At 45.9% G+C, this 57,671-nt stretch carries 46 protein-coding genes and 8 tRNA genes (2 of these 54 only partly in view); 38 read left to right on the top strand and 16 right to left on the bottom strand.

Annotated features, from left to right (window positions below):
• The 7 genes in view from mreC to tldD are tightly spaced (at most 20 nt apart) and all read left to right on the top strand, a layout consistent with a single transcriptional unit that may run on beyond the window.
• On the top strand, positions 1-544 hold the 3' portion of the coding sequence (gene mreC / locus IX91_RS13115; protein WP_004747220.1) for a rod shape-determining protein MreC. It extends 329 nt beyond the left edge of the window; only the last 544 of its 873 coding nucleotides appear in the window; its start codon lies off the left edge, out of view; it ends in the stop codon at positions 542-544.
• Positions 545-546: 2 nt separating this feature from the next.
• Positions 547-1,035, top strand: coding sequence for a rod shape-determining protein MreD (mreD, locus tag IX91_RS13110; protein WP_004747222.1), 489 nt, complete (start codon positions 547-549; stop codon positions 1,033-1,035).
• 2 nt (positions 1,036-1,037) lie between these two features.
• Positions 1,038-1,598 carry a Maf family protein gene (locus IX91_RS13105; protein ID WP_004747223.1) on the top strand — a complete coding sequence of 187 codons (561 nt, stop codon included), beginning with the start codon at positions 1,038-1,040 and terminating at the stop codon, positions 1,596-1,598.
• Between the two features lie 20 nt (positions 1,599-1,618).
• Entirely contained in the window at positions 1,619-3,088 is a 1,470-nt protein-coding gene (rng, locus tag IX91_RS13100) for a ribonuclease G (RefSeq protein ID WP_004747224.1), read from the top strand.
• A 9-nt stretch (positions 3,089-3,097) separates the two neighbouring features.
• Entirely contained in the window at positions 3,098-6,973 is a 3,876-nt protein-coding gene (locus tag IX91_RS13095) for a YhdP family protein (protein ID WP_004747226.1), read from the top strand.
• 12 nt (positions 6,974-6,985) lie between these two features.
• On the top strand, positions 6,986-7,804 hold the full coding sequence (locus IX91_RS13090; RefSeq protein ID WP_004747227.1) for a carbon-nitrogen hydrolase family protein: 819 nt from the start codon (positions 6,986-6,988) through the stop codon (positions 7,802-7,804).
• 9 nt (positions 7,805-7,813) lie between these two features.
• Positions 7,814-9,259 (top strand): metalloprotease TldD, encoded by a 1,446-nt coding sequence (tldD, locus tag IX91_RS13085; protein WP_004747229.1) that lies wholly within the window; start codon positions 7,814-7,816, stop codon positions 9,257-9,259.
• Positions 9,260-9,685: 426 nt separating this feature from the next.
• On the opposite strand, the gene arcA is transcribed toward tldD, so the two are convergent.
• A complete protein-coding gene (arcA, locus tag IX91_RS13080; RefSeq protein WP_004747231.1) occupies positions 9,686-10,906 on the bottom strand; it encodes an arginine deiminase in 1,221 nt (406 codons plus the stop codon).
• Positions 10,907-11,472: 566 nt separating this feature from the next.
• On the opposite strand from arcA, the gene rraB reads away from it, so the two are divergent.
• Entirely contained in the window at positions 11,473-11,883 is a 411-nt protein-coding gene (gene rraB, locus IX91_RS13075; protein WP_004747235.1) for a ribonuclease E inhibitor RraB, read from the top strand.
• A 134-nt stretch (positions 11,884-12,017) separates the two neighbouring features.
• Complete coding sequence (locus IX91_RS13070) at positions 12,018-12,821, top strand: glycosyl hydrolase 2 galactose-binding domain-containing protein (RefSeq protein WP_004747237.1); 804 nt, start codon at positions 12,018-12,020, stop codon at positions 12,819-12,821.
• Here the strand turns inward: IX91_RS13070 and IX91_RS13065 are convergent.
• The 5 genes from IX91_RS13065 to argR form a co-directional block, all read right to left on the bottom strand.
• Positions 12,818-13,210, bottom strand: a complete 393-nt coding sequence (locus IX91_RS13065) for a DUF2061 domain-containing protein (RefSeq protein ID WP_004747238.1) — start codon at positions 13,208-13,210, stop codon at positions 12,818-12,820. The genes IX91_RS13070 and IX91_RS13065 overlap by 4 nt on opposite strands.
• 143 nt (positions 13,211-13,353) lie before the next feature.
• Positions 13,354-13,794 carry a universal stress protein gene (locus IX91_RS13060; protein ID WP_004747240.1) on the bottom strand — a complete coding sequence of 147 codons (441 nt, stop codon included), beginning with the start codon at positions 13,792-13,794 and terminating at the stop codon, positions 13,354-13,356.
• Between the two features lie 101 nt (positions 13,795-13,895).
• On the bottom strand, positions 13,896-16,475 hold the full coding sequence (locus IX91_RS13055) for a TRAP transporter permease (RefSeq protein ID WP_004747242.1): 2,580 nt from the start codon (positions 16,473-16,475) through the stop codon (positions 13,896-13,898).
• A gap of 237 nt (positions 16,476-16,712) precedes the next feature.
• Positions 16,713-17,681 carry a TAXI family TRAP transporter solute-binding subunit gene (locus tag IX91_RS13050; RefSeq protein ID WP_004747244.1) on the bottom strand — a complete coding sequence of 323 codons (969 nt, stop codon included), beginning with the start codon at positions 17,679-17,681 and terminating at the stop codon, positions 16,713-16,715.
• Between the two features lie 330 nt (positions 17,682-18,011).
• A complete protein-coding gene (gene argR / locus IX91_RS13045) occupies positions 18,012-18,482 on the bottom strand; it encodes a transcriptional regulator ArgR (protein ID WP_004747246.1) in 471 nt (156 codons plus the stop codon).
• Positions 18,483-18,815: 333 nt separating this feature from the next.
• On the opposite strand from argR, the gene mdh reads away from it, so the two are divergent.
• Entirely contained in the window at positions 18,816-19,748 is a 933-nt protein-coding gene (gene mdh, locus IX91_RS13040) for a malate dehydrogenase (protein ID WP_004747247.1), read from the top strand.
• A 114-nt stretch (positions 19,749-19,862) separates the two neighbouring features.
• Entirely contained in the window at positions 19,863-20,054 is a 192-nt protein-coding gene (locus IX91_RS13035; protein ID WP_004747248.1) for a hypothetical protein, read from the top strand.
• A 62-nt stretch (positions 20,055-20,116) separates the two neighbouring features.
• On the opposite strand, the gene IX91_RS13030 is transcribed toward IX91_RS13035, so the two are convergent.
• From IX91_RS13030 to IX91_RS13010, 5 genes are all read right to left on the bottom strand, one after another.
• Positions 20,117-20,506: a RidA family protein gene (locus IX91_RS13030; RefSeq protein WP_004747250.1), complete on the bottom strand. Its 390-nt coding sequence runs from the start codon at positions 20,504-20,506 to the stop codon at positions 20,117-20,119.
• A gap of 140 nt (positions 20,507-20,646) precedes the next feature.
• Positions 20,647-21,108, bottom strand: coding sequence for an aspartate carbamoyltransferase regulatory subunit (pyrI, locus tag IX91_RS13025; RefSeq protein WP_004747251.1), 462 nt, complete (start codon positions 21,106-21,108; stop codon positions 20,647-20,649).
• A 14-nt stretch (positions 21,109-21,122) separates the two neighbouring features.
• Positions 21,123-22,052 (bottom strand): aspartate carbamoyltransferase, encoded by a 930-nt coding sequence (gene pyrB / locus IX91_RS13020; protein WP_004747252.1) that lies wholly within the window; start codon positions 22,050-22,052, stop codon positions 21,123-21,125.
• A gap of 251 nt (positions 22,053-22,303) precedes the next feature.
• Complete coding sequence (gene argF, locus IX91_RS13015; protein ID WP_004747254.1) at positions 22,304-23,308, bottom strand: ornithine carbamoyltransferase; 1,005 nt, start codon at positions 23,306-23,308, stop codon at positions 22,304-22,306.
• 119 nt (positions 23,309-23,427) lie between these two features.
• On the bottom strand, positions 23,428-24,804 hold the full coding sequence (locus IX91_RS13010; protein ID WP_004747256.1) for a PhoH family protein: 1,377 nt from the start codon (positions 24,802-24,804) through the stop codon (positions 23,428-23,430).
• A 475-nt stretch (positions 24,805-25,279) separates the two neighbouring features.
• Between IX91_RS13010 and rapA the strand changes: the two genes are divergently transcribed.
• The 3 genes from rapA to IX91_RS12995 all read left to right on the top strand — a co-directional run bounded on the left by rapA (position 25,280) and on the right by IX91_RS12995 (position 29,989).
• Positions 25,280-28,189: an RNA polymerase-associated protein RapA gene (gene rapA, locus IX91_RS13005; RefSeq protein ID WP_004747257.1), complete on the top strand. Its 2,910-nt coding sequence runs from the start codon at positions 25,280-25,282 to the stop codon at positions 28,187-28,189.
• Between the two features lie 62 nt (positions 28,190-28,251).
• Positions 28,252-28,989, top strand: a complete 738-nt coding sequence (rluA, locus tag IX91_RS13000) for a bifunctional tRNA pseudouridine(32) synthase/23S rRNA pseudouridine(746) synthase RluA (RefSeq protein WP_004747260.1) — start codon at positions 28,252-28,254, stop codon at positions 28,987-28,989.
• Positions 28,990-29,026: 37 nt separating this feature from the next.
• Positions 29,027-29,989, top strand: a complete 963-nt coding sequence (locus tag IX91_RS12995) for a D-2-hydroxyacid dehydrogenase (RefSeq protein ID WP_004747261.1) — start codon at positions 29,027-29,029, stop codon at positions 29,987-29,989.
• 68 nt (positions 29,990-30,057) lie between these two features.
• Here IX91_RS12995 and IX91_RS12990 read toward each other — a convergent pair whose 3' ends face one another.
• Positions 30,058-30,795, bottom strand: coding sequence for a substrate-binding periplasmic protein (locus IX91_RS12990; protein ID WP_004747263.1), 738 nt, complete (start codon positions 30,793-30,795; stop codon positions 30,058-30,060).
• Between the two features lie 291 nt (positions 30,796-31,086).
• On the opposite strand from IX91_RS12990, the gene IX91_RS12985 reads away from it, so the two are divergent.
• Together IX91_RS12985 and IX91_RS12980 are read left to right on the top strand one after the other, a co-directional pair.
• The gene (locus tag IX91_RS12985; RefSeq protein WP_004747264.1) at positions 31,087-32,262 is read left to right on the top strand and encodes a YjgN family protein; all 1,176 of its coding nucleotides are present in this window, start codon (positions 31,087-31,089) and stop codon (positions 32,260-32,262) included.
• Positions 32,262-33,251 carry a M48 family metallopeptidase gene (locus IX91_RS12980; RefSeq protein WP_004747267.1) on the top strand — a complete coding sequence of 330 codons (990 nt, stop codon included), beginning with the start codon at positions 32,262-32,264 and terminating at the stop codon, positions 33,249-33,251. Before IX91_RS12985 ends, IX91_RS12980 begins: the two co-directional genes overlap by 1 nt.
• A gap of 53 nt (positions 33,252-33,304) precedes the next feature.
• Here IX91_RS12980 and IX91_RS12975 read toward each other — a convergent pair whose 3' ends face one another.
• From IX91_RS12975 to pepA, 3 genes are all read right to left on the bottom strand, one after another.
• Positions 33,305-36,178 carry a valine--tRNA ligase gene (locus tag IX91_RS12975; protein WP_004747268.1) on the bottom strand — a complete coding sequence of 958 codons (2,874 nt, stop codon included), beginning with the start codon at positions 36,176-36,178 and terminating at the stop codon, positions 33,305-33,307.
• Between the two features lie 115 nt (positions 36,179-36,293).
• On the bottom strand, positions 36,294-36,743 hold the full coding sequence (locus IX91_RS12970) for a DNA polymerase III subunit chi (protein ID WP_004747270.1): 450 nt from the start codon (positions 36,741-36,743) through the stop codon (positions 36,294-36,296).
• A 61-nt stretch (positions 36,744-36,804) separates the two neighbouring features.
• Entirely contained in the window at positions 36,805-38,313 is a 1,509-nt protein-coding gene (pepA, locus tag IX91_RS12965) for a leucyl aminopeptidase (RefSeq protein ID WP_004747273.1), read from the bottom strand.
• 190 nt (positions 38,314-38,503) lie between these two features.
• Here pepA and lptF point away from each other — a divergent pair, with 190 nt between their 5' ends.
• A complete protein-coding gene (gene lptF / locus IX91_RS12960) occupies positions 38,504-39,607 on the top strand; it encodes an LPS export ABC transporter permease LptF (RefSeq protein WP_004747275.1) in 1,104 nt (367 codons plus the stop codon).
• Between the two features lie 3 nt (positions 39,608-39,610).
• Positions 39,611-40,681 (top strand): LPS export ABC transporter permease LptG, encoded by a 1,071-nt coding sequence (lptG, locus tag IX91_RS12955; RefSeq protein WP_004747276.1) that lies wholly within the window; start codon positions 39,611-39,613, stop codon positions 40,679-40,681.
• A gap of 90 nt (positions 40,682-40,771) precedes the next feature.
• Here the strand turns inward: lptG and mutS are convergent, their stop codons facing one another.
• Positions 40,772-43,309, bottom strand: a complete 2,538-nt coding sequence (gene mutS, locus IX91_RS12950) for a DNA mismatch repair protein MutS (RefSeq protein ID WP_038197656.1) — start codon at positions 43,307-43,309, stop codon at positions 40,772-40,774.
• Between the two features lie 127 nt (positions 43,310-43,436).
• On the opposite strand from mutS, the gene pncC reads away from it, so the two are divergent.
• The 20 genes from pncC to IX91_RS12850 form a co-directional block, all read left to right on the top strand.
• Positions 43,437-43,931, top strand: a complete 495-nt coding sequence (pncC, locus tag IX91_RS12945) for a nicotinamide-nucleotide amidase (RefSeq protein WP_004747281.1) — start codon at positions 43,437-43,439, stop codon at positions 43,929-43,931.
• Positions 43,932-44,122: 191 nt separating this feature from the next.
• Positions 44,123-45,166, top strand: a complete 1,044-nt coding sequence (gene recA / locus IX91_RS12940) for a recombinase RecA (protein ID WP_004747283.1) — start codon at positions 44,123-44,125, stop codon at positions 45,164-45,166.
• Positions 45,167-45,244: 78 nt separating this feature from the next.
• Positions 45,245-45,709 carry a recombination regulator RecX gene (gene recX / locus IX91_RS12935; RefSeq protein ID WP_004747285.1) on the top strand — a complete coding sequence of 155 codons (465 nt, stop codon included), beginning with the start codon at positions 45,245-45,247 and terminating at the stop codon, positions 45,707-45,709.
• 141 nt (positions 45,710-45,850) lie between these two features.
• Positions 45,851-48,433 carry an alanine--tRNA ligase gene (gene alaS, locus IX91_RS12930; RefSeq protein WP_004747287.1) on the top strand — a complete coding sequence of 861 codons (2,583 nt, stop codon included), beginning with the start codon at positions 45,851-45,853 and terminating at the stop codon, positions 48,431-48,433.
• 196 nt (positions 48,434-48,629) lie between these two features.
• On the top strand, positions 48,630-49,817 hold the full coding sequence (locus tag IX91_RS12925; protein WP_004747289.1) for an aspartate kinase: 1,188 nt from the start codon (positions 48,630-48,632) through the stop codon (positions 49,815-49,817).
• 92 nt (positions 49,818-49,909) lie between these two features.
• Positions 49,910-50,107 (top strand): carbon storage regulator CsrA, encoded by a 198-nt coding sequence (gene csrA / locus IX91_RS12920; RefSeq protein ID WP_004415691.1) that lies wholly within the window; start codon positions 49,910-49,912, stop codon positions 50,105-50,107.
• 183 nt (positions 50,108-50,290) lie between these two features.
• Positions 50,291-50,383: transfer RNA gene (locus IX91_RS12915), tRNA-Ser, on the top strand.
• A 74-nt stretch (positions 50,384-50,457) separates the two neighbouring features.
• A tRNA-Arg gene (locus tag IX91_RS12910) sits at positions 50,458-50,534 on the top strand.
• 25 nt (positions 50,535-50,559) lie between these two features.
• A tRNA-Ser gene (locus IX91_RS12905) sits at positions 50,560-50,652 on the top strand.
• Between the two features lie 96 nt (positions 50,653-50,748).
• Positions 50,749-50,825, top strand: a tRNA-Arg gene (locus IX91_RS12900).
• 64 nt (positions 50,826-50,889) lie between these two features.
• Positions 50,890-50,966 (top strand) — tRNA-Arg (locus IX91_RS12895).
• Between the two features lie 64 nt (positions 50,967-51,030).
• Positions 51,031-51,107, top strand: a tRNA-Arg gene (locus IX91_RS12890).
• A gap of 64 nt (positions 51,108-51,171) precedes the next feature.
• Positions 51,172-51,248: transfer RNA gene (locus tag IX91_RS12885), tRNA-Arg, on the top strand.
• A gap of 64 nt (positions 51,249-51,312) precedes the next feature.
• Positions 51,313-51,389: transfer RNA gene (locus tag IX91_RS12880), tRNA-Arg, on the top strand.
• A 449-nt stretch (positions 51,390-51,838) separates the two neighbouring features.
• Positions 51,839-52,096 carry an oxaloacetate decarboxylase subunit gamma gene (locus tag IX91_RS12875; protein WP_004748148.1) on the top strand — a complete coding sequence of 86 codons (258 nt, stop codon included), beginning with the start codon at positions 51,839-51,841 and terminating at the stop codon, positions 52,094-52,096.
• 31 nt (positions 52,097-52,127) lie between these two features.
• Positions 52,128-53,912 (top strand): sodium-extruding oxaloacetate decarboxylase subunit alpha, encoded by a 1,785-nt coding sequence (gene oadA / locus IX91_RS12870; RefSeq protein ID WP_004748149.1) that lies wholly within the window; start codon positions 52,128-52,130, stop codon positions 53,910-53,912.
• 9 nt (positions 53,913-53,921) lie between these two features.
• On the top strand, positions 53,922-55,052 hold the full coding sequence (locus IX91_RS12865; RefSeq protein ID WP_004748150.1) for a sodium ion-translocating decarboxylase subunit beta: 1,131 nt from the start codon (positions 53,922-53,924) through the stop codon (positions 55,050-55,052).
• Positions 55,053-55,174: 122 nt separating this feature from the next.
• Positions 55,175-56,125: an NADP-dependent oxidoreductase gene (locus IX91_RS12860; protein ID WP_004748152.1), complete on the top strand. Its 951-nt coding sequence runs from the start codon at positions 55,175-55,177 to the stop codon at positions 56,123-56,125.
• Positions 56,119-56,580 (top strand): YqaA family protein, encoded by a 462-nt coding sequence (locus IX91_RS12855; protein WP_004748154.1) that lies wholly within the window; start codon positions 56,119-56,121, stop codon positions 56,578-56,580. Before IX91_RS12860 ends, IX91_RS12855 begins: the two co-directional genes overlap by 7 nt.
• 9 nt (positions 56,581-56,589) lie before the next feature.
• Positions 56,590-57,671 carry the beginning of a M16 family metallopeptidase gene (locus IX91_RS12850; protein WP_004748155.1) on the top strand. It continues 1,777 nt past the right edge of the window, so the window shows 1,082 of its 2,859 coding nt (coding positions 1-1,082); it begins with the start codon at positions 56,590-56,592; its stop codon lies off the right edge, out of view.

Here is a 57,671-nt window from a genome sequence, read left to right as displayed (position 1 = left end):
TTCATTTATTCGCGATGAGCGCAAAGTCGTGACCGAAGTGATGGCGGTAGATACATCACCTTATCGACATCAAGTGGTGATCGATAAAGGTCAGATTGATGGTGTCTATGTTGGTCAACCTGTTGCAAACGAGAAGGGTATTGTTGGGCAAGTGACCTTTGTTTCGGCGCACAACAGCCGAGTGTTGCTGCTTACCGACAGCTTAAGTGCTATCCCGGTACAAGTGATCCGCAATGACATTCGAATCATCGCCTCTGGTACGAGTAAATCAGATCGTATAAACCTTGATCATATCCCAATCAGCTTAGATATCGAGGAAGGTGATCTACTGGTGACTTCCGGTCTCGGTGGTATTTATCCTGAAGGCTTTCCAGTTGCACACGTTTCAGAAGTAGAGCGTGATACCGCACGAGAATTTGCCGTTATTGAGGCAGAACCTGTGGTCGACTTTGAGCGCTTACGTTATCTACTACTTATCTGGCCGAATGATTCTCGTCAGGAGAAAATCCAGCAAGTGATACCAGAGAATCTAGAGGAACAATAGAAATGGCAAATAGCGTACTAAAAGGAAAGTTTGTCATAGCTTGTTCGTTCTTAATCGCTTTGACTTTACAGACAATCCCTTGGCCGGGAATGCTCGATCTGCTCCGCCCGTCATGGCTGCTGTTAGTGACCTGTTACTGGGTGCTTGCACTGCCACACCGAGTGAACGTAGGTTCGGCATTGATCTTGGGCTTGCTATGGGATCTACTGCTTGGCTCGACACTGGGTATCCGCGGCATGATGATGTCGATAGTGATTTACCTCGTTGCGCTCAACTTCCTCGTGATTCGAAACATGGCATTGTGGCAACAAGCCATTTTGATTGGTGTGATGTCGATGTTACTCGACGTATTGATCTTCTGTGGTGAGTACTTAATCCAAGATGTGACCTTTAATCCGGTCTCGCTGTGGAGTGGTTTGATTAACTGCATTCTATGGCCTTGGATGTTCCTATTAATGCGTCGTGTAAGACGTCACTGGCATATACGATAAAAATGACTAAACCATTGATTTTGGCTTCAGGCTCGCCAAGACGTAAAGAGCTGCTTTCTCAACTGGGTTATACCTTTTCGGTGGTGAAAACCGATGTTGAAGAGTGTCGCCAATCTGGTGAGAACGCCTTTGACTATGTTTCTCGCCTAGCTAAAGACAAAGCGATGGCAGCAGTAGAGCTTGAGCCAAATTCAGTGGTAATCGGTTCTGATACGATTGTGGTTTGCGATCAACAGGTATTGGAAAAGCCAGATGATTTAGCGCATGCTAAACAAATGCTAATGGCGCTCTCGGGCAGAGCGCATCAAGTGATGACAGCAGTGACTGTCGCCACAAAAGAAATTCAAGAAACTGTAGTGGTATCTACAGACGTATGGTTCAAGACCCTGTCAGAGCAAGAAATAGAACAATACTGGTACACGGGCGAACCTTGCGATAAGGCTGGTAGTTATGGAATTCAAGGATTGGGCGGACGATTTGTAACTCGCATTGAAGGCAGTTACTACGCAGTCGTTGGCTTACCTCTGTATGAAACTGACCAGCTCTTGCACAAATTCTTATAATTAAAATTTGAGGTACTCTTATGAGTGCAGAGTTGATTATCAACGTGACCCCGAGTGAAACTCGCGTGGCCATGATTGAAGGGGGAACCCTACAAGAGATCCATGTTGAACGTGAAGCAAAACGCGGAATTGTCGGGAATATTTATAAAGGTAAGGTCAGTCGAGTCCTGCCTGGTATGCAGGCTGCTTTTGTCGATATTGGGCTAGAAAAAGCAGCGTTTCTTCACGCGTCAGATATTGTTCCTCATACTGAGTGTGTGGCTGAAAATGAAAAGCAGCAGTTTCAGGTGCGCGATATTTCTGAGCTTGTTCGCCAGGGGCAAGATATTGTTGTTCAGGTGGTTAAAGATCCGCTTGGCACCAAAGGTGCACGTCTGACAACCGATATCACGCTGCCTTCTCGCTACCTTGTGTTTATGCCTGGTGCGAGCCATGTCGGCGTATCACAACGAATTGAAAGTGAGCAAGAACGCAACCGTCTTAAAAAGGTGGTGGGTGAGTATTGTGACGAAAATGGTGGCTTCATTATTCGTACCGCCGCTGAAGGTGCTGACGAGAAAGAATTGTCGCAAGATGCCGCTTTCTTGAAGCGTTTGTGGTCAAAGGTGATTGAACGCCGTAGCAAGTATAAAACCCGTGCGACTCTGTATGGTGAGCTAGGCCTGTCGCAACGTATCCTACGTGACTTTGTTGGCACCGAGCTAAACAAGATCCTCGTTGACTCACGTACCGAATTTGAAAATCTCAAAGAGTTCACCTCTGAATATGTTCCTGAACTAACAGAAAAGCTTGAGCTTTATGAAGGTGATAAACCTATCTTCGATATGTACGACACTGAGAACGAAATCCAGCGTTCTCTAGAGCGTAAAGTAGAGCTTAAGTCCGGCGGGTATTTGATCATCGACCAAACCGAAGCAATGACGACGGTCGATATTAACACCGGAGCGTTCGTTGGTCGTCGTAACCTAGAAGAGACCATTTTCAACACCAACATCGAAGCGACTCAAGCGATTGCTCGCCAACTAAGGCTACGTAACCTTGGCGGGATTATCATCATCGACTTTATTGATATGGCTTCTGATGAGCACCGTGAGCGTGTACTTACTTCATTAGCGGCGGCGTTAGACAAAGATAGAGTTAAAACCAACATCAATGGCTTTACTCAACTTGGTTTAGTCGAGATGACACGTAAGCGTACCCGTGAAAGCATTGAACATATTCTTTGTTCGACTTGTCCAACTTGTGAAGGGCGAGGTAGTGTCAAAACGGTGGAATCAGTCTGCTACGAAATCTTGCGTGAGATTACACGTGTTAATCGCGCTTATGACGCTGATAAGTTCGTGGTCTATGCATCTCCAGCAGTCGCAGAGACACTACAAGGCGACGAATCTCATGCCCTAGCTGAACTTGAAGTGTTTATTGGCAAGCAGGTGAAAATCCAAGCTGAGCCACTCTATATTCAAGAGCAATTTGACGTTGTGATGATGTAAAGGTTGTTTGTGATTTCAACAGCGACTCGGCTTATTCGATTACTACTTTGGCTCACCGTTACTGCTTTGGTCATTCTGGCCATTGCGGTAACGGCGATGCGTATCGCGCTACCTCAACTCAACCACTTTCAGCCTCAAATCCAAAGTTGGATTAACCAAGGGACAGGGCTTGAATTTGAGGTTGCTGAAATAAAGGGCTTTTGGCGCAATACACACCCCTCACTTTCACTGCAACAGGTAAAAGCCAAGACGCCTGCAAGCAGTGGCATCCATTTTTCAGCCGATAAAGTTGAAGTTGAGCTCGACCTTATTCAATCTTTGCTGCAACAACAGCCCGTCGTTGCGGATCTCAATATTTACCAGCTCAATCTAGATATTTCATCGGTTGAGTGGATCAATACCGGCAGTGATGAAACCCCTAAGCTTCAGCCTCAGGGTGATCAGAAGGATGTAATGCAGCAGCTTGATCAGCTGTTACTGCGTCAGCTTGATGGTTTTTCTTTAGCGGAGTCGAAAATACATTTCTTAGGTATTGATGGCACCAACCGCGAACTCGATATTAAAAAGTTACGTTGGCAAAACAACGGTCGCCATCACCTTGCAGATGGTGAAGTTAGTCTTGCCCATAGCAACTTGAATTCGGCGCAAGTCAAAGCGAACTTTATTGATCACGGCTCGCTAAAAGAAGTGAGCGGTGAGTTTTATCTCTCAGTGCAAAACGTCCTGATTACGCCTTGGCTGACTAAGTTTATAAAAACTGAATCGGGTATAGATAAAGGCCAAATCAGCTTCAGTAGCTGGTTAACGTTAAAGCATAGCCAACCTACCAGCGCCTACTTGGAGTTTGATTCTTCAGAGCTAAGTTGGCAGGAGGGGCAACAGCACGAGTTATGGCTAGATTCAGGTGTTGTTGAGCTAGAGCCTTATAAAAATGGTTGGCAAGTAAATGCTCACTCACTAAGCTTTACGACTGATGAGACTAAATGGCCTGATCTTGATATCGCCTTTGACTGGCAACCTGATGAATGGCGTTTAAATGTTTCGCAACTCGACATTGCCGCGATTACGCCTTTAGTTAAGTTAGCGCCAAATTCCAAACCAACGACAGATTTCCTTAAAACGCTCGCTATTGGTGGTTCGATTGAAGATGTCAGAGTATCTATGGGGGATGGTCTAGAAAGTCTCAAATACTCGGCACAGCTTTCCAGTGCCTCGATGACGCAATGGGAGCTTCTACCCGGTCTAAATCATTTATCGGCTTCTGTGTCTGGCGATTTGCAACAAGCCAAAGCCAAAGTAACCTTAATTGACGATGTGCTTCCTTATGGCGATGTATTCCAAGCGCCACTTAATATCAAGCAAGGCCAAGTAGATATTGTTTGGCAAAATAGTGAATCAGGTTGGAGCTTGTGGGCAGATAAAGTCACCGCAGCGACTCCCGACTTGCAAGTCTTGGGCGCTTTTAAGTTAGACTTCCCTAAAGACCAAAGCCCATTTTTATCCTTTTACGCAGAAGCCGATTTATATAATGCCGCTGAAACTTGGCGTTACTTACCAACCTTGGCGCTCGGCCGTGATCTAACCGACTACCTAAGTACTGCTATTCAAGGTGGTAAGGTGAATACGGCGAAACTGCTTTGGTATGGCGAGTTAGGCGATTTTCCTTACCATAAGAACGACGGTATGTTCCAAGCTTGGGTAGGTTTAAAGCAGGCGAAGTTTAGCTTTGATACCGCTTGGCCTCCGATCACAGACCTGCAACTGGATCTGCTGTTCCAAAATGATGCCATGCATCTTGATTCGCGTAGCGCGACCCTGATGGATGTGAAAGCCAAGCGAATCACTGGTCGTATTCCAGAGTTAGCTGAAGGCGGGCATATTGAAATTGAAGCGCAGGCAGTCGCACAAGGTAATGCGGTGCGTGACTACATGACAGCCTCTCCTTTGGTTGATTCTGTTGGTGCTGCTCTGACGGCAGTGCAAGTCGATGGACGAGTTGAGTCCAGCTTCCAGCTTAATATTCCATTTAGCGAAGACAAAGAAGCACGTGCGTGGGGATATGCGGATCTTAAGGACAACCATGTCACTATTGATGCTCCGCCAATGACACTAGAGAAAGTCTCAGGTCGAGTTGAATTTGATAATGATGTTGTCAGTGCTGCGGGCTTGTCCGCTGGACTGCTTAACCAACCTGTGTCGATCGATTTCCAAGGTGAAAATATCGACCAAGGCTATGGTGTTGCGATTGATGTTGTTGGTGATTGGGAAGTTGAACCTCTGGTTCCCTATTTAGGTAAGCAATGGCTTGAACCACTGAATGGTCACGCTCCGTGGAGTATGGATGTGGACATTCAGCTCAACGATGTTGGATTCACCTATCAAATCAATACTGAAGCAGATCTCAAGTATTTGGCGAGTGACTTCCCCGCACCGCTAAATAAATCGGCAGGTGCCCCTGGTAGGGCTCGCCTTGAAGCCTCCGGGAACCAAGAAAGCATTACAGCCCGATTGCAGCTGCCGAACTTTAAATATCAAACCGAAATAGATATTCGACCTGATGTCCCTGTCTTAACTGATACTTATTTATTACTAGGAAAAGGCAGCTTTAAGATCAGCCCAGTAGCTGGTCATCAGGCAAAAGTGGTGGTTGATGATCTCGACTTGGATCAGTGGTTCGAACGTTTCGCTGTTGAAGAAGGGCCTTCTGAAGCCCTTGTCGCGCAGATGAATACCCCACAGATCCCATTGCCAACCCGAGTCGACCTTGATGCTAAAGAGCTCACTCTCGGTACGATAGACTGGAACGATGTCGATTTTAGTGCCAAGCGTAAAGGGCTCGGCTGGTATATGAGCTTAGATAGCCAAGAAGCAAAAGGTGAAGCCAGCTACATTGAGCCTTATGACTTATCGGTTTCTTTAGAGCGTTTACACGTCTACATTCCCGCGCTAGATAAAGAATACAAAGACAAGGGCATGTTTGAGCCGGAAAACAACGACGCGCCTCTGATCAGCCATTTTGAGCGGACTTTCCATGAGCAAATTCCAAATATCACTTTAGCGATCAATGACTTTTGGCTACAAGGATATAAAGTAGGTAAAACTCATCTTGATTTACAACGTCAGGGCGAGAAGTTGGAATGGAAGAAGCTGACATTTGAGAGCGGTGCAAACAAAGTCGATATGAAAGGCTGGTGGCGGATGAATGAAACCGAAAGCCACACTAAATTCGATGTTGAAATGTCCGGTGAAAATAACAGTGATGTAATGGAACGTTTCGGTATTACATCAGGTATTCAACGAGCCCCGTTTGAAATCAGTACTGAGCTTGAATGGGATGGCTCTCCGTGGTCTGGCAAGGTAGATACGCTCAATGGTGAAGTGTCGACTAAGCTAGGTAAGGGGATGATTTCTGATGTCAGCGGTGCAGCGCGCTTGCTTGGGATCTTTAGCCTAGATTCGATTATCCGTAAGATGCAGCTCGATTTCAGTGACGTATTTGATAAAGGGATGGCGTTTAATTCAATTACAGGTAGTGGCTCAATCCGTAATGGTATTTTCTTAACTAACGATATCAAGATGGATGCGGTTGCCGGTGAGATGAATATCAAAGGGCTAGCTAACCTTAACTCTCGTACTGTTGATGCAGAAGTGAAGTTTACGCCAGATATTACCTCTGGTATTCCGGTATTAACCGCCTTTGCGGTCACCCCGCAAACCGCGCTGTATGTGTTGGCAATTACTACGGTGATTTCTCCAGTGGTAGAAGTCTTTACTCAGGTTAACTACGAAGTAAAAGGACCGCTTGATTCACCTGTGGTTAAAGAACTCTCACGCAGTAAAGGGGAGTTTAAACTCCCGGAATCTTTACGCGAATCGACTAAGTAAGGAATAAGGCTCATGGAACGAGTGGGAATAATTCAAATGACCTCTGGGCCAAATCCGAGCGAGAATTTGGCCTATATTCGTCAACAAGTGGCAAGCTTGGCCAAGCAGGGAGCAAAGTTTGTCGTTACGCCTGAAAACGCTTTAGTGTTCGGCAATCGTCAGGACTATCACCAAAATGCTGAGCCGATAGGTGACGGTGATTTGCAAGCTGCACTATCAGAGATTGCGCGAGAGAATACGGTTTGGTTGGTTATCGGTAGCCTGCCTATTCAGCGAGAACAAGGCGTTACGACAACCAGCTTGCTTTATTCGCCCGAAGGCAAGTTAGTGGCTGAGTATGACAAGCTGCATATGTTTGATGTTGATGTCGCAGACGGTCACAAACGCTATCGAGAGTCAGAAACCTTTACTCCGGGCTCGAGCGTGGTTTCTTATCCTGCACCATTCGCCCATATTGGCTTGAGTATCTGCTATGATGTACGTTTTCCAAGTTTGTATAGTGAGTTAGCTCGTTTAGGCGCTAACGTGATACTCGTACCTGCCGCTTTTACAGCGGTGACGGGCAAGGCGCATTGGGAAACCTTACTCCGGGCCCGTGCGATTGAAACTCAATCTTGGCTGATAGCCGTTAACCAAGTCGGGACTCATCCCTGCGGCAGAGAAACGTGGGGGCATTCTATGGTTATTTCTCCATGGGGAGAAGTGATCGCGAGTCTTGCCGATCAAGCAAGTAATTTATTGGTCGAAATCGACCTCAGCCAAGTACAAGAATTGAGAGCTGCGATGCCAGTGGGTCAGCATGCTCGATTCAGCAACCAGTTACAAAATTAAGAGCAAAGTATGACAATAAACTATGTAGAAGATGCGTTGCTAAAGCCAGCCGGACTTAGTGAACAAGATATTGCTGATACGTTAGCGAGTATTGCGACTCGCCAAATTGATTACGCTGATATCTATTTCCAATCGAGCTGGCATGAATCTCTAGTGCTAGAAGATAGCATTATTAAAGATGGCTCTTTCAACATTGATCGCGGTGTCGGTGTTCGTGCTGTCACTGGCGAGAAAACCGGCTTTGCCTATTCAGACCAAATCCAACTTGAAGGTTTGACCCAAAGCGCTATTGCTGCTCGCGGTATCGCCCAACAAGGTCAGAACGATCAAGTACAGGCGTTCAAGCGTAGCGATAATCAAAGTTACTATGATACTGCTAACCCACTAGAGAGCTGGGAGAAAGAGCAAAAAACTCAATTGCTTAAAGAGCTTGATGCGTATATTCGTACCAAGGAACCAATGATCAAAGAAGTTTCCATCAGCTTAAGTGGTGTACATGAGCAAATGCTGGTTGCAGCAACTGATGGCACTTACGCTGGCGATGTGCGCCCACTTGTGCGCTTGTCAATTAGCGTGCTTGCTCAAAAAGGTGACCGTCGTGAACGTGGCAGCTCTGGTGGCGGTGGTCGATTTGGTTACGACTTTTTCCTCACTGAAGAACAGGGCGCTAAGGTTGCCTACCACTACGCAGACGAAGCGATCCGCATGGCGTTAGTTAACCTAGAAGCAGACGCCGCACCTGCTGGCATGATGCCTGTGGTGCTCGGCTCTGGTTGGCCGGGTGTATTGCTGCATGAAGCAGTTGGTCACGGCCTTGAAGGTGACTTTAACCGTAAAGAGTCTTCGGTATTTAGTGGCAAGGTCGGCGAGAAAGTAACGTCTGAGCTTTGTACTATTGTTGATGACGGTACATTGAAAGATCTGCGTGGTTCGTTAAACGTTGATGATGAAGGCGTGAATGGTCAATACAACACCTTGATTGAAAATGGTGTACTCAAAGGTTACATGCAGGACAAGCTCAATGCCCGTTTGATGGGCGTGAACCCAACCGGTAATGGTCGCCGCGAGTCTTACGCGCATTTACCTATGCCGCGTATGACTAACACCTACATGTTGCCAGGTCAGCACACGCCAGAAGAGATCATCTCAACGGTAAAGAAAGGCCTGTATGCGCCAAACTTCGGCGGTGGTCAGGTTGACATTACTTCAGGTAAGTTTGTGTTCTCAGCTTCTGAAGCTTACTTAATTGAAGACGGCAAAATCACTCGTCCAGTAAAAGGTGCGACACTGATTGGCTCTGGTATTGAAGCCATGCAGCAAGTCTCTATGGTCGGTAATGATCTCAGCATTGACCGCGGTGTCGGAGTATGTGGTAAAGCAGGCCAGAGCGTCCCTGTCGGTGTTGGTCAGCCAACGCTCAAGCTAGATTCTATCACCGTCGGTGGTACGGAATAGGGGAAGGAAGGGAACGCTTTGCTATGGAAAACGGGAACGGGCTACGCCCTATGGAGCGCTTCGCTTCTAGAAAGCGCGTTAGTGATGCCCTTTGACAAAGCTAGCGTTGATTTTCAGCGCAGTTAGTAAATGCTAGTTATCTAGTTATCTAGTTATCTAGTTATCTAGTTATCTAGTTATCCGTCATTCCATAGAACGACGAAGGAGTGAGTAGGGAATCTCAACAGCTTCTCGACTCACTGCAAGAGATCCCCAACTCGCTCGTCCCTCACTCTCGGGGATGACACTGTAATCGATTGAAAATAAAAGGGTTGGTAAACAGTACCAACCCTTTAAAGTTTCTCTAGCTCTCTAGCTCTCTAGCTCTCTAGCTCTCTAGCTCTCTAGCTCTCCGTAGGGCTTCGCCCGTTCCCGAATCCAGCTTCCCTAGATGCCATCTCTTTCAATCGGACAACTCATACAACGAGCGCCACCACGGCCGCGGCCGAGTTCATTACCTGGAATGGTAAGTACCTTGATGCCCGCTTTATCATACTTTTCGTTGGTGTAGACGTTACGTTCATAACCAATTACAACGCCTGGTTTCACGGTTAATACGTTGTTGGCATCATTCCATTGCTCACGCTCAGCTTCGTAGCTGTCACCGCCTGTGGTAATGATCTTAAGGTAATCCAAGCCCAATGCTTCTTCAATTGCATGGATGAAGCTTGGTACTTTCTCAACTTTCATATCGCCGTCATCTTTCGGAGTCAGACGCCAAGTGTTGAGGTCTTTACGCATGATCTCTGGATAAACGGAGAAGGTATCAATATCCATATGGGTCATAACGGTGTCTAAGTGCATGCATGAACGGTGCTTAGGCAATTCGATAGCGATAACTTGCTTAGCTTGACCATGTTTAAACAGGCTAGCGGCTAGGTTCTCGACACCTTGTGCTGTAGTACGTTCCGACATACCGACTAGCACTGCGCCTTTACCAATAACCAGCACGTCACCGCCCTCAATATTGGCGTTGTCGTAGTGTAGGTCTTCATCACCGAAGTACTTAATGAAATCTTGGCCTGCAAATACTGGGTGCCAACGGTAGATAGCGCGCAAATGGTTAGTTTCTCGCTGACGAGCAGGTTTCATCATTGGGTTGAGTGACACACCACCATATACCCAACAAGATGTGTCGCGGGTAAACAGGTGGTTAGGAAGAGGCTCAATCACGAAATCTAATGGTCGATGCATACGTGGCAGCATTGACGATGATTGAATCGGCAGCTCTGAATACGCCAAACCGCCAAGCAATACGGTTGCTAGGTGCTCGTTGTCCATTTCAGACAGATAATGACGTAGGTCTTTGGCAAAGGTCGGGCCGTAACGGAAATCTGAAATCTGGGTGTTAAGGAGCCAAGTTTTCGCTTCATCAACAGCAAGAGTTTCAACAAGTAGGTCGTGAAGTAACAGAACTTCGACGTCTTGGCTACGTAAGGTTTCGGCAAACTTGTCGTGCTCTTCACCCGCGGCTTCAACCGCTAACACATCGTCAAACAAAAGTTCATGACAGTTCGATGGGGTTAAGTGGGTGAGTGCTCGCTCTGGACGATTTAATAGTACACGTCTTAGTTGACCAACTTCTGAGCCTACATACAACTTACTCATTTTGTATCCTTACAATTAGTTCCAGAGCGTATTTATGACAAGTTTGTTATAAAGATGCAAGTTGATTAATTGGTCGACTTGTCTGTATGTTGGTTGATATTCAAAATAAAGTTCCAATAAATTTATTTTTGGTGAACGTGTTTACTATTTTATATTTATCAATGACTGCTAGCTAAGTTGCGTTGCTATGCGGTCAGTTTTTACTGCTCATTTGCCCATTTTTGGTCATCGAGAGCATAGCTATGCAGAATTTTAGTGCTTTGGTCGAGGTTAGTAAGGGTTTTATGCATTTACCCTCTTTAGGGCTCTATGCACCGTCTAAAGATAAAAACGCATTTACCTTGATTAAAGAGAAGATGTATCAATTGAGAGAAAATGCTGAATCGTTCCCATGATAAAAAATTGTTAATTTCTCTACTTGAGCTGCGGATCTGACTTGATCTAAGCTGAAGTGCCAAAGAAAGATCAGGATCGAACTACATTCTGGGTAGTAATTTGCTTGGATCCATGCGATATTTCGTCGCGGTAAATTATGATCAACTTTGTCACTATCTGGAGCACAAAATATGTCTCACGAAGATGAATATCTGTCTGTTGAAGAGTTAATTGAGATTCAAAAGGAAGAGACTCGCGAAATCATCCAAGCCTTATTAGAAGACGGCAGTGATCCAGATGCGCTGTACGAAATTGAGCACCATCTGTTTGCTGAAGATTTTAACACGCTAGAGAAAGCCGTTGTTGAAGCCTTCAAGATGGGTTTCGAAGTACTTGAAGCAGAAGAGACAGAAGATGAAGACGGCAAAAAGCTACTTTGCTGTGATGCAACGATGGAGTCTGCTTTGAACCCTGAAGCAATTGACGCTCAAGTTGAAAAGCTTGTCCACCTTGCTGAAAAGTTCGACATTATTTATGACGGTTGGGGCACCTACTATGAAGGTGAAGATGCCCTATACCCAGAAGAAGATGACGAAGAGTAATCTCGTCTTTTAATCCGTTTTTAAATACCAGCCAATCGGCTGGTATTTTTATTTTGTCTTAAACGACTTATATCTTTTCTTGTCGAGTTGGCATTATAATCAGGCAACTTTGATCTAGGACAAGATTTAGATATATGGAACTCTCCCTTGCAGGCCTTTGGCAAGTGTCACCTTTGACCGATTTATCTATCCCTCAGGATGATATTACTTTTCCTGCACCGCTAAGTCAGGTACTGCCTGATTCTTTATCTGAATCTGACATTGTTGCACAAGAATGGCACCTCATGCATGACATTGAGGTCGATGAAGCCATGCTGGCTTTTCCATCCGTTGATCTGATCATGTCTGGTGTCGATTATCACGCTGAAGTTCGTATTAACGGTGTTGCGGTCTTCGACTGCGATCAAACTCAATCTGAATACAAGAAAGATATCCGCCCATATCTGCAGATGGGGCGAAATCGTTTTGAAGTTCTCTTTCTACAGGAAGAAGAAGATTGGTTACTCGGTGAAGAAGAGGGCCAAGAACTTTGCCAACTTGGCACGCCCGAATATCACAAGCATGATGAGCGTCTAGGCATCTGGCATACTCCGCGTCTTCAGTTCATTCGCAATGTCCGCCTAGAGCACGTGACCACTGAGCAAATTTGGCACCATGGTGGTGGCTGTGAGTTTTTGGTCGATCTGCACTACAAGACATACACTCCCGGCTTGGTTTCCGCATCGGTCAAGTTTAATGGTATGACTTACCACCTACCTATTGATGTGCGAGACACTCATGCAAGTGCACTGTTTCAGATTGAAGCGCCTATCTATGCCGATAACGAAAACCCTAAGCTCGAAGACTTGTACTTGCTTGAGGTGACTCTCGATGGTCAAACCCAACGTTTTCACATTGGGCTAAGTAAAGATATGTGTGTGTCTCACTATCCGCTTTAAGCGTGAGCACATCCCCAGTGTTGAGTATCCTGCTGCTTGCGTAGCCAAACTTTTTCGTGAAAATAGTAGGCAACGGTATTAATTGAAGGCTCGATGGCTGCCATGATGCCGCCGACAAACGCATCGCCAGTCATCAGATAAACCACACCAAACGCGACACTGAAGTGAACAATGGCAAAGCTAGTGGTTTTGATTTTTGCCGAGCGAGATAAATTGGACAGTAACTTACTCTTTGACCACACGCGCTCATGGATGTAGAAAGCGACTGTGTTGACTGACGGTTCAATCATAGCGATAAGACTACCAATCAGAATATCACCAGTCAGTAAGTAGGCGACTGTAAATGCAATCGTAAAGTGAATGGTTGCGAATGTGATTGTTTTCTTCATCTTGATAACCCGTGTAATGTCTTGCGATAGGGTTATTATTGAGAATTATTCGCACTAAGTGAAATGGCTTGTTTCAATACAATTAATAGTCAATACCTATTAAAAAGGCGCTCATCGAGCGCCTTTTTGTTAAGTTTACTATTTTATGAGCCTTGCGGCTTGACGACCAAAACATTAATCGGTGAATTCTGTACCACTTTACTGGCAACCGAACCAAGTACGACTTTATCAATCTTAGAGCGCTTATGGCTTGGCATCACAATTAGATCCGCGCCTAGTTTTTCGGCGAAGTCTAAAATGGTTGAGTAAGGTTTACCTTCCGCAACATGAACTTTGTACACCACATCTTCATCGATATGCTTAACCGCAAAGTCTTTCAATTGACTTTCGACATCGGCTTTCATTTTTAGCGCCGCGTCTTTTGGGAAATAGGTTGCGACCATCGACATATGAATGCCAGGCAGCACATTAAGTAAGTGTACTTCAGCATTGGAGTGCTTAGCATGCCAAACGGCTAACTCGACCGCTTTATCTGAGAAACCTTTGTCATTGAGATCGACTGGAACAAGAATTTGCTTATACATTGTTATTTCTCTATTTCGTCACCTGTTGCTACAGACAACAGGCGATGTTAATGCATCCTTAGTTTAAGTGTAGCCCCACATACAATGCAGGGCTGACTAAGTTACGCGCTCATCTGTTCCTTTCGAGCTCGTCGTTTCTGGTTGAGACCAAGGCCAATTAAGATGAGTAGAGCTGGGACAAACACCCACTCTTTCATTGGTCGATCCGCTTCAACAACGACTGAACGAATCTCCCAGTCAAAATCAACACCGGCTGACTCTGCAGGGCTACCAAATTCAACCATGTCGACCAACATACGGCCATTGGCATTGTTTAGCATTAGGCCCATCGAAGCAATACGATCTTCGGCTGTTGATGCTTTATCTTCAAATGGTAGGCGAACCGTTTTAGAGATGTAATCACCTTCTAGGTTTTCACCGGCAACAAGCAGCTCAATCTCTTCACCGACTTTGAGTCCTTCAGTGATCTGTGCGATCTCGGTTCCCGGGTAAAGTACCTTGGCAGGGTAGATTTGATCCCACCAGAAACCAGGGCGGAAGAAGGTAAAGGTCAAAGCAAGTAGTAGGACAGTCTCCCACCATTTGTTCTTAGTAAACCACCAGCCTTGTGTTGCAGCAGAGAATATCAGCATTGCAATCACGGAAGATATGATCGTGAGCAACAAATGCCACCATGAATCGATACCCATCAGCAAGAGCTGAGTATTGAAGATGAACATGAATGGCAAGATCGCGGTTCGAATATCGTAGGTAAAGCCCTGAATACCGGTTCGGATCGGATCGGACTTAGCAATAGCCGCAGCCGCAAAGGCAGCAAGACCTACTGGCGGCGTATCATCCGCAAGGATACCGAAGTAGAACACAAATAGGTGAACGGCAATGAGCGGGATGATCAAACCACTTTGCGCACCTAGGGTGACGATAACTGGAGCCATTAGAGTCGATACAACAATATAGTTCGCTGTTGTAGGTAGACCCATACCCAAGATAAGACTGATCACGGCTGTGAACAGAAGCATTAGAATGATGTTACCGCCAGAGATAAACTCGACGAAGTCCGTCATCACCAAGCCGATACCCGTTAGCGTCACAACACCAACAACTGTACCTGCCGCAGCCGTCGCGACACCGATACCGATCATGTTACGTGCGCCTGAGACAAGGCTTTCTAGCAGATCAACAAAGCCTTCTTTCGTTTGCTCGGCAATAGAACCTTGCTTAGACATGACTGCCATTAGAGGGCGTTGAGTGATCAAGATAAAGATCATGAATACTGTTGCCCAGAAAGCAGATAGGCCAGGAGAGAAGCGCTCTACTGTCAAACACCAAACGAGAACCACAATTGGCAGTAGGTAGTGTAAGCCCGACTTAATCGTTGGACCTGGATCTGGCACTTCAGTCAATTCTGCATCAATTTCAATTGCGCCCTCTTTGGCGTACCTAGCAGAGATATTGACTAGGCCAACATAAGCTAACAGCAAGGCAACAGTCACAATTGGAGTAGCTGCGTCACCGAATACGTCTTTAGTCCAGCCGACACCGTAGTAAACCACGGCACTGATCACGCACAGGCCAAGAATGGTGCCTGTAAATGAAAGTAAGCTAGCAAGCAGTGTTGGGTTATGACGACGAGGAAGACCAGTCATCCCTGCTTTACATGCTTCTAAGTGAACAATGTAGATCAGAGCGATGTACGAGATTAGAGCTGGAAGAATCGCAGCCTTAATGACCTCGACATACGAGATACCGACATATTCCACCATAAGGAAAGCGGCTGCGCCCATGATAGGTGGCGTTAGCTGACCGTTGGTTGAAGCGGCAACTTCTACCGCGCCTGCTTTCGTTCCCGGGAAACCAACGCGTTTCATTAGGGGAATAGTGAACGTACCCGTCGTTACAACGTTAGCGATTGATGAGCCTGACACGAGCCCTGATAGGCCAGATGCAACAACGGCAGCTTTCGCAGGGCCACCTTTCATATGTCCAAGAAGCGAGAACGCTACTTTAATAAAGTAAGCACCCGCACCTGCACGCTCTAGCATGGCACCAAAGAGTACAAACAAGAAAACAAATGAGGTTGATACGCCTAGTGCAACACCGAAGACACCTTCTGTAGTTAGCCACAGGTGAGACATCGCCTTGTTAAGGCTAGCACCTTTGTGGGCAATTACGTCTGGCATGTATGGACCGCCAAAGGTGTACAGTAGGAAGACTGCAGCAACAACCATTAACGGTGGACCGAGCGCACGACGCGTCGCTTCAAGGAGTAACACCATGCCTATTACGGCAACAACAATATCGAGCGTTGTTGGGGCGCCAGAACGACCCGCAAGCTCGGTATAGAAAATATAGATATAAGCAGCAGAAAAACTACCTGCCAAAGCAAGCAACCAATCTATAGCTGGAATGCGATCTCTAGGAGAGGTTTTCATCGCAGGGTACGCTGTAAACGCAAGGAACACCGCAAACATCAGGTGAATTGAACGCGCTTCAGTATCGTTGAGTACGCCAAAATTAAAAATGAACGGCAGAGGGGATGCGTACCAAAGTTGGAACAGTGACCAACATAGCGGCACAAACCATAAGATGCGACCAGAAAGCCCTAGCGGGGCACGTGCACCTGTATCGGATTGAGCTACCATTTCTTGCACATCTTGAGACGGAGCTGTTGTCTTCGACATGTACTTAATCCTTATTATAAATGGTCCGTATATTTATGATTATGAGAACCTTTATTTAGCATCTTTTAGTGTAGCGAAAAGATGAAATATTGCTCAGTTGTGTGGTTTTCTTAGGTATAAAACGAGGGTGAGTTTCAAGAGTGTGAAACTCAAAATTTGAATGCAGCGGTTTAGTCGCTGCGACTACGAACCAAGGAGGCATCAGCCTCCTTGGTAAAGAGCGCTTACTTAATTAACTTACTTAAGTAGGCCGATCTCTTTGTAGTACTTCTCTGCACCTGGGTGTAGAGGGATAGAAAGACCAGCTTTCACCATGTCTTCTTTCTTCAAGTTTGCAAACGCAGGGTGTAGGCGCTTGAACGTGTCGAAGTTTTCAAATACAGATTTAGCAACGTTGTAAGCAACTTCGTCAGAAACGTCTGTAGTTGTTACCATAGTTGCTGCAACACCAAAGCTGTTTACGTCTTTGTCTGTACCGCGGTACATGCCCGCAGGTACTGTGCTGTATGCGTAGTAAGGGTTGTTAGCAACGATTTCATCGATCTTCGCACCAGTTGCAGAAACTAGCTTCGCATCACATGAAGTTGTTGCTTCTTTGATAGATCCATTCGGATGGCCAACTACGTAAACAAACGCATCAATCTTGTTATCACAAAGTGCTTGTGAACGCTCAGAACCTTTCAGCTCAGAAGCCAGTTTGAAGTCGTCGTTCGTCCAACCCATAGCTTCCATCACAACACCCATTGTTGCACGGTCACCAGAACCTGGGTTACCGATATTTACACGTTTACCTTTTAGGTCAGAAACGTTTTCAATACCAGCGTCGCTGCGCGCGATGATGTTGAACGGTTCTGTGTGTAGAGAGAACACTGCACGTAGCTTTTTGTACGGGCCTTGCTCAGCAAACTTACTTGTACCGTTGTAACCGTGGTACTGCCAGTCAGACTGAACGATACCGAAGTCTAGTTCACCTGCACGGATAGTGTTCACGTTGTAGATCGAACCACCAGTCGACTCTACAGAACAACGAATATTGTGTTCTTTACGGCCTTTGTTAACTAGCTTACAAATTGCACCACCAGTTGGGTAGTAAACACCTGTTACAGAACCAGTACCAATAGTGATGAACTCTTGAGCGTTAACTGCGCCAGCGCCCATTACAGCAGCTGCAATCGCACCAACTTTAATAAGTTTGTTCAATGCCATGAATTTCCCTTCCTTATTCATTATTAACCCCTAGCAAGTGTAGTTGCTTTGGGCGTTTCCTATTACTGGAAACGGCATCTTTTTCAATCCGTATGTTGAAAAAGTGGCTGAATAATAGCAAAAAATTGGCACATAATTACACGGATGTTAAAGAATATAGACAATATGCCTGAATATTAACCTAATGTATCTGGAATATTTCGAGGTTAAAGTCCTTTAAAATCATTGGGTTATATTGAGTGGTTAACTAAGGTATGATTTTTTTAAGATGTGATCTCAATCACGCCGCGAATTTGGCGGCGTGATTTGTATTCTGGCGTTTATATGAAACTAACCTGTGTACTCAAATAGGTCACAAACCGAGGCAAATAGCTGCTCAGTAGTGATAGACAGAGTAGGGGTGATGAAGATGGTATCGTCACCGGCAACCACACCTAAAATACCTTCCGCTTTACCCAATGAGTCAAGCAGGCGTGCAATTAGCTGCGCGGCACCTGGACCGGTATGAATCACGACTAACGCGTTGTTGTGGTCGATGTCTAAAACAAGTTCACGAAGTGAGCTCGAAACAGTTGGCACGCCCAACTCAGCAGGAAGACAGTAAACCATCTCCATTTTTGCGTTGCGAGTACGTACCGCACCGAACTTGGTCAGCATGCGTGATACTTTCGATTGGTTGATGTTCTCAAACCCTTCGTTTTTAAGAGCTTCCACAATATCGCCTTGGGAGCCAAAACGTTCTTCTTTTAGCAGGGCTTTGAAAGCGCGAACGAGGTTATCTTGTTTTTCAGAATGGCGCATGGTTCTCTTTCTATGTTGGTTTTTATAAAAAGCAAGTGAATATTCTCGCATAGCTATGCAAATAGTGCCAATGTGAAGCCTGATTTCTGTCTAGCATATCACTGTAAATTTGGCAGAAATTATTGACAGAAATCTTGCTTAAACCTTTGTCATTACTGGCGAAGGAGATCATAATGGCGCCCTTGTGTGTGGCACGTTTTTGTCGGATTGCGCAAGGTCGCAAAGCTGACGTTAATTGATTGTAATCAGGTTGTGATTACTATAGTTTGACCTAGTTGATTACAAATTGCTCTACAAAACATATATAAGAGAATCGTCTCAAGGAGAACTACGATGAAAGTAGCCGTTATTGGTGCCGCTGGTGGCATCGGTCAAGCCCTAGCCCTTTTACTAAAAAACCGTCTTCCAGCTGGTTCAGATCTAGCACTGTATGACATCGCACCTGTGACTCCAGGTGTTGCTGCTGATCTAAGCCACATCCCAACGCCAGTATCAATCAAAGGTTACGCAGGTGAAGATCCAACACCGGCACTAGAAGGTGCTGACGTTGTGCTTATCTCTGCGGGTGTTGCTCGTAAACCAGGTATGGATCGTGCTGATCTGTTCAATGTGAATGCGGGTATCGTTAAATCTCTTGCGCAAAGAATTGCCGATGTATGTCCTAAAGCGCTAGTAGGAATCATCACTAACCCTGTAAACACGACTGTGCCAATTGCTGCTGAAGTTCTTAAGCAAGCAGGTGTTTATGACAAGCGTCGTTTATTCGGTGTAACCACTCTAGACGTTATCCGTTCTGAAACTTTCGTTGCTGACCTAAAAGACAAAGATCCAGGTGACGTTCGCGTTCCTGTTATCGGTGGTCACTCGGGTGTAACTATCCTGCCTCTACTTTCTCAAGTTGAAGGTGTTGAGTTCACTGATGAAGAAGTTGCAGCACTGACTAAGCGTATTCAAAACGCGGGCACTGAAGTTGTTGAAGCGAAAGCTGGCGGTGGTAGTGCAACACTATCTATGGGCCAAGCGGCTTGTCGTTTCGGTCTTGCTCTTGTTAAAGCACTTCAAGGTGAAGACGTGATTGAGTACGCTTACGTTGAAGGTGACGGTGAGCACGCACCATTCTTCGCTCAGCCAGTGAAGCTAGGTAAAGAAGGTGTTGAAGAAGTACTAAGCTACGGTGAGCTAAGTGACTTTGAAAAGTCTGCACTCGATGGCATGCTAGAAACACTGAATGGTGATATCCAAACAGGTGTTGATTTCGTTAAATAATCAAACCCAAGCTTAATTGAAAGCCGACTTTTCTAAGTCGGCTTTTTTGATCCTTTTTGCCCATCGAGATGTACACTTAATGAGAGGCAATAGATTCTAGCCAAGGAGTGCGCAATGGAGATCAGTCAAATCGAGAAAGGCATGCTGGTTGAGTGTCAGCAAGGGATCGGAACTGTTCTTGAAGTCGATCAGGAACATGGAGCCGTGGTGATTGAAGAGCGGAATTCTCACCAAAAATTCGAGGTAGATATCAAGGATTTGATGGAAGACCCTCAACTTCATCAGGGGTGCGACAAGTACTACTAGCGCTGAAAGCACCATCAAAAAAGCGAGCTAGTCAGCTCGCTTTTTCAATCTATAGCGAAAGCTTATTTGCGTACTGCAATCGCTTCGATTTCGATACCCACATCTTTAGGTAGACGAGCGACTTCAACACATGAACGTGCTGGGTAGTTTGCCACATTGTGCTCATCAAAGAATTTGCCGTAAACTTCGTTTACAGTACCGAAGTCGTTTAGGTCTTTAACGAAAACCGTCATTTTTACGATATCTGTAACAGACAGGCCAGACGCTTCTACGACTGCTTTCACGTTGTCTAGAGATTGACGTGCTTGCTCTGCGATATCTGCAGATACTTCACCAGTAGCTGGGTTTACTGGGATTTGGCCAGAAGTCAGTACCATGTTGCCTAGGTCAACACCTTGTACGTATGGGCCGATTGCTGCTGGAGCTGATTCTGTGTGAAGTACTTTAGTCATTATTATGTTCCATCTATTAAGGGGTGAACAGAATTTAGGGGATTCAGTGTGCCGCGAAATAGCGGTTGGGTAAAGTAAAAATCCTCGCCCGAATCGAGCGAGGAGAGTTAATTTATGCTTATTGAGTAACTCGAGTTAGTTTAACGCTCAGTGACGATTTCACGTGAGAAGACTTTCTCGCAGTATTTACATTTCAAACGAATATCTTCTTTCTTCTCAAACACCTTAAAGCTGCTTTCTACCGGCTCACCGTGAGTAATACAGTTGGTGTTTGGACATTCAAACACGTTGTTAACTTGCTCTGGTAACTCAAGAGGCAGTTTCTTTACCACTTGGTAATCTTCGATCTGATTGACCGTTGCATGCGGGGCATACAGGGCTAGTTTGCTCGCTTGCTCTTCGCTAATAAACACGTTTTCAATCTTAAGTAGATCTTTGTGTCCCAGTGCTGATGAAGGCAGGTTCAGACCAACAGTGACACGCTGCTGCGATTTATGCATTGAGAACAGCTTAAGCACCTTGATACCAATCTGTGCAGGGATGTGGTCGATAACAGTGCCGTTTTTAATTGCTTCAACCTGCAATTGAGTTTCTTTAGTCATAGTGATTACCTCGATTACAGTGTTTCGTTTAGGACAAGGGCGAGTAGAGCTTGACGTGCATAAACGCCATTCTCTGCTTGTTCAAAGTAGTAAGCGTGTGGTGTTTTATCGACATCAACCGTAATTTCGTCAACACGTGGTAGTGGGTGAAGGACTTTCAAGTTCTCACGCGCATCTTTTAGTAGAGCGGCATTTAGAATGTACGCAGACTTAATATGCGCATACTCAGATTCGTCGAAGCGCTCTTTTTGGACGCGAGTCATATACAGTACGTCTAGTTGTGGAATCACACTCTCCATATCCGTGTGTAGGCTGTATTCGATACCAGACTCATCTAGCTCTTCACAAATGTAATCTGGCATTGCGAGTGCTTCTGGCGCGATAAAGAAGAAGCGAACATTATTAAATTTCGCCAACGCCTGAGTCAGAGAGTGAACAGTGCGGCCATATTTCAGGTCACCAACGAAAGCAACATTGAGGTTATCAAGACGACCTTGCGTTTCTGCGATAGAGAATAAGTCGAGTAGCGTTTGGGTTGGGTGCTGGTTAGCGCCATCGCCACCATTGATTACTGGCACACCATTAGAGAACTCAGATGCCAGTCGAGCAGCACCTTCTTGAGGGTGGCGCATTACAAATGCATCAACATAAGATGAGATAACTTGTACTGAGTCTGCGAGCGTTTCCCCTTTCTTCGCCAGAGAAGTGTTGCCGCCGTTGTCGAAGCCAATCACATCACCACCGATGCGTTGAATCGCAGTTTCGAAAGATAAACGGGTACGGGTAGATGGCTCAAAGAAGCAGCTTGCAACGACCTTGTTTTTAATCAGCTCTGGCTGCGGATTTGCTTTTAATTCTCCCGCCGTTTTGACAATCAATTCCAGCTCTTCACGAGAAAGCTCAGGAATTGAGATAATATGCTTGTTATAAAGCGTGTTTGTCATAATCATCTTCCCAGTCATGAATTTTAGGCACAAAAAAGCCCCCCATTACGGGAGGCTTTAGAAATCGGTGGAAATAGAAAAAAACAGCCCAGATAAGCACGTTGGCTTACCCAGTGTAAGACGCTTTGTAGAGCACGAATTACGTGGCATTGTTTTTACTACCTCCAGACAAATTGCCGAGCATTATACGCTGAAGATTTGTTAACGCAAGCGATTACATCGAGGGTTTTAGTGTCGTTTAGCTCGGCCTCTTAAGCACCAAGTGTGGCAACCATCACAGCTTTAATCGTATGCATACGATTCTCTGCCTCATCGAAAACAATAGAGTGCTCTGACTCAAACACCTCTTCGCTAACTTCTAAGCCATTCATGCCGTATTTATCCGCGACCTGTTTACCTATGACGGTCTCGTCATTGTGGAAGGCAGGTAAGCAGTGCATGAATTTCACTTGAGGGTTACCTGTCTTTGCAATCACATCCATGTTGACTTGATAAGGGGTCATTTTGGCGACACGCTCATCCCAAGCTTCCGGCGCTTCGCCCATTGAGACCCAAACATCGGTATAGAGGTAATCACAACCTTTGACGCCTTCTTCGACATTTTCAGTAAGAGTGATTTTAGCGCCAGTATGCTGGGCAATCTCTTGGCAGGTGACAACCAACTCTTGCTCTGGCCAGAAATCTTTCGGTGCGACGAGGCGAATGTCCATTCCCATCTTAGCGGCGCCAACTAACAAGGAGTTGCCCATGTTATTGCGCGCATCACCTAAGTAGGCGAATTTAATCTCATGCAGTTGCTTGCCACGACCGTGCTCAAGCATAGTGAGGAAATCCGCTAGGATCTGAGTTGGGTGGAATTCATCAGTGAGGCCATTCCATACGGGTACGCCTGCATGAGCGCCAAGTTCTTCAACGATTGGCTGGCCGAAGCCGCGATACTCTATTCCATCGTACATACGACCTAATACACGCGCAGTGTCTTTCATTGACTCTTTATGTCCGATCTGAGAACCCGATGGGCCGATATAAGAGACCTGTGCACCTTGATCAAATGCCGCGACCTCAAAAGCACAGCGCGTACGTGTAGAGGCTTTCTCGAAGATCAAAGCGATGTTTTTGCCGACCAGTTTCTTTTGCTCAGTCCCAGCGTATTTGGCCTTTTTTAAGTCAGCCGATAGATCGAGTAAAAACTGGATCTCTTTAGGGGAGAAATCGAGTAGCTTAAGGAAGTTTCGGTTACGTAGATTAAAGGCCATGCTCCAGTCCTTGAATGTTCATTCATTATTATGGCCTTAGTTAATCATATTTAACTATCATTTGTGAATAATTATTTTAATAAAGTGCCGAGATATGAATTATATCTCGGCAAATGTGATTATAAATTCTCTTCGGCAAACTCTGCTAAGCGACTGCGAACCACACCGTTAAGGTGAATGTTGGCACTGCCTTCAAAGTTTTTGAAGCGTTCGACCATGTAAGTCAGACCCGATGTCACAGGGGTTAGGTAATGTGAATCTATCTGAGCCAAGTTACCTGAGCAGACGATCTTGGTACCTTCACCACAGCGAGTGATGATGGTTTTGATCTGTGATGCAGTGAGGTTTTGACATTCATCGAGCAGAACAAAGGCATTTTGGATCGAGCGTCCGCGCATAAAATTGATCGACTTAAACTGAATATTGGCTTTATCGCAGATATACTTAAGCGAGCCTTCAGTACAATGATCATTCTTATGCAGCGCCTCTAAGGTATCGGTCACCGCCGCCAGCCAAGGCATCATTTTTTCCTCTTCACTGCCGGGTAAGAAACCTATCGCTTCACCAATATCAGGCGTGTTGCGGGTAACAATGATCTTATCAAAGATGCCTTTCTCTATGGTTTGCTCTAGGGCAGAGGCCATAGCCAGTAGGGTCTTACCACTACCAGCGGCACCAGTTAAGATCACCAAGTCGATATCGGGATCGAGCAGAGCATCCAGAGCCATGCCTTGGTAGATATTTTTCGGTGTGATATCCCAAGCTCGGCGATGCATCATGCGTTCACGGCTAAGATCCTTGATAGTGATTTTATCCGCTTCGATCTCTTCAACTCGTCCGGCAAAATCACTCTCTTCATCAATGACATATTGATTGATATAAGTGGGCTCGAACGGGGCTCTATCTAAGGTGTGATAGGTGCGGCCTGCGAGATTCTTGCTCTCTACATTGTCAATGTTGCTCCAGAACTCACCTTCGATCTGTTGAAAGCCCTTGGTGAGATACTGAACATCATCAATCAGTTGGTCGGTACGATAATCTTCGACAAAACGCACCCCTGCGCCTTTGGCGCGCAGGCGCATATTGATGTCTTTGGTGACCAAAATGACTTCACGCGGAGCGCGTTTATTTTGTAGGTATAGCACTCCGTTAAGAATGCGATTGTCACCGGCTTTATCGGCAAAGGCTTTAACGGTTTCTTGCAGTTCAAAGTCAGCCAAAATCGCGATATGACCAGTGGCCTCTTTGTCTTTGTTGATAGGAATGCCTTCCGAAATCTCGTCTGGCGTGGCGTCTTTAAACATGGCTTCGAGTGCACGTATTGCCACACGGGCATCACGAGCAACGTCGCGTTTACTGTCTTTAATCCTGTCGAGCTCTTCGAGGACAGTCATCGGGATGACTACATCGTGTTCTTGAAATGAGTAGATGGCTAGTGGTTCGTGTAGCAGAATATTGGTGTCTAGGACAAAAAGCTTCCGGTCTGTGTCACCCATAAGCGTCTCCTTGCCGCGCTGCGGCTTGCTTACCCCTCATACTTTTGCATGAAGTGGTCTACCTGCGGTTGCTTGCAGTAATGTAGCCTGGCAATCAGAGTACGCTGATGGTTTGACTACAAAAACTGCAAACCCGTGTTGATCGTCATCCTATCAAATGCATCTCTCGTGCCAGCCAGAAACTTGACGCTAAATGATGCACTTTCATCAATAAGTATAAGCACGTTTTTCAACACTCTTGTTTAGAAGTGCCACTGATTTCTTACACTTTGATGTCATCCTCATGTTGGACAAAAAATTGTTGGTTTTTGAGGCCTTTGTACGTGACCAATGTCACAGCTTCGAGTAAGATTAGCGACCTTTTTCCGCGCAACGGCTGACACCTTTGTTTCCTCGTCAGTTGCCTTTCAAGTTGCGTAAGAGTTACTAAAATAAATAGACCCATTTTTGAATTAATAGATGAGGTAGTCGATTCATGACATTTGCTTTGGGCCAGCGCTGGATCAGCGATACGGAAAGCGACCTAGGTTTAGGAACCGTTGTAGCATTGGATGCTCGTACTGTGACACTAATGTTTGCAGCTTCTGAAGAGAACCGAGTTTACGCTCGAAATGAGGCGCCCGTAACCAGAGTAACCTTTAATGTTGGCGATGTAATTGATAGCCAAGAAGGATGGTCTCTTAAAGTTGAGCAAGTGGTCGAAGACCAAGGGCTATTTAGCTATGTTGGTGTACGCGAAGACAGCGGTGAAGAAGGTGTAATTCTGCGTGAAATTATGCTGAGCAACCAGATTCGTTTTAACAAGCCACAAGATAAACTGTATGCAGGTCAGATCGACCGCATGGACAACTTTGTGCTGCGTTATCGTGCATTGATGAACCAATATGAACAGCACAGAAGCCCAATGCGTGGCTTGTGTGGTATGCGTGCAGGCTTAATTCCTCATCAGCTTTATATTGCTCATGAAGTCGGTCGCCGTCATGCGCCTCGCGTTCTATTAGCCGACGAAGTAGGCCTAGGAAAAACCATCGAAGCGGGGATGATCATTCACCAGCAAGTGCTGGCAGGTCGTGCTGAACGTATCCTAATCGTGGTACCAGAAACACTACAGCACCAATGGCTAGTTGAGATGATGCGTCGATTTAACCTGCATTTCTCTATCTTTGATGAAGAACGTTGTATCGAAGCATTTGCTGACTCTGACAACCCTTTTGATACTCAGCAATATGTGCTGTGTTCCCTTGATTTCCTACGTAAGAGTCGTAAGCGTTTTGAGCAAGCTTTAGAAGGTGAGTGGGATCTCCTTGTCGTAGATGAAGCTCATCACCTTGAATGGAGCCCAGAACAGCCTAGTCGTGAATACCAAGTGGTCGAAGGATTAGCTGAGCGTACTCCAGGTGTTTTACTGCTAACCGCAACACCAGAGCAGCTAGGTCGTGAAAGTCACTTTGCCCGTCTACGTCTATTAGACTCAGACCGTTTCTTTGATTACCAAGAGTTTGTTAAAGAAGAAGAGCAATACGCACCAGTCGCCGATTCAGTGAGTGCCTTGTTCTCAGGTCAATTACTAGAGAATCAAGCCAAGAACCAAATTACAGAGCTCCTTTCAGAGCAGGATGTAGAGCCGCTGTTTCGCATCATTGAAAGCGATTCAGATGAAGAAGCCAAAGCGGCCGCGCGTCAGGAATTGATCGACAATCTGATGGATCGTCACGGCACAGGTCGCGTTTTGTTTAGGAACACACGTGCGGCAATCAAAGGATTCCCGCAGCGTAACGTTCATCTATTACCTATGCCAATCCCACAGCAGTACACCACCTCTATGCGTGTATCTGGCATGATTGGTGGCAAGATTAGTCCTGAAGCTCGCGCCTTAAAAAATCTTTATCCAGAGGAGATCTTCCAAGAGTTTGAAGGGGATGACGCAAGCTGGTGGCAGTTTGATAGTCGTGTGAACTGGCTGCTAGAGAAGATTAAAGAGAAGCGTAGCGAGAAAATCTTGGTGATCGCTTCTCGCGCAAGTACCGCATTGCAACTTGAACAAGCGTTACGTGAACGTGAAGGCATTCGAGCGACAGTTTTCCACGAAGGGATGTCGATTCTTGAGCGTGATAAAGCTGCAGCTTACTTCGCACAAGAAGAAGGTGGTGCACAGGTTCTTATCTGTAGTGAAATCGGTTCAGAAGGTCGTAACTTCCAGTTTGCTAACCAACTGGTGATGTTCGATTTACCCTTTAACCCTGACTTGCTTGAGCAACGTATTGGCCGCCTAGACCGTATTGGTCAGAACCGCGATATTGATATCCATGTGCCTTACTTAGAAGGGACGTCGCAGGCTATTTTAGCGCGTTGGTTCGAAGAGGGGTTAAATGCATTTGCGGAAACATGCCCAACGGGACGTACCGTTTACGACAAGTACTCTGAGCGTTTAATTGAGATGCTGGCATCCGGTGATACCAGTGATCTTAATGAAGTTATTGCAGAATCTGCGGCGCTGAATAAAGAGCTTAAAGCGCAACTTGAGCAAGGCCGTGACCGTCTGCTTGAGATGCACTCAAATGGCGGCGAAAAAGCACAAGCGATTGTCGATAAGATTGCAGCGACCGATGGTGATACTAACCTAGTTACTTTTGCTTTGAGCCTGTTTGATACGATTGGCTTAGACCAAGATGACAAAGGTGAGAATGCGCTCGTTGTGACGCCATCTGAGCATATGTTAGTGCCAAGTTATCCTGGCTTACCGTACGAAGGTGCAACCATTACCTTTGACCGCGAAACAGCACTATCGCGTGAAGATATGAACTTCATCAGCTGGGAGCACCCGATGATTCAGGGTGGCATCGACTTACTGATGAGTGAAGGTGTGGGGACGACGGCGGTTTCTCTACTTAAGAACAAAGCACTGCCTGTTGGTACCATGCTGTTAGAGCTTGTCTACAAAGTTGATGCTCAGGCACCTAAGCGCAGTGGTATTAGCCGTTTCTTACCGACAACACCTATCCGCATTATGCTTGATGGTAAAGGTAACGACTTATCCTCACAGGTAGAGTTCGAGAGCTTCAACCGTCAGCTAAGCCCAGTGGGTCGTCATATCGCAACTAAGCTAGTCGCTTCGGTTCAGGCACAAGTCCACCAATTGGTTGAAGCTGGCGAAAAGCTGATTGTTGAAAAAGTTGATGCGATCCGTAATCAGGCTCAGCAAGAGATGCAAGCAAGCTTGAACAGTGAGCTAGAGCGTCTACAAGCTTTGAAAGCGGTTAACCCAAACATTCGTGACGAAGAGATTGAAGCGATTGATGGGCAAATTAAAGAGCTTACGGGCTACATCGGCCAAGCTCAGTATCAGTTGGATTCGTTACGTATGATAGTTGTTAGTCATAATTAGTGATTAGACAGTAAGTATGTATTAAACCCAGCATTCTGCTGGGTTTTTATTGGATAGATATTATGGCAATGACTGAATACAACCCGCCGCAAGAGCCTTGGGTTGATGTGGTGTTTGAAGATGAGCATATCTTGGTGGCTAATAAACCATCGGGGCTTTTGTCTGTGCCGGGTCGTTTAGCAGAACATTACGATAGTTTGTGGTCGCGTTTAGTGGAACTCTACCCTGAGATCCAAGTGGTACATCGCCTTGATATGGATACATCGGGCTTGATGCTGTTGGCTAAACATAAAGAGGCAGAACGCTCGCTTAAGAAGCAGTTTCAATATCGATTGACGCATAAAGTGTACTACGCGCGTGTCTGGGGTCATATTGATAAGCCAGAGGGAGAGGTTGACCTGCCTTTGATCTGCGACTGGGAAAACCGCCCAAGGCAGAAAGTTTGCTTTGAACACGGCAAACCATCAAAAACTTTGTATCAGGTGGTCAAACGCGAAGAGAAAACCACGATTGTTAGGCTGCTACCGGTTACGGGGCGCTCCCATCAACTTCGGGTACATATGCAGGCATTGGGCTACCCGATCGTCGGTGACGAGTTTTATTCGCAAGGAGAGGCCTTTGAGTTTTCTTCGCGCTTAGAACTTCATGCAACTGAACTTAGTTTTTATCATCCTGAAACTGAGTTATTGCAAACTCGCTTTGTACCGTGTGATTTCTATCTTGAAGCGGAAGCGATGATCTTCAATTATTTTTCACTTGTGCGAGAATTACCAGACTATAAATTGCTGCCACGCCCATAATAATTCAAGAATAGATTCGGCAGCGCAAGGAGATCTTATGTCGCTGCCAACTGTTGTTTTTTTAGATCGTGCTACGATCCCAACTCAAATAGAGTTGCCTCATCTACCTTTCGATCATCAGTGGATCGAATATGACTTCACCGCACCAGAATTAGTTGTCGAAAGAGCCAAAGATGCCCAAATCGTTATTACTAATAAAGTCGTTTTGGATCGAGATGTCTTAGCTCAGTTACCTAACCTAAAGCTTGTCGCTGTCTCGGCTACAGGTTTCAACAATGTCGATACACTGAGTTGTAAAGAGCGCGGGATCGCGGTGACTAATGTTCAAGGTTATGCGACACAATCCGTTCCAGAGCATGTTATCGCAATGATGTTCGCATTGAAGCGCAACTTAAAAGGCTATCACAATGATATCGCTGCCGGAGAGTGGCAGCGCAATAAACAGTTTTGCTTTTTTACTCACCCAATCAGTGATACGGCGGGCTCGACAATGGGTGTGATTGGCGGCGGTGCGTTAGGCCAAGCAACAGCAGCCTTAGCTAAGGCATTGGGCATGCACGTATTGTTTGCTGAGCACAAAGGAGCGAAGGCGTGTCGTGAGGGCTATTTGCCTTTCGAGCAGGTGTTAGCTGTTTCAGATGTCCTGACTTTACATTGCCCACTGAACGAGCAGACAAGACACCTTATTGGTCGCCAAGAGCTGTCATCAATGAAACCTTCTAGTATTGTCATCAATACCGGACGTGGTGGTTTGGTCGATGAAGAAGCCCTAATTGATGCACTTAAGCATGGCGTGATAAGAGGCGCTGGGTTTGACGTGTTTACAGATGAGCCTGCGGATGAGTCCAACTCTTTGATTGCTAATATGCACCTACCAAATTTACTTCTTACCCCGCATGTTGCGTGGGGCAGTGACTCTTCGATTCAAAAGCTTGCCGATATTCTGATTGATAATATTGTTGCCTTTGTTGAGGGCAGAGAGCAAAACCGTATAGTCTAGTTCTCTAGTTCTCTAGTTCTCTAGTTCTCTAGTTCTCTAGTTCTCTAGTTCTCTAGTTCTCTAGTTCTCTAGTTCTCTAGTTCTTCCTTACGAGCCTTTAGCTCTGCCAAGCCTTGGTTGAATACTTTCATCAACGTCTGGGCCTCGGGGTGGGCTTTGGAAAACATTAGGTAGCTATCATTGGTTAGAAAAGGCTTTGGGTTGTAGGTGATCAATGCTTGAGTTTCCAGAGGTAGCTGGCTTAAAGAGTACAATCCAATATGTTTTTCCTCAGGGACTAAATCAACCCGACGGTATTTAAGTAGCTGGAAGGCTTTAGCTGGGCTTTCAACTCGATTCATGGCTATGGATTTATTCTCTAGCAACAGATCGAGCTCTGGGCCATAACTGTAACCGAGTCCACCACCAAGCAGTTTTCCTTCTAAGTCAGCTAAAGTTTGCCACTCAAAAGGTTTCTCAAGCAGATGAAAAAAGACAAACTGCTCTTGGGCTACCGGATCGCTGTACATAAAATATTCTGTGCGTTCTTCAGCATACATCCAAACGGCCGTTGCTACGTACTCGCCTTCACTCGCCTTCTTATAAGCCCTTTTCCAAGGGTAGAAGTCAAATTCGACTCGGTAGCCTTGATTAGCAAAAACTTGCTGGATCGTGTCACCTACCTGACCATAGTTATCAAGCTTTTCACCGATAAAAGGCGCCCAATTGCCTGCGGCTATTTTTATGACTTTAGAGGTATCACTGGCAAGAGACAAAGGAGAGAGCAACAGAAGCAGGGTGCTTGATAATAGCAAGTAATACGACATATAGGATCCTGCCTGATTTATCCTCTCTTAAAGTTAGAAGATAATCTACCAGTGACCAAGCCTAGGTTCAAAAACATCTCGATTCTTAAGTACGCAAAAAGGCTAAGTTGTGACAACAGGGTTTAATTACTTAAAGTACGCTATATGTAAAATTATTGTATTTACAGTCGCTGCTATTTGTGATGAATATCAACTGGTTGCGTATTAGTAAGACTGAGGTATAGACGTTGAAAATGAAATATAAGAGATTATTTGGCTTATGTTTTACTCAACAACGTCAGGAAAATGAAAATGGAACAAAAACATATAACTAATCCTATTGAATTTAGGGGAAAAGGGGGGGAGTTCTTTGGTATATGGATAGTCAATGTTCTACTAACCATCATCACCTTTGGCATCTATTCTGCTTGGGCTAAGGTCAGAACAAAGCGCTACTTCTACGGTAACACTTACGTCGATAGTGACAATTTTGAATATCACGCTCAGCCAATGCAAATTCTTAAGGGACGTTTAGTCGCAGTTGCTGTACTGGCAATCTGGGCTGTGGCCAACGCGTTTTTCCCAGTTGTGAGTGCGGTTCTACTACTGGTTTTCTATGTTGCTTTACCTTGGTTGCTTTGGAGCAATGCTCGATTTGATGCGGCAATGACGAGTTATCGCAATGTTCACTTCTCTTTCGACTCGTCATTGAAAGATGCCTACTTTGCTCTTATGGGGCGTGGATTAGCTGCGTTGCTTGCGGCTGCTGTATATATAGCAGTCATAGTAGCGGTTTCTAGCGCTTCTGCAGTAGCAGCGACGGTATTAGGTATTGCGTCTTTTGTTCTTATGGCTGCTTTATATGCTTGGGTTGCCGTTGGTGCACACAAGTACTTCTCTAATGGGTATCGTTACGGAGATTGGAAGTTCAGTGCTGAGCTGGAAACCGGATTCTTTATCAAAACTTACCTAAAAGCGATGGGCTTAGGAGTTGCAGCGTCTATTGTACTACTTATTGTGATGTCATTTACGGTATTCAGTGGTTTTGACTTTACCGCGATTCAGAATGGAGATTACAGCTCGCTGATGGGAGCATCTCAATTTACGGTCTTTATTATCGCCTACCTATCGCTCATCATTCTGACCATTGGACTGACGGCGTATACCACAACACGCGTGCGTAACTATATCTTTGAGCAACTTCAAGCTAAGTTGGAGCAAGAGTCTGATAGCCGTTACACTTTTAATTCGACTCTCACCGCACGAGGATACACTTGGTTGGTTGTTTCTAACTTTTTGCTTCAGGTAGTCACGTTAAGTATTGCTAGACCTTGGGTAATGGTGAGAACAACACGTTATGTTGCTGACAATACAGCGGTATTTGGTGATATGAGCTTGCTAAATGCGACAGATCAAGATTCTAAAGTCAAATCCGCGATATCGGATGAAGTTGCTCAAGCTTTCGACCTAGGTATTGGAATTAACTAATGTTGTTTGATGGGGTGGCGTTTCCGCCACGCAGTTCGGAGCGTCATCCTGCCAAATTGGATGTGTCACAAGCTAATGCCTTAAGTTTACGTGTTGATGGGAAAATTATCAGCTGTGACCTACGTTATGCTGACATTAGTGTTCCTGTTGGTAACTTACCTGTGCGATTCAAATTCCCTGATGGCTGGGTGTTCGTGGTTGAGAGAACTACAGAGGTCAGTCAGTGGTTGGTGCGTAATCGTAGAAGCAGCTTGGTTGATAAACTGGAAGCCAATTGGCTGGCTTGGTTACTATCCGCGGCTTTGTGTCTTTGTGTTGTTTTGGGGAGTTATTTTTATCTGCTGCCATGGACCAGTAATAAGGTCGCAAACGTCATCCCAGAGTATGCTGCTATCACACTAGGCGATAAGATGTTAGAAAGCTTTGATAATAGCTGGCAAGAAAGTGAATTGAGCCAGCAACAACAGCGAGAGATCCGTCAACGTGTCGTACAACATGTCTCGCAGTTGGATGCTTTGCCTTATCCCATTGAGGTAGTATTTCGTTCTTCAGAGCTTGGTGCGAATGCGTTTGCTTTGCCTGGTGGCAAGATCGTGTTACTTGATGACTTGGTGGCACTTGCTGAGAGCGAACAGCAGCTCGATAGCATCATTCTACATGAGCTAGGTCATGTTTATCATCGTCATATGATTAAGAAGTTGGTGCATTCGAGTTTACTTTCGGTTGGCGTCGCATTTTTAACAGGTGAAAGTTCGGGCGTAGTAGATAACTTAGCTGGGGTAGGTGTGTTTTTTCTTTCGAATGGCCACTCTCGTGAGGCTGAGTTGGAAGCGGATGCTTACGCTAGGCAAGCGATGGTTACTTTATATGGTAGCAGTGAGCCCATGGCAGAAATGTTCGAGTTATTTCAACAAGATGCGCTAGAAGTGCCAGAGTGGATGAGTACTCACCCTGACTTCAAGCAGCGAATTGAAGCGGCTCGTGAATGACGGCAACAAAAAAGGCAGCGAATTTGCTGCCTTTTGTTTAACTAACCACTGGCTTACAGCGCAGCGATAGTCGCTTTCTGCTCTTCAAGCTTAGCTAGTGTCTCTTGGTAACCCACTAGTTTTTCACGCTCTTTGGCAATAACTGCTTCAGGTGCTTTAGCAACGAAACCTTCGTTACCTAGCTTGCCTTCGATACGCTTGATTTCACCGTGCGTTTTTTGCACTTCTTTATCAAGACGAGCAAGTTCTGCATCTTTGTCGATAAGACCTGCCATTGGGATCATCAGCTCAGATTGACCCACTAGCTTAGTCGCACATGCAGGAGTCTCTGCATCTTGAGCCAGCACTGTTAGGCTATCTAGCTTAGCAAGAGAGTTCAGAACAACCTTGTTTGCTTCGATACGTGCAGCGTCTTTCTCGTTAGCAACCTTGATCATTACTTCTAGACCTTTGCTAGGTGCAATGTCGTACTCTGCGCGCAGGTTACGGATAGCCGTAATGAAAGTCTTAACCCACTCAATGTCTTCTACGATCTCAGCGTTGAAGTTCTCTTCGTTAAACTGAGGAAGCGCTTGAGTCATGATAGTGTCGCCTTCAACACCGTCTACTAGCGGCGTAACGCTCTGCCAGATAGATTCAGTGATGTAAGGTAGCACTGGGTGAGCAAGACGTAGTGTCTTCTCTAACACAGTGATCAGCATGTAGCGAGTCGCTTGTTGCTGAGCTTCTGTACCTTTCCAAAGAACGGGTTTAGTCAGCTCTAGGTACCAGTCACAGAATTGGTTCCAGATGAATTCGTAAAGCGTGTTTGCCGCCATGTCTAGACGGTAGTTGTCTAGGTGAGCGTTAAACTCTTTCGCTGCGAGTTCAAACTGAGATTCAATCCACTTATCTGCTAGAGAGAACTCCATGTTTGCACGCTCTTCAGCTGATAGTGACATGCCACAATCGTGCTCTTCCGTGTTCATCAGTACGTAACGGCTTGCGTTCCATAGCTTGTTACAGAAGTTACGGTAACCTTCAAGACGCTTCATGTCCCAGTTGATGTCACGGCCAGTTGAAGCCATAGCAGCAAGAGTGAAACGCAGTGCGTCAGTACCGTATGGTTCGATACCGTTTTCGAAAGTCTTACGGGTGTTCTTCTCGATCTTCTTCGCCAGCTGAGGCTGCATCATGTTGCCACAACGCTTCTCTACTAGAGACTCAAGGTCGATACCATCGATCATGTCGATCGGGTCAAGGACGTTACCTTTAGACTTAGACATCTTGTCGCCGTTTTCGTCACGGATTAGGCCCGTTACGTAAACAGTCTTAAATGGTACTTGAGACTTACCGTTTTCATCTTTGTTGAAGTGCATGGTCATCATGATCATACGTGCAACCCAGAAGAAGATGATGTCGAAACCGGTTACTAGAACGTCTGAAGGATGGAATGTCTTCAGGTCTTCAGTTTGCTCAGGCCAGCCCTGAGTACCGAACGTCCATAGCGCAGAAGAGAACCATGTATCCAGTACGTCGTCGTCTTGGCGAAGAACTACAACCGGTGCAAGGTTGTTGTTAGCACGTACTTCTTCTTCAGTACGACCTACATATACGTTGCCGTCGTTGTCGTACCATGCTGGGATACGGTGACCCCACCAAAGCTGGCGAGAGATACACCAGTCTTGAATATCACGCATCCAAGAGAAGTACATGTTTTCGTACTGCTTAGGAACGAATTGGATTTCACCATCTTCAACCGCTTTAACAGCTGGCTCTGCAAGAGGTGCAGCGCGCACGTACCATTGGTCGGTTAGCATTGGCTCGATAACTACGCCACCACGGTCACCGTAAGGAACGGTTAGGTCGTGATCTTTGATTTCATCAAGAAGACCAAGTTCTTCAAACTCAGCAACGATCGCTTTACGAGCAGCAAAACGCTCCATACCGTGGTATTTAGCAGGAAGTTCTGTTGAGTAAACATCGCTAGCTTCACCGTTAGTGGTGAATACTTCAGCCGCATCACGGATATCAGCGTTGAAAGTTAGGATGTTGATCATTGGTAGGTTGTTACGCTTACCAACTTCGTAGTCATTGAAATCGTGCGCAGGTGTGATCTTCACACAACCTGTGCCTTTTTCCATATCTGCGTGCTCATCGCCTACGATAGGGATCAGACGGTTAACGACAGGAAGTAGGATCTCTTTACCGATAAGATCTTTGTAACGTGGATCTTCTGGGTTAACAGCGACACCAGTATCACCAAGCATGGTCTCAGGACGTGTTGTTGCAACAACAATGTAGTCTTTACCTTCAGCTGTCTTCACGCCATTTGCTAGTGGGTAGCGGAAGTGCCACATGTGACCTTTTTTGTCTTTGTTTTCAACTTCAAGATCAGAAATTGCAGTGTGCAGTTTTGGATCCCAGTTTACTAGACGCTTACCACGGTAGATTAGGTCTTCTTCGTACAGACGAACAAATACTTCTTGAACAGCGTTAGATAGGCCATCATCCATAGTGAAACGCTCGCGGTCCCAGTCTACAGAAGCACCTAGGCGACGAAGCTGCTTAGTGATAGTACCGCCAGATTCGTTCTTCCATTCCCAGATCTTGTCGATGAAAGCATCACGACCGTAATCGTGTTTAGTTTTGCCTTCTTCAGCCGCGATCTTACGCTCAACAACCATCTGAGTTGCGATACCAGCGTGGTCAGTACCTACTTGCCAAAGGGTGTTTTTGCCCTTCATACGTTCAGCACGGATCAGAGTATCCATGATGGTGTCTTGGAACGCGTGGCCCATATGTAGGCTACCAGTGACGTTCGGTGGTGGGATCATGATGCTGTATGATTCTTTCGTCGTGTCACCGTGTGGCTTAAAGTAGCCTTTCTCTTCCCAAGCTTGGTATAAAGCTTGTTCAATTGAAGTTGGGTTATATGTCTTTTCCATAGCTATAGATATTCTGCTGATAGGTCTGGTTTAATTCTAAGTCAATCTTTATAAGTGAGGGATCTCTAACAAGATCGCCTTAGCTATAAGGATTGACCGGTTGTGTTTGTTGCTGCTAGCTGTGAGCGATCTCAATCGTTTGTAGCTGATAGCCCGCTTGGCGGTAGATTTTATATCTTTCTCGCGCCAGTTGCTTGGCTTTTTCTTCGCAAGGGACGAAGTCTACCACCTCTGCAAACTTGTTCGCAAAGGTTGTCTCATTTTCCGCCAAATTTATTACCAGTTGTCGGTTCCAAGAAGGTTTAACCCCTTGGTAGCCAATCTCGATGTTGGTGCCGTATCTTGGCCCTTCACCCACTAGATTATGGGCAACAAATTGTTTGGCATCGACTTGCCAGAAAAATTCAGCGATTTGTTCAGCGTGAGATTTATCGTTGCAATTGAGATAAACCTTAGCACCTTGCTTGGCGAAATGATGCGCAAGAAACAATACATATAAACCAAACCCCTGAGCTTCAGCCTGAGGAGAGTCTGGATTGATAATGTAAAAGGTTGCATTCGCCATAACTGCTCGCTGTTAGTAGATACAAAAAAGGGCCTTGCGGCCCTTTTTAAGATTGTGAGGATTATTCCTCTGTCTCTTGGCCACTGCGATTAAGCAGGAATTGGACAAGCATTGAGACTGGACGGCCAGTCGAGCCTTTCGCAGCACCTGATTTCCACGCAGTACCTGCGATATCAACGTGCGCCCAGTGGTATTTCTTGGCGAACTTAGATAGGAAGCAACCCGCAGTGATAGTACCGCCAGGGCGACCACCAATGTTTGCCATATCAGCAAATGGGCTCTTAAGTTGCTCGTGGTACTCGTCTGCCATAGGTAGACGCCATGCCCGATCACTCGCTTGCTCAGAAGCATTCACTAGCTCGTGAGACAGTGGGTTGTGGTTAGAGATAACACCACTAATATGGTGACCTAGTGCGATAACACAAGCTCCCGTTAACGTTGCAACGTCAACCACACACTCTGGCTCGTAGCGTTCTACGTAAGTCAGCGCGTCACATAATACCAGACGACCTTCAGCATCTGTGTTGAGTACTTCAACGGTTTGGCCTGACATCGTAGTTAGAATGTCACCTGGACGGTAAGCGTTGCTACCAGGCATGTTTTCACAACCAGCAAGAACAGCAACCACATTGATTGGTAGGTTTAGTTTTGCCAGTGCTTTCATTGTACCGAATACTGATGCCGCACCACACATGTCGTACTTCATCTCATCCATACCTTCGCCAGGTTTCAGTGAGATACCGCCTGAATCGAAAGTAAGACCTTTACCAACAAGGACAATTGGTTTCGCTTCTGGATCTGGGTTGCCCTTGTATTCCATGATTGACATCATAGATTCGTTCTTAGAGCCACGACCTACCGCTAGGTATGAAGTCATGCCCAGTTTTTCCATCTCTTGCTCACCAATGATCTTGGTTGTCACTGTCTCGTAGTCGTCAGCTAGGCGACGCGCTTGAGAAGCAAGGTAAGCAGGGTTAGCGATGTTTGGTGGCATGTTGCCAAGATCTTTTGATGCTTTAACGCCAGAAGAGATAGCAAGACCGTGCGCGATCGCTTTCTCACCTAGGTTTAGCTCACGACGCGTAGGTACGTTAAATACCAGTTTACGTAGTGGTCGACGAGTTTCTGGCTTTTGGCTCTTGAACTGATCGAAGGTGTATAGACCATCTTTTGTTGCTTCAACCGCTTGGCGAACTTTCCAGTAAGTATCACGGCCTTTAACGTGCAGTTCTGTTAAGAAACATACCGCTTCCATTGAACCTGTTTCGTTAAGAGTGTTGATAGTCTTTTGGATTATCTCTTTGTATTGACGCTCACCCAGTTCACGCTCTTTACCACAACCAACCAGTAAAACGCGCTCAGACAGTACACCTGGTACTTGATGAAGCAGTAGCATCTGCCCCGGTTTTCCTTCTAGGTCACCACGGCGAAGTAGTGAACTAATATAGCCATCGCTGATTTTATCTAGCTGCTCGGCAACTGGAGAAAGGCGACGTGGCTCGAACACGCCCACAACGATACATGCGCTGCGCTGTTTCTCTGGACTGCCACTTTTTACACTGAACTCCATGCGTACTCCTACATCCTGAAGACAAATAGAACTAAATGTTAGATAATGCCGTCTTACTTGTTGATTCCTTACTCGGAACTATTCTTAAATAAGCGCATTAACAGTTAGCCAAAAATTTAAAAATAAAAGGTTCAACGGGAAATTATAGTGATTCAATTAAAAAAACAAGTTTTGTATAGGTAATTTCAGCGTGATTATTGTTAGATATTTGATCCGCGAGACACTCAAAAGCCAATTAGCGATATTTTTTATCCTGTTTTTAGTGTTCCTTAGCCAAAAATTGATCAAAGTTTTGGCCGATGCGTCGGATGGTGATATTCCCGCCAGCTTGGTCATGCACTATGTTGCTTTAAGCATGCCTTCAATGGGACTTTTGATGTTGCCGTTGAGTCTTTTCTTGGGGATCTTGCTCACTTTTGGTCGTTTATACGCAGAAAGTGAAATTACCGTGATGAATGCGACGGGGATTGGTAATAAGTTCTTGATCCGAGCAGCTTTATACCTAGCCGTTATTACCGGTGCGATTGCGGGTTTTAACTCTTTCGTTTTTGCTCCTTATAGCCAAGACCAACTGGTTAAGCTGCAAGAAGAAACAGCGGCAGAGAACAGTGTCGATTTGCTGAAGAAAGGCCACTTCCAAGGCACGCCAGATGGTTCTTCAGTGGTTTTCATTGACGATATTGATGGCAAGAAACTTAAGCACGTGTTTGTTGCCCAAATGCGCCCGCGTGATTCCATTCTTCCGAGTGTCTCTTTTTCTCAATCAGGAGAAGTGAAAGAACTCAGCGACGGACGACAAGTGATTCGTATGTACGATGGTGTTCGTTATGAAGGTGTTCCGACTCGTGTTGATTACATGGTGACAGATTTCGATCAGTACGAAGGTTTGATTGGTCAGCGTGATGTAAAGCCTCAAGGTCGTGACTGGGAAGCGATTCCTACTCTTGAACTGATGAAGAACCCAGATCCTCGCGCACAAGCAGAAGTTCAATGGCGTATCTCACTGGTTGTCTGTATACCACTACTGACGATGTTGGTTGTCCCTCTTTCTGCGGTTAACCCACGTCAGGGGCGATTTGCTAAAATGGGTCCGGCTATTTTAATCTATCTGGCTTATTTCTTGGCAATAAGTGCCACTAAGTCAGCGATCGAAGATGGTTCTATTCCTACTTTCGTTGGTATGTGGCCAATAAATGCTGCGCTACTCTTGACCGCGATTGGTATTAACTCGATGGACAGCATTCCTGTTCGCCGCTTCAAAGACAAACTAAGACAAAGAAAAAAGGCAGCGTAAGTCGTGTTTAAGATTCTCGATCTCTACATAGGTAGAACCATTATTGCCACCTCATCTTTGGTATTGGCAACCTTTGTCGGCCTTTCTGCGATCATCAAATACGTTGAGCAGTTGCGTAAAGTGGGCGAGGGGACGTATGACCTTGTGCAAGCTTTGCTGTTCGTTTTGCTCAGTATTCCACGTGATATTGAAATGTTCTTTCCAATGGCGGCATTGCTTGGTGCTCTGATTGGACTTGGTATGTTGGCCTCAAGCTCTGAGCTAGTGGTTATGCAGGCGGCGGGTTTTTCGAAACTCGACATTGGCTTATCGGTGCTGAAAACCGCTGTGCCCCTGATGATTATGGTCACTTTGCTTGGACAATGGGGCGCACCTCAAGCGCAAAAAGCGGCGCGTGATTTGCGTGCTTTTGCCACTTCGGGAGGTGCGATTATGTCAGTACGGACCGGAGTTTGGGCACGTGACGCCAATGACTTTATCTTTATTGGTAAAGTTGAGGACAGCAAAATCTATGGCATGAACATGTGGCGCTACGATGATGACAAGCGCTTGGAAAGCGTTGTTTATGCTGCGGAAGTCGAGTATGTGTCAGACAATACTTGGATGATGAAAGACGTTCAGTTAACTGAAATGGTGGACGAGGTCGAAATCTCCAAGCAAAGTCTCGCTGAGTATAGTTGGACGACTTCTCTGGCACCGGACAAGTTGGCGGTAGTGACGGTCAAACCAGAAGAGTTATCTCTAGGTGGGCTGTATGATTATGTCACCTACTTAAAAGCGTCTGAGCAAGATCCATCGCGTTATGAATTGGCCTTCTGGCGTAAGGTGACACAGCCCTTCTCCATTGCGGTGATGATGTTGATGGCACTGTCATTTATCTTTGGTCCACTGCGCAGTGTAACTATGGGTGCGCGTATTCTATCGGGTGTGATTGCCGGATTTACTTTCTATATATCGAGTGAATTCTTTGGCCCCCTCAGTTTGGTCTACAACATCCCGCCAGTATTTGGTGCAGTGATGCCTAGTATTGTGTTCTTAACGGTCGCCTTGTTGCTATTGCGTAGGAAGCTCTAAGCTAAATGTTTTCGCAATAAAGAAACGGCAGCCAATCCAATTGGCTGCCGTTTTTGTTTTCTATGGTATTAGGTCAACAGACCTTAGATATCACATCAACTTTTTCAGTCGATAAAGCTCTTCTAATGCTTGCCTTGGTGTTAAGTCATCAGGGTCAATCGCAGATAGTGCTTCTTCAACCTCACTTGGCTCTGGAATCAGACTAAGTTGGTTGGCGATGTCTACAGCACTTGAACGAGGTACACCTTCACCTTCTTGGCCTAACTGTTCTAGCTGTGTCAGCTTAGCGCGCGCGTTTTTAATCACACTCTTAGGTACGCCTGCCAAGCCCGCTACCGCTAGACCATAAGATTTACTTGCAGCCCCTTCTTGGACAGCGTGCATAAAGGCAATACTGTCGCCATGTTCCAATGCATCTAGGTGAACGTTGGCTAAGTGTGGGATCTGATTAGGTAGCTCTGTTAGCTCGAAATAGTGAGTCGCAAACAGGGTCATTGAGCCTAGCTCTTTAGCTAGCCACTCGGCACTTGCCCACGCAAGAGACAGTCCGTCATAGGTGCTGGTACCGCGACCGATTTCATCCATCAAAACTAAACTATTGGCTGTGGCGTTGTGGAGGATGTTTGCTGTCTCCGTCATCTCAACCATAAAGGTCGAGCGACCAGAGGCTAGATCGTCAGAAGCACCAATACGGGTAAAGATGCGATCAATAGAACCAATTTGAGCGGACTCTGCAGGCACATAAGAACCAATGTGGGCCATCAGCGCAATCAATGCGGTTTGGCGCATGTAAGTTGACTTACCACCCATATTCGGACCAGTAATGATCAACATTTTACGCTGTGGGTTTAGCTCAATAGGGTTGGCAATAAATGGGTCGTCCATTACTTGTTCAACCACAGGGTGACGGCCTGCTTGAATATGAATGCCCACTTCTTTAGTCAAAGTAGGACGACAGTAACCTAGGCTGTCTGCGCGCTCAGCTAAGTTTTGCAATACATCGATCTGCGACACCGCAGAAGCGACGTTTTGCATTTGTTCTAAATGTGGTAATAAGAGATCAAATAGCTCTTCCCAAAGCTGCTTCTCCAGAGCGAGTGCTTTCGACTTAGAGTTAAGCACTTTATCTTCATGCTCTTTGAGCTCTGGGATAATGTAACGCTCTGCATTTTTTAATGTCTGACGACGGACATAATGGGGAGGAACTAAATGGCTTTGACCACGGCTCACCTGGATGAAGAAACCATGTACGTTGTTGTAACCCACTTTTAGGCTATCGATACCGTGACGTTCGCGTTCATCCTGCTCCATTTGCTCAAGGTATTCTGTTGCCCCATCCGCTAGCTTACGCCACTCATCGAGTTCTGCGTTATAGCCTTCAGCAATCACACCACCATCACGAATAACGACAGGTGGGTTATCTTTGATTGCGCGCTCTAGTAGCTCACATACCTCGTCCATTGGCGCAGCGTACTGAGCCAGTTTGGATAAGTATGGGTGAGCCAATGAACTCATCGACTCTGCTAGCTCAGGTAATTGCTGCATCGCAAAACGAAGGCGAGCCATATCACGAGGTCTTGCACTACGTAGAGCTAAGCGAGCAAGAATACGTTCGATATCACCGATCTGCTTTAACACAGGGTGAAGATCAGCAAACAGTGACACTTCTTTTAATTCAGAAATAGCATCTAAACGATGATTCAGCGTGTCGATGTCGCGCATCGGCTGATGTAACCAACGTTTGAGCATACGGCTACCCATAGCTGTCGCAGTATGATCTAGCACTTCAGCTAAGGTGTTGTCTGTGCCGCCAGCCAGATTGTGAGTAATTTCTAGATTACGTCGTGTCGCGGCATCCAAAATAACGGAGTGATCTTGTCTGTCAAAGGTCAACGATCGAATGTGTGGTAGTGCGGTGCGCTGAGTATCTTTGACATATTGAATCAAACAACCTGCTGCGCAGAGTCCAAGTTTCGCGTGTTCCACTCCGAAACCCACAAGATCGCGCGTGCCAAATTGCTGGTTTAATTGCTGCTTAGCGGTATCAAGCTCAAACTCCCAAACTGGGCGACGACGATTACCGTTACGCGAAGACATCAGCTGAACAGGTTCAAAATCTTCCGGGAAAAGCAGTTCACGTGGCGAAGTGCGTTGCAGCTCTGCCGCCATCGCTTCTTCGGTTTCAGGTTCCATTAATTGGAACCGACCTGAGGTCACATCCAAAGTCGCATAACCAAATTTGCCGTCGTGGTAATAGATGGCAGCAATCAGGTTATCTAGCCTTTCAGAGAGCAGTGCCTCGTCGGTGACGGTACCCGGTGTGACAATGCGAACAACAGCGCGCTCAACTGGCCCCTTACTGGTTGCAGGATCGCCAATCTGTTCACAAATAGCGACAGACTCACCCAGTTGAACCAGTTTTGCCAGATAACCTTCCACGGCATGAAATGGCACACCGGCCATTGGGATAGGCTCGCCGGCAGAAGCGCCTCTCTTAGTCAGAGAAATATCGAGCAATTGAGATGCTCGCTTCGCATCATCGTAGAAAAGCTCATAGAAATCTCCCATCCGATAAAACAGCAAGATATCTGGGTTCTCAGCTTTGAGCTTGAGATATTGCTGCATCATAGGCGTGTGTTTTTGCTTTTCTTTTTCAGGTAACGCTTTCACAGTATAGATCTTTTGTTTATTCCTATTGCGGCTTAGGATACGTGAATAGCCTAAGAGCGAAAAGGTGTAATAAAGGGTTTTAGATATGGAATCACAGCAAAATCTCTCTCAACAGTTAGGTGAGTTGCTAAATCATCATAAATTAGTCATGACCACCGCCGAATCTTGCACTGGTGGCGGTGTTTCTGCGGCAATTACTGATATTGCTGGCAGCTCAGCTTGGTTTGATCGCGCGTTTATCACCTATAGCAATGAAGCCAAGATGGAGATGCTCGGCGTGTCAGCGGCAACACTCGAACAGTTTGGCGCGGTTAGTGAACAAACTGTAGTTGAGATGGTTGAGGGGGCGATACAGAACTCAAATGCTAATATTGGCGTTTCAATCAGCGGTATCGCAGGGCCTGGAGGCGGTACTGATCTGAAACCAGTTGGAACCGTTTGTTTTGCTTGGGCTGATTCTAGCGATTGGAAAAAAGTAGAGACAGTGCGCTTTTCAGGCGACCGTGCGCAAGTTCGCCTACAGGCAGTCGAACACGCGTTAAAAGTACTGTACGTAGAACTGTCGGCAAGAAATAAATAGGCTGCCCTGAAAAATAAATGCTTTTAAAATTAGGTGGATATCACCAAAAGCTAAAAAAAAACCATACAGGTATAGACACTGTATGAATCAACAGTATAATGGCTTGCATTGATTGTTCAGTCACTGAGCTGAACGGAAGAATTAGATTGATAATCATCAGCACGAAATAGATGAATCATTTGGAGAAAGTGATGGACGAGAACAAACAGAAAGCGCTCGCCGCTGCGCTAGGTCAGATTGAAAAGCAATTCGGTAAAGGTTCAATCATGCGCCTTGGTGACAACCGCGCAATGGACGTAGAAACTATCTCTACAGGTTCACTTTCTTTGGATATCGCTTTGGGTGCTGGTGGCCTACCTATGGGTCGTATCGTAGAAATCTACGGTCCAGAATCTTCAGGTAAAACGACGCTGACACTTGAGTGTATTGCAGCAGCGCAAAAGCAAGGTAAAACTTGTGCCTTTATCGATGCTGAGCACGCTCTTGATCCTGTTTATGCTAAGAAGCTAGGTGTTGATATTGACGCGCTATTGGTTTCTCAGCCCGATACAGGTGAACAAGCTCTAGAAATCTGTGACGCGCTAGCACGTTCAGGCGCTATTGACGTAATGGTCGTCGACTCAGTTGCAGCATTAACTCCTAAAGCTGAAATCGAAGGCGAAATGGGCGACAGCCACATGGGTCTTCAAGCGCGTATGCTTTCTCAAGCAATGCGTAAGCTAACGGGTAACCTGAAGCAGTCTAACTGTATGTGTATCTTTATTAACCAGATTCGTATGAAAATTGGTGTGATGTTCGGTAACCCAGAAACAACCACAGGTGGTAACGCGCTTAAGTTCTACGCATCTGTTCGTCTTGATATTCGTCGTACTGGCTCTATCAAAGAAGGTGACGAAGTGGTTGGTAACGAAACTCGCATCAAGGTTGTTAAGAACAAGATTGCGGCACCATTTAAGCAAGCTGAAACGCAAATCCTTTACGGCGCAGGCTTTAACCGTGAAGGTGAGCTAATCGACCTAGGCGTTAAGCACAAGCTAGTTGAAAAGGCGGGTGCTTGGTACAGCTACAACGGCGATAAGATCGGTCAAGGTAAAGCGAACGCTGGTAAGTTCCTACGCGAGAACCCGCAAGCTGCACAAGCGATCGATGCTAAGCTACGTGAAATGCTACTGTCACCAGCTGAAGTTCAGCCAGATGATGCTGAGCTAGGTGAAATGCCAGAGCAAGAGCTATAAGCTAGCTCACTACTCATTGTTTAAGCCCTGCCTATGTGCGGGGCTTTGTTGTATTTAGAATTTAGAAATTTATTTCAGATGTTTCAAAGAAAGCCACCGACATTATCGAGCAAAGAAGCCGCTATTCAATTGCTAAGTCGCCGAGATCATGGTGAATACGAGCTATACCAGAAATTAAGCCTGAAAGGTTATGAACAAGACGCTATTCAAGAGGCCGTGAACTTTTGTATCGATCACAATTATCTTGATGATCTGCGTTATGCCAAAAGCCAAATACGTCAACATGTCTACAAAGGCCATGGAGAGAGGCGCATCCGACAAGAATTGCAGCAGAAAAGAGTCGCGGACTCGGTGGTGGACAAAGCAATGGAAGAAGAACCACAAGATTGGTTCGAGTTAGCAAAACTAGCCGCAGAGAAGAAATTTAAAGGGATTAAAGCGAAAGACCAAAAAGAGTACGCCAAACAGGTGCGTTTTCTTCAATATCGTGGTTACAGCTTTGAACAAATTAGCTATGCGCTTAGCGCTAATGATGAGGACTGAAGTCGAATAACTCATCAATTTAAAGATTTGCGATGAATTAACACATCAATCTGCTCTTTTCTGCGAGAAAACTAGTCGTAGCGTTAACCATGATCTACAATAGCGCAAAATTCTAACTCGACTATTTTCAGGAAGAGCTGCATGTACATGAGCACTGATGAGGTTCGTAACGCGTTCCTTAAGTTCTTTGAAAGCAAAGGACACCAAATCGTAGACAGTTCATCGTTGGTTCCGCATAACGATCCAACCCTGCTATTTACAAACGCAGGTATGAACCAATTTAAAGATTGCTTCTTAGGTGCCGAAAAGCGTGCCTACACACGAGCAACTACGGCTCAGCGTTGTGTACGTGCGGGTGGTAAACATAACGACTTAGAGAATGTTGGTTTCACAGCTCGTCACCATACGTTTTTCGAAATGCTCGGTAACTTCAGCTTTGGTGATTACTTCAAAGAAGACGCGATTGCGTTTGCTTGGGAGTTCCTGACTAAGACTCTTGGTCTACCAGAAGAGAAGCTACTGGTGACGGTATACGAAACAGATGACGAAGCATTCGAGATCTGGAACAAGAAAGTAGGCGTGCCTGCTGACAAGATCGTTCGCATTGGCGACAAAGAAGGTGGCAAGAAGTTCGAGTCTGACAACTTCTGGACGATGGGCGATACAGGTCCTTGTGGTCCATGTACAGAAATCTTTTACGATCACGGTGAGCATATCTGGGGCGGTCGTCCTGGTACTCCAGAAGAAGACGGTGACCGTTTCATCGAGATCTGGAACAACGTATTCATGCAGTTTAACCGTCATGCAGATGGCACGATGGAGCCACTACCTAAGCCTGCTGTTGATACAGGTATGGGTATTGAACGTATTTCTGCAATCATGCAAGGCGTTCACTCAAACTACGAAATCGATGTATTCCAAAAGCTAATTAAAGCGACGGCTGAGGTTGTCGGTCACGACGATCTATCAAACCAGTCTCTACGCGTTATTGCTGACCACATCCGTTCTTGTTCATTCCTAATCGCTGATGGCGTTATGCCTTCAAACGAAGGTCGTGGTTACGTCCTACGTCGTATTATTCGTCGTGCCGTTCGTCACGGTAACAAGTTGGGCGCACAAGGCGTATTCTTCCACAAACTTGTTGGTGTACTTGCTGAAGTGATGGGCAGCGCTGCAGAAGAACTTAAGAAACAGCAAGAGCTTGTTGAGAAAGTACTTCGCATCGAGGAAGAGAACTTTGGTCGCACACTAGAGCGCGGCATGGTGATTCTTAATGAAGCACTTGATGTACTTGAAGGCAAAGAGCTAGACGGTGAAACAGTCTTCAAGCTTTACGATACTTACGGTTTCCCTGCTGACTTAACTAACGATGTGGCTCGTGAGCGTGACTTTACAATTGACGAAGCTGGCTTTGAGAAAGCGATGGAAGAGCAGCGCCAACGTGCTCGCGAAGCAGGCCAGTTTGGTACTGACTACAACGCAACGATCAAAACGGAAGCTGAGTCTGAGTTCTGTGGCTACACAGGTACCGAAGGTAAGAGTAATGTTGCTGAAATTTTCGTTGATGGTGAAGTAGTAGAGGCTCTATCGGCAGGCGACAAAGCGATCATCATCCTTGGTGAAACGCCATTCTATGCTGAGTCTGGCGGTCAATGTGGTGACGCTGGTGTTCTGAAGACTGAATCTGGTCTGTTTAAAGTAGAAGATACTCAGAAGTTAGGTAACGCAATTGCGCACCACGGTGTTCTTGCGGAAGGCGTTCTAGCGAAGGGTGATGAAGTACAAGCGACCGTTGATGCTGAGCGTCGTGCATCGATTTCTCTCAACCACTCTGCGACTCACCTATTACACGCAGCGCTACGTTCAGTACTAGGTGAACACGTTACGCAGAAAGGCTCGCTAGTTAAACCTGAAAACCTACGTTTTGACTTCTCACACCTAGAAGCGGTAACGCCAGCAGAGCTAAAAGAAGTTGAGCGCCTAGTGAATGCTCAAGTTCGTCGTAATCACGTTATTGAAACTAACGTAATGGACATCGAGTCAGCGAAGCAGAAAGGTGCAATGGCACTGTTCGGCGAAAAGTATGATGATGAGGTTCGCGTTCTATCAATGGGTGAGTTCTCTACCGAGCTTTGTGGTGGTATCCACGCATCAAACACGGGTGATATTGGCCTATTCAAGATCACTTCTGAAGGTGGTATCGCAGCAGGTATCCGCCGTATCGAAGCAGTAACAGGTGAAGCGGCACTAGACGCAATCGAAGCTCAACAAGCAAAGTTTGAAGAGAAGCTTGCAGAGTCAGCGTCGAAAGCAAAATCGCTAGAGAAAGAGATTCAGAAGCTTAAAGACAAGATGGCTGCAGCGGAAAGTGCCAACATCATGGCGAAAGCTCAAGAGATCAACGGCGTTAAAGTACTTATCGCAGGTATGGAAGGAGCGGATCCTAAGAACCTTCGTACTATGGTCGACAATGCTAAAAACCAAATGGGCAGCGGCGTTGTAATGATTGCCAACGTTAACGGTGACAAGATTGGTTTAATCGCGGGTGTGACTAAAGATCTTATCGGCAAAGTAAAAGCCGGTGACCTAGTGAAGATGGTTGCTGAGCAGGTTGGCGGTAAGGGTGGCGGTCGTCCTGATATGGCTCAAGCGGGTGGTACTGACGTTGCTGCTCTGCCTGAAGCAATGAAGACAGTTCAGCCATGGCTAGAAGAACGTCTTTAATTAAAAATTAAACGATTCTTACGCTCAATCAGTTATTTGATTGAGCGTAATTTTTTTCTGACAACCAAGTGCTTTAATTGATGCTCACAATGAACATCAAGTAAGTCACTTGGTTTTTGTTATAACTACTGCAAGCAATATTCAACATATTGAATGTGGTTCGAATGAGACTTTGGTCTCGGGAAGGTGAAGACTGGTGAAAAAGCCCCTTATCGTGCAAAAGTTTGGTGGAACTTCTGTGGGTTCAATAGAAAGGATCCATAAGGTCGCTGAACACATCATAAAGGCGAAAAATGATGGTAATCAAGTTGTCGTAGTCGTATCGGCAATGTCTGGTGAAACAAACAGATTGATGGACTTGGCTAAACAGGTAGACAGTGTGCCTACCGCGAGAGAACTTGATGTTTTGCTCTCTGCTGGTGAACAGGTGTCGATGGCACTGCTTGCAATGGCTCTAAATAAACTAGGCTATGCAGCACGTTCACTTACCGGAGCACAGGCGTGTATTGTGACTGACAATCAGCACAATGACGCAACGATTAAACAAATTGATACGACCGCGATAACTCAACTCCTTGAACAGGATCAAGTTGTAATCGTCGCCGGTTTTCAAGGTGTGAATGATAACGGGGATATCACAACTCTTGGTCGAGGTGGCTCAGATACCAGTGCGGTAACGCTTGCTGGAGCGCTTGAAGCGGATGAGTGCCAGATTTTTACTGACGTTGACGGTATTTATACTTGCGATCCGCGCGTGGTCGCCAATGCACAAAAATTAGATGTCATCGATTTCCCTTCGATGGAAGAAATGGCCCGTAAAGGGGCTAAAGTGCTGCATCTACCTTCAGTCCAGTATGCATGGAAACACAATGTACCGTTGCGGGTATTATCGACATTCGATGTCAACGCTGGCAGCTTGGTTAAAGGTGAAGAGTGTCAGTCTGCGGTGTGTGGCGTCGCTATTCAACGCGATATGTGTTTGATCAGAATTGAAAAAGCTGCCTTAGCCAGTATGAAAAAACAGTGCCAGATGCTAGGCGTCACAATTTGGAATGTGATCGAGCATGCAGAATGGATAGGTGTAGTGATAAAACACGACGCTTATGCAAAACTGGAACTGGTTTTCGGTGACAAAATCCGTAATAGTGACTCAGTAAGCTTACTAACAGCAGTTGGTCTACATGTCGAAGGACTGGTTGAAAGATCATACGCGTTGTTGACGGAGCAGGGGATTGAGGTTGAGCACTACGCAGTTAATCCACAATCTTTGATGCTTGTCCTGTTACCAGAATGTGTCGACAAAGCGGCTAACATACTGCATGATGCTTACATAACTTCTGCGGAGGCAGTCGACTGCCGACAAAAACATGCCTTTTTAGGCTAGATTCGAGCCACAATAGAGTTTACGAAAATATAACTTTTGTTGGATAATAGCCGCGTAGCAAGATAAATCAGAGATTACTCAAGGAGCACAGAATGCTAATTTTAACTCGCCGCGTTGGCGAAACTCTCATGATCGGTGATGAAGTAACAGTAACTGTACTAGGTGTTAAAGGTAACCAAGTACGTATCGGTGTAAATGCACCGAAAGAAGTGTCTGTTCACCGTGAAGAAATCTACATGCGCATTCAGGCAGAAAAAGGTAATGGTAACGTTGCATCAGGCAACTACTAATTACACGAAGAGGCTGACATTTTGTCAGCCTTTTTTGTGCGACAAAGGCAACTAAACATAGGAAAAAGAGCGAATTAACATCGCTTTGATTAAATAGCCAACGGTTGAATGACTTTTTGCTATTTTTGCCAAGAAAATGTTTGACATATTTTTGGTAAATCGTAATATGTGCCTCCGCAAGACGGTGAGGTGGCCGAGAGGCTGAAGGCGCTCCCCTGCTAAGGGAGTATACGGTTTGTAGCCGTATCGAGGGTTCGAATCCCTCCCTCACCGCCATTCTTGCTTCTTCCTCGGAAGAATTGTTCTTCGGAACAGCTTTAAAACAACTTTCTTTAGCAAGAAAGCATAGCGCGTCCTTAGCTCAGCTGGATAGAGTACCTGGCTACGAACCAGGCGGTCGGAGGTTCGAATCCTCCAGGACGCGCCATAATTTCCTTACCAGGGAATAAAACGGTGAGGTGGCCGAGAGGCTGAAGGCGCTCCCCTGCTAAGGGAGTATACGGTTTGTAGCCGTATCGAGGGTTCGAATCCCTCCCTCACCGCCATTAATTGGCTTATGGCCAATTTTTTTGTTTTAAAGCCCTGTTGTTTCAAAGAACTAGTGTGATATACTTCACATCTCTTGTTTTAGAGAACATTGCGCGTCCTTAGCTCAGCTGGATAGAGTACCTGGCTACGAACCAGGCGGTCGGAGGTTCGAATCCTCCAGGACGCGCCACTCTTTAGGGTTTCTTTTTACCAAAGCAATCCTGATATTGATCTAGAGTCGATATCAAAACTGCGCGTCCTTAGCTCAGCTGGATAGAGTACCTGGCTACGAACCAGGCGGTCGGAGGTTCGAATCCTCCAGGACGCGCCACTCTTTAGGGTTTCTTTTTACCAAAGCAATCCTGATATTGATCTAGAGTCGATATCAAAACTGCGCGTCCTTAGCTCAGCTGGATAGAGTACCTGGCTACGAACCAGGCGGTCGGAGGTTCGAATCCTCCAGGACGCGCCACTCTTTAGGGTTTCTTTTTATCAAAGTCATCCCGATATTGACCTAGAGTTGATATCAAAACTGCGCGTCCTTAGCTCAGCTGGATAGAGTACCTGGCTACGAACCAGGCGGTCGGAGGTTCGAATCCTCCAGGACGCGCCACTCTTTAGGGTTTCTTTTTATCAAAGTCATCCTGATATTGATCTAGAGTCGATATCAAAACCGTGCGTCCTTAGCTCAGCTGGATAGAGTACCTGGCTACGAACCAGGCGGTCGGAGGTTCGAATCCTCCAGGACGCGCCACTTATTTTAAAGCCCTGCTAGAAATAGCAGGGCTTTTTTATTAACACCCTAGCAACATTATTGAAACAATGAGTTTACAAGCTATTGTTTCTTAGACTCTTTTCCTGTTTCTTTTAAGCCTATCGCAGTAATGCACCATGTTTTGGCATAACGTCATAAAACACGCAGTTATTTATGCTTATATGAAGATGTATTGCAGATTTATGTGATTTGTGTGACGAATAATTCCCTAGATTTGTGCAATATCCTCAATAGCACCTTAAACAAAATTGACAAAGTTTAACCAATCGAGATAATCCTAGACCTCTTGTCAGGATTTTACTGCATGTTCTGGCAACAAGAGTGCTAGCAAGATGCTGGCTAAATTTAGCGTTGAGCGATGATAAAACACGATGTTTTTAGCGATATACCTAATGCTGTTGTCAGGATGACAAAGAAAGGATGCAAAAATGGATAATATTGGAAGCCTGCTAGTAGATGCTGCAACCCTGATGCTTACAGGGATGGCTGTAGTATTTATATTCCTCACTATTCTCGTCTATCTCGTTCGGTTGATGTCAAAACTGGTACCACAAGAAGTACCTGAGCCGATCGCGACACCTATTCAAAATAACAAAGTTCAATCACCATCTTCTGCTGTTAGCCCGAAGGTAGTTGCGGCAATCTCCGCAGCGGTACATCAGTATCGTACCTCTACCGCTAAGTAGCATTTGACAGGATTAAAAGGAGTTAATGAGCATGTCTAAACCACTAGCTTTAACGGACGTGGTCCTTCGTGACGCCCATCAATCGCTATTTGCGACTCGTATGCGTCTAGAGGATATGTTACCTATCGCAGAGGAACTGGATAAAGTCGGTTACTGGTCTCTAGAAACATGGGGCGGTGCGACGTTTGATGCCTGTATTCGATTCTTAGGGGAAGATCCTTGGGAGCGTTTGCGTGCATTGAAAAAAGCGATGCCAAATACACCAATGCAAATGCTGCTGCGCGGCCAGAACTTACTGGGTTACCGCCACTACGCAGATGATGTGGTCGAAAAATTTGTTGAACGCGCCCATGCCAATGGTATGGATGTCTTCCGTATCTTCGATGCGATGAACGACGTGCGCAACTTTGAGAAGGCAGTAAAAGCAGCGGTCGATGTCGGCGCGCATGCTCAAGGTACGCTTTCTTATACTACTAGCCCAGTACACAATACAGATACTTGGGTGGATCTTGCTAAACGTCTTGAAGACCTTGGCTGTCACTCATTGTGTATCAAAGATATGTCTGGGTTGCTTAAGCCATATGAAGCGGAAGAGTTAATTACTCGCATCAAATCTTCTACTGATATTCCTTTAGCGCTTCACTGTCATGCAACAACGGGTCTATCAACAGCGACTGCTGTAAAAGCGGTAGAAGCTGGAGTAGATATCCTTGATACCGCTATCTCATCAATGAGCTGTACTTATGGTCATACACCAACAGAGACAGTGGTCGCTATGCTGCAAGGCACCGAGCGTGACACCAACCTTAAACTAGATCAAATTGAGCCGATTGCCGCTTACTTCCGTGATGTTCGTAAGAAGTATGCCAAGTTTGAAGGTCAACTTAAGGGTGTTGACTCTCGTATCCTGATTGCTCAAGTGCCAGGTGGCATGTTGACCAATATGGAAGGTCAGCTCAAAGAGCAGGGCGCAGCTGATAAGCTCGATGAAGTTCTCGAAGAGATCCCACGCGTACGTCAGGATCTTGGCTACATTCCGCTCGTGACTCCAACCTCTCAAATCGTCGGTACCCAAGCGGTAATCAACGTATTGACTGGAGAACGCTATAAGAGCATTACCAAAGAAACGGCGGGTTTGCTGAAAGGTGAGTACGGTGCAGCGCCAGCAGAAGTGAATGCAGATCTGCAAGCCAAAGTACTGGAAGGCGCGGAGCCGATTACTTGTCGCCCGGCTGATTTGCTTGAGTCAGAGATGAACTCGCTGACTGAAGAACTGCTGACTAAAGCGAAACAAGATGGCATTTCTCTCGCAGAAGATACGGTTGATGACGTGCTGACCTATGCGCTATTCCCACAAGTAGGTCTGAAGTTCCTTAAGAACCGCCGTAACCCAGAAGCCTTTGAGCCAGCACCATGGCTAGAAGAACCGCCTGCTGCTGCTCAAGCTCAGCCTGCTCAAGGTGGCATCGAAACTTACAGCGTTAAAGTTGATGGTCAGGTCTACGATGTTGAAGTTGGTCCACAAGGTCAGTTAACTTCGGTTGCTCCTTCAGCCGCAGCTCCGCAACAAGCGGCAGCGCCTGCAGCTGCGCCAACGGGTAACTCGGAAACGGTGCCTGCTCCTCTTGCCGGTAACATCTTTAAGGTCCATGTCCAAAGTGGTGCGCAAGTGGCTGAAGGAGACGTGTTACTGATCCTTGAAGCGATGAAGATGGAAACGGAAGTTCGTGCAGCACGCGGAGGTATCATTCAAGATCTGCATGTCAAAGAGGGTGACTCTGTGACCGTTGGCGCTCCGCTACTGAGCTTAGCGTAAGGGAGTACCATGGAAGGATTAATGATCTTATGGTCAGAAACAGGGATCGCTAACTTTGAGTTTGGCCAGATTTGTATGATCTTGGTTGGTTGTGCTCTGCTGTTTTTGGCTATTCGTAAAGGCTTCGAGCCACTACTTCTGCTGCCCATTGGTTTTGGTGCTATTTTAGCCAATATTCCTAATGCTGGTTTTACCGATGAAGGCGGCTTGCTTTACTACGTCTACTACGTGGGGATCGAGTCAGGGATCTTCCCGCTATTGATCTTTATGGGTGTTGGTGCAATGACCGATTTCGGTGCTTTGATCGCTAACCCAAAAACGCTTTGGTTAGGTGCCGCAGCGCAGTTTGGTATTTTCGCCACCCTATTCGGTGCGATCTTGCTTAACTATGTGCCGGGCATGGAGTTTAGCATGCCAGATGCGGCTTCAATCGCCATCATTGGTGGTGCAGACGGACCAACAGCCATCTTCTTGGCGAGCCAGTTGTCACCGGACCTTTTGGGTGCGATAGCTGTTGCTGCATACAGCTACATGGCATTGGTACCGATCATTCAGCCACCAATTATGAAGGCATTAACTTCGCCAGAAGAACGCAAGATTCAGATGGCGCAGCTTCGTCATGTAAGTAAAGCTGAGAAGATTCTGTTCCCGCTCGCGGTATTGCTGATGACGATTCTGTTCCTGCCAGCAGCAACGCCTCTAGTTGGTATGTTCTGTCTTGGTAACCTGATGCGTGAGGCTGGTGTGGTCGATCGTTTATCAAAAACAGCGCAGAACGAGTTGATCAATATCGTAACCATCTTCCTTGGTCTTGGTGTTGGTTCTAAACTTCAAGCAGAAGAGTTCCTTAACGTTGAGACGTTAGGTATTTTGGCTTTAGGTGCAATAGCCTTCAGTATTGGTACGGCCGGCGGTGTACTTATGGCTAAGCTACTGAACAAGTTCTCTAAAGAGGATATTAACCCTCTTATTGGTGCAGCGGGGGTTTCTGCGGTACCAATGGCGGCGCGAGTGGTGAATAAAGTCGGCTTGGATTCCAACCCGCAAAACTTCCTACTGATGCACGCAATGGGCCCTAACGTAGCAGGTGTACTTGGTTCTGCTGTTGCCGCGGGTATCCTGCTAGCACTGGTTGGTTAATCGCCTTTAGCGTTAGTAATTGGTTAATTTGAGAGCAAGTGGTTAACTTGCTGCCAATAAATGGTATATATTCAAAGGGATGCTTTCGCATCCCTTTTTTGTACCGATAGGGAAATGAAGAAATGGAAAACAAACAAATCGCAATCTCTCAATTTGGTGACCCAGACGTTCTTGTTACTCAGACCTCACCGATTCCACAGCCACAAGCAGGTGAAGTACTGGTTAAAGTACATTTTTCTGGCGTAAACCCTATCGACGTGAAAACACGAGCAGGGCTAGGCTGGGCCGCGTCTGAAAACAAAGATAACTTGCCTTGGGTACCGGGATATGACATCTCTGGTCAAGTCGCCTCTTTGGGCGAAAACAGTGAGCGATTCTCCGTGGGTGATAATGTCGCGGGCTTTGTTGGCTTTCCTCTTACTGGTGGTGGCTATAGCCAATATATTTGTGTGCCTGAGAGCGCACTTAGCCTAGTGCCTGATTCCGTCACTTTAGAAGCGGCGGCAGCTTTACCTTTGGCTGGTCAAACAGCGGTTCAAGCATTGGATAAGGCAGGCGTACATGAGGGGGATCGAGTACTGATTTTAGCTGGGGCAGGTGGCGTTGGTCATATTGCGATTCAAGTCGCTGTGGCGGCAAAAGCAGAGGTATTCACCACCTGTAGTGAAGCTAACTTAGATTATATGGCGACATTAGGTGCCCATGCCGTCAACTACCAATTTGCACCTGTTTCAGAGCGTGTAGAGGAGGCTGATGTATTGATCGATCTGGTTGGTGGTGATGCAGCACTTGATGCACTGAAATGCCTAAAAGACGGTGCTAAAGTCGTGACAGTTCCAACACTTACCGCTGAGCTTATCTGTGAGAAAGCGAAACTACTTGGCTTTGAAGCAACAGGTATGCTGGTTGATCCAAACCCAGAGCAACTCGATGCCTTATTGTATATGGTCAGCGTTGGCTTAGTGAAAACAGAGATCCAACAGGTTTATCCAATGACTGAAGTGGTCGAAGCGCATAAACAGATTGAAACTGGGCACACTAGAGGCAAGGTTTTGCTTGATATGCAATGCTAGAAGCGTTTAACAGCGCTTTTGAATCTTTCGCACTTTGGTTTTCTGACTCGGCACTGTGGGTTCTGTTTTTAAGCGGCTTCCTCAGTGCCACTTTATTGCCTGGTGGTTCAGAAGCTGGCTTGATTGCCACATTAAGTCTCAATCAGTTTTCAACTCCCCTAATCATTCTTGTCGCCACTTTGGGTAATACGCTCGGTGGCTTGACCAACTTTTGGTTAGGTTTATGGTTACCAAACCGAACTCAAAATGAAAAACATGGTCATAAAGCTTTATTATGGCTCAATAAATACGGCTATTGGTCGCTTCTTTTTAGTTGGTTACCGATAATCGGTGACCCTTTATGTTTAGCCGCAGGTTGGCTTCGAATGCGCTTTTGGCCATGTTTTTGGCTTATATTGATTGGCAAAGCGCTACGATACTCATTGCTTGCAGCAATTTTTTACGGATTTTTCTAAGGGGATGTCATGAGAAAGATTTGGCTTGGTGCTATTTCTCTTGTCGCACTTTATGGTTGTAGCTCCAACAACCTCTCTTCTGTTTCATTTTTATCTTCATTGCCACAAGGCGTTACTCTCGTTGAAGAAGTACCAGCTCAACCTGGTAAGGCAACAATCCCTTACTCAAAGTACCAGCTAGATAATGGTCTGACGGTGATCTTATCACCAGATAATTCCGATCCACTGGTTCACCTTGACGTGACTTATCATGTTGGCTCGGCGCGTGAAGAGATTGGTAAATCAGGCTTTGCTCACTTTTTTGAGCACATGATGTTCCAAGGTAGTGAGAATGTTGGTGACCAACAACACTTTAAGATCATTACCGAAGCAGGCGGAACGCTTAATGGGACGACGAACCGAGATCGCACCAACTACTTTGAAACTGTGCCATCGAATCAGCTAGAGAAAATGCTCTGGCTTGAGTCTGATCGAATGGGCTTTTTGCTTGATGCTGTCTCACAACGTAAGTTTGAAATTCAGCGCGATACGGTTAAAAACGAACGTGCACAGAACTATGACAACCGCCCTTATGGATTGATGTGGGAGCGAATGGGTGAAGCCATGTATCCAGAAGGCCACCCATACTCTTGGCAAACTATTGGATATGTTGAAGATCTCGATAGGGTCGATGTGAATGACCTTAAAGCCTTCTTTCTTCGTTGGTATGGACCAAACAACGCGGTACTGACCATAGGCGGTGACATTGACGTTGAGCAGACCTTAGAGTGGGTAAACAAATATTTTGGTTCTATTCCTGCCGGGCCTGAAGTTGAGCGCGCACCTAAGCAGCCTGCCAAGCTGAGCGAAGATCGTTACATCACATTAGAAGATCGTATTCAACAACCGATGTTGATGATTGGTTGGCCAACCAAATACAAAGGGGCTGAAGAGCAGGCGTCGATCAATGCTTTGGCTAACGTGTTAGGTAGTGGGGCAAACAGTCTGCTTTATCAAAAGCTAGTAAAGACCCAAAAAGCTGTAGATGCAGGGGCCTTCCAAGATTGTGCAGAGCTGGCTTGTACTTTCTATGTATATGCGATGGCACCATC

The organism is Vibrio tubiashii ATCC 19109, assembly GCF_000772105.1.
GTDB classification, from domain to species: domain Bacteria; phylum Pseudomonadota; class Gammaproteobacteria; order Enterobacterales; family Vibrionaceae; genus Vibrio; species Vibrio tubiashii.
The sequence above is the reverse complement of the archived record's forward strand: the minus strand, read 5'-3'. Positions and strand labels throughout refer to the sequence as shown.

Bases quoted from the DNA above. Each gene is read 5' to 3' on its own strand.
- mreD (WP_004747222.1), top strand. From the start codon at position 547: ATGGCAAATAGCGTACTAAAAGGAAAGTTTGTCATAGCTTGTTCGTTC.
- IX91_RS13105 (WP_004747223.1), top strand. From the start codon at position 1,038: ATGACTAAACCATTGATTTTGGCTTCAGGCTCGCCAAGACGTAAAGAG.
- rng (WP_004747224.1), top strand. From the start codon at position 1,619: ATGAGTGCAGAGTTGATTATCAACGTGACCCCGAGTGAAACTCGCGTG.
- IX91_RS13090 (WP_004747227.1), top strand. From the start codon at position 6,986: ATGGAACGAGTGGGAATAATTCAAATGACCTCTGGGCCAAATCCGAGC.
- tldD (WP_004747229.1), top strand. From the start codon at position 7,814: ATGACAATAAACTATGTAGAAGATGCGTTGCTAAAGCCAGCCGGACTT.
- arcA (WP_004747231.1), bottom strand. From the start codon at position 10,906: ATGAGTAAGTTGTATGTAGGCTCAGAAGTTGGTCAACTAAGACGTGTA.
- rraB (WP_004747235.1), top strand. From the start codon at position 11,473: ATGTCTCACGAAGATGAATATCTGTCTGTTGAAGAGTTAATTGAGATT.
- IX91_RS13070 (WP_004747237.1), top strand. From the start codon at position 12,018: ATGGAACTCTCCCTTGCAGGCCTTTGGCAAGTGTCACCTTTGACCGAT.
- IX91_RS13065 (WP_004747238.1), bottom strand. From the start codon at position 13,210: ATGAAGAAAACAATCACATTCGCAACCATTCACTTTACGATTGCATTT.
- IX91_RS13060 (WP_004747240.1), bottom strand. From the start codon at position 13,794: ATGTATAAGCAAATTCTTGTTCCAGTCGATCTCAATGACAAAGGTTTC.
- IX91_RS13055 (WP_004747242.1), bottom strand. From the start codon at position 16,475: ATGTCGAAGACAACAGCTCCGTCTCAAGATGTGCAAGAAATGGTAGCT.
- IX91_RS13050 (WP_004747244.1), bottom strand. From the start codon at position 17,681: ATGGCATTGAACAAACTTATTAAAGTTGGTGCGATTGCAGCTGCTGTA.
- argR (WP_004747246.1), bottom strand. From the start codon at position 18,482: ATGCGCCATTCTGAAAAACAAGATAACCTCGTTCGCGCTTTCAAAGCC.
- mdh (WP_004747247.1), top strand. From the start codon at position 18,816: ATGAAAGTAGCCGTTATTGGTGCCGCTGGTGGCATCGGTCAAGCCCTA.
- IX91_RS13035 (WP_004747248.1), top strand. From the start codon at position 19,863: ATGGAGATCAGTCAAATCGAGAAAGGCATGCTGGTTGAGTGTCAGCAA.
- IX91_RS13030 (WP_004747250.1), bottom strand. From the start codon at position 20,506: ATGACTAAAGTACTTCACACAGAATCAGCTCCAGCAGCAATCGGCCCA.
- pyrI (WP_004747251.1), bottom strand. From the start codon at position 21,108: ATGACTAAAGAAACTCAATTGCAGGTTGAAGCAATTAAAAACGGCACT.
- pyrB (WP_004747252.1), bottom strand. From the start codon at position 22,052: ATGACAAACACGCTTTATAACAAGCATATTATCTCAATTCCTGAGCTT.
- argF (WP_004747254.1), bottom strand. From the start codon at position 23,308: ATGGCCTTTAATCTACGTAACCGAAACTTCCTTAAGCTACTCGATTTC.
- IX91_RS13010 (WP_004747256.1), bottom strand. From the start codon at position 24,804: ATGGGTGACACAGACCGGAAGCTTTTTGTCCTAGACACCAATATTCTG.
- rapA (WP_004747257.1), top strand. From the start codon at position 25,280: ATGACATTTGCTTTGGGCCAGCGCTGGATCAGCGATACGGAAAGCGAC.
- rluA (WP_004747260.1), top strand. From the start codon at position 28,252: ATGGCAATGACTGAATACAACCCGCCGCAAGAGCCTTGGGTTGATGTG.
- IX91_RS12995 (WP_004747261.1), top strand. From the start codon at position 29,027: ATGTCGCTGCCAACTGTTGTTTTTTTAGATCGTGCTACGATCCCAACT.
- IX91_RS12990 (WP_004747263.1), bottom strand. From the start codon at position 30,795: ATGTCGTATTACTTGCTATTATCAAGCACCCTGCTTCTGTTGCTCTCT.
- IX91_RS12985 (WP_004747264.1), top strand. From the start codon at position 31,087: ATGGAACAAAAACATATAACTAATCCTATTGAATTTAGGGGAAAAGGG.
- IX91_RS12980 (WP_004747267.1), top strand. From the start codon at position 32,262: ATGTTGTTTGATGGGGTGGCGTTTCCGCCACGCAGTTCGGAGCGTCAT.
- IX91_RS12975 (WP_004747268.1), bottom strand. From the start codon at position 36,178: ATGGAAAAGACATATAACCCAACTTCAATTGAACAAGCTTTATACCAA.
- IX91_RS12970 (WP_004747270.1), bottom strand. From the start codon at position 36,743: ATGGCGAATGCAACCTTTTACATTATCAATCCAGACTCTCCTCAGGCT.
- pepA (WP_004747273.1), bottom strand. From the start codon at position 38,313: ATGGAGTTCAGTGTAAAAAGTGGCAGTCCAGAGAAACAGCGCAGCGCA.
- mutS (WP_038197656.1), bottom strand. From the start codon at position 43,309: ATGATGCAGCAATATCTCAAGCTCAAAGCTGAGAACCCAGATATCTTG.
- pncC (WP_004747281.1), top strand. From the start codon at position 43,437: ATGGAATCACAGCAAAATCTCTCTCAACAGTTAGGTGAGTTGCTAAAT.
- recA (WP_004747283.1), top strand. From the start codon at position 44,123: ATGGACGAGAACAAACAGAAAGCGCTCGCCGCTGCGCTAGGTCAGATT.
- recX (WP_004747285.1), top strand. From the start codon at position 45,245: ATGTTTCAAAGAAAGCCACCGACATTATCGAGCAAAGAAGCCGCTATT.
- alaS (WP_004747287.1), top strand. From the start codon at position 45,851: ATGTACATGAGCACTGATGAGGTTCGTAACGCGTTCCTTAAGTTCTTT.
- csrA (WP_004415691.1), top strand. From the start codon at position 49,910: ATGCTAATTTTAACTCGCCGCGTTGGCGAAACTCTCATGATCGGTGAT.
- IX91_RS12875 (WP_004748148.1), top strand. From the start codon at position 51,839: ATGGATAATATTGGAAGCCTGCTAGTAGATGCTGCAACCCTGATGCTT.
- oadA (WP_004748149.1), top strand. From the start codon at position 52,128: ATGTCTAAACCACTAGCTTTAACGGACGTGGTCCTTCGTGACGCCCAT.
- IX91_RS12865 (WP_004748150.1), top strand. From the start codon at position 53,922: ATGGAAGGATTAATGATCTTATGGTCAGAAACAGGGATCGCTAACTTT.
- IX91_RS12860 (WP_004748152.1), top strand. From the start codon at position 55,175: ATGGAAAACAAACAAATCGCAATCTCTCAATTTGGTGACCCAGACGTT.
- IX91_RS12855 (WP_004748154.1), top strand. From the start codon at position 56,119: ATGCTAGAAGCGTTTAACAGCGCTTTTGAATCTTTCGCACTTTGGTTT.